The sequence below is a fragment of the Streptomyces sp. NRRL F-525 genome (assembly GCF_000716605.1).
In the GTDB taxonomy this organism is placed as follows: domain Bacteria; phylum Actinomycetota; class Actinomycetes; order Streptomycetales; family Streptomycetaceae; genus Streptomyces.
The window spans coordinates 287,291-342,897 of sequence record NZ_JNXE01000007.1 but is presented as its reverse complement, the minus strand read 5'-3'; the positions used below and the strand labels follow the sequence as shown (position 1 = coordinate 342,897).

49 protein-coding genes and 1 pseudogene (1 of these 50 cut by a window edge) are annotated in these 55,607 nt (G+C 70.9%); 25 read left to right on the top strand and 25 right to left on the bottom strand.

Features of this window, described 5'->3' with window-relative positions:
- The 4 genes from treS to OO69_RS13845 all read left to right on the top strand — a co-directional run.
- Nucleotides 1-1,231: maltose alpha-D-glucosyltransferase (treS, locus tag OO69_RS13860; protein ID WP_033280857.1), on the top strand; the 1,231-nt coding region annotated here is incomplete at its 5' end.
- Nucleotides 1,232-1,259: 28 nt separating this feature from the next.
- Entirely contained in the window at nucleotides 1,260-2,627 is a 1,368-nt protein-coding gene (locus OO69_RS13855) for a maltokinase N-terminal cap-like domain-containing protein (protein ID WP_033280856.1), read from the top strand.
- Nucleotides 2,628-3,193: 566 nt separating this feature from the next.
- A complete protein-coding gene (gene glgB, locus OO69_RS13850; protein WP_106971028.1) occupies nucleotides 3,194-5,347 on the top strand; it encodes a 1,4-alpha-glucan branching enzyme in 2,154 nt (717 codons plus the stop codon).
- Between the two features lie 12 nt (nucleotides 5,348-5,359).
- On the top strand, nucleotides 5,360-7,033 hold the full coding sequence (locus OO69_RS13845; RefSeq protein ID WP_051800978.1) for an ATP-binding cassette domain-containing protein: 1,674 nt from the start codon (nucleotides 5,360-5,362) through the stop codon (nucleotides 7,031-7,033).
- 16 nt (nucleotides 7,034-7,049) lie between these two features.
- On the opposite strand, the gene OO69_RS13840 is transcribed toward OO69_RS13845, so the two are convergent.
- Nucleotides 7,050-8,441, bottom strand: a complete 1,392-nt coding sequence (locus OO69_RS13840; protein ID WP_033280855.1) for an aminotransferase class V-fold PLP-dependent enzyme — start codon at nucleotides 8,439-8,441, stop codon at nucleotides 7,050-7,052.
- Nucleotides 8,442-8,609: 168 nt separating this feature from the next.
- Here OO69_RS13840 and OO69_RS13835 point away from each other — a divergent pair, with 168 nt between their 5' ends.
- Nucleotides 8,610-10,514 carry an AMP-dependent synthetase/ligase gene (locus OO69_RS13835; protein ID WP_033280854.1) on the top strand — a complete coding sequence of 635 codons (1,905 nt, stop codon included), beginning with the start codon at nucleotides 8,610-8,612 and terminating at the stop codon, nucleotides 10,512-10,514.
- Between the two features lie 16 nt (nucleotides 10,515-10,530).
- Here the strand turns inward: OO69_RS13835 and OO69_RS13830 are convergent, their stop codons facing one another.
- Entirely contained in the window at nucleotides 10,531-11,355 is an 825-nt protein-coding gene (locus tag OO69_RS13830) for a methyltransferase domain-containing protein (protein WP_033280853.1), read from the bottom strand.
- A gap of 248 nt (nucleotides 11,356-11,603) precedes the next feature.
- Here OO69_RS13830 and OO69_RS13825 point away from each other — a divergent pair, with 248 nt between their 5' ends.
- The 4 genes from OO69_RS13825 (at nucleotide 11,604) to OO69_RS13810 (ending at nucleotide 16,184) form a co-directional block, all read left to right on the top strand.
- Nucleotides 11,604-12,980, top strand: coding sequence for an NAD(P)/FAD-dependent oxidoreductase (locus OO69_RS13825; RefSeq protein ID WP_033280852.1), 1,377 nt, complete (start codon nucleotides 11,604-11,606; stop codon nucleotides 12,978-12,980).
- Nucleotides 12,981-13,027: 47 nt separating this feature from the next.
- On the top strand, nucleotides 13,028-15,277 hold the full coding sequence (locus tag OO69_RS13820; protein WP_051800977.1) for an FUSC family protein: 2,250 nt from the start codon (nucleotides 13,028-13,030) through the stop codon (nucleotides 15,275-15,277).
- Between the two features lie 28 nt (nucleotides 15,278-15,305).
- The gene (locus OO69_RS13815; protein WP_033280850.1) at nucleotides 15,306-15,485 is read left to right on the top strand and encodes a hypothetical protein; all 180 of its coding nucleotides are present in this window, start codon (nucleotides 15,306-15,308) and stop codon (nucleotides 15,483-15,485) included.
- Between the two features lie 249 nt (nucleotides 15,486-15,734).
- Nucleotides 15,735-16,184 carry a cyclic nucleotide-binding domain-containing protein gene (locus tag OO69_RS13810; protein WP_033280849.1) on the top strand — a complete coding sequence of 150 codons (450 nt, stop codon included), beginning with the start codon at nucleotides 15,735-15,737 and terminating at the stop codon, nucleotides 16,182-16,184.
- Between the two features lie 2 nt (nucleotides 16,185-16,186).
- Here OO69_RS13810 and OO69_RS13805 read toward each other — a convergent pair whose 3' ends face one another.
- The gene (locus tag OO69_RS13805) at nucleotides 16,187-17,497 is read right to left on the bottom strand and encodes an MFS transporter (RefSeq protein ID WP_033280848.1); all 1,311 of its coding nucleotides are present in this window, start codon (nucleotides 17,495-17,497) and stop codon (nucleotides 16,187-16,189) included.
- Between the two features lie 80 nt (nucleotides 17,498-17,577).
- The gene (locus OO69_RS13800; RefSeq protein ID WP_033280847.1) at nucleotides 17,578-18,189 is read right to left on the bottom strand and encodes a LysE/ArgO family amino acid transporter; all 612 of its coding nucleotides are present in this window, start codon (nucleotides 18,187-18,189) and stop codon (nucleotides 17,578-17,580) included.
- A gap of 69 nt (nucleotides 18,190-18,258) precedes the next feature.
- Between OO69_RS13800 and OO69_RS13795 the strand changes: the two genes are divergently transcribed.
- Nucleotides 18,259-19,161: a LysR family transcriptional regulator ArgP gene (locus OO69_RS13795; protein ID WP_033280901.1), complete on the top strand. Its 903-nt coding sequence runs from the start codon at nucleotides 18,259-18,261 to the stop codon at nucleotides 19,159-19,161.
- 191 nt (nucleotides 19,162-19,352) lie between these two features.
- Here the strand turns inward: OO69_RS13795 and OO69_RS13790 are convergent, their stop codons facing one another.
- Nucleotides 19,353-20,060, bottom strand: a complete 708-nt coding sequence (locus OO69_RS13790) for a TetR/AcrR family transcriptional regulator (protein ID WP_033280846.1) — start codon at nucleotides 20,058-20,060, stop codon at nucleotides 19,353-19,355.
- Between the two features lie 125 nt (nucleotides 20,061-20,185).
- Here OO69_RS13790 and OO69_RS13785 point away from each other — a divergent pair, with 125 nt between their 5' ends.
- Nucleotides 20,186-21,406, top strand: coding sequence for a saccharopine dehydrogenase family protein (locus OO69_RS13785; protein ID WP_033280845.1), 1,221 nt, complete (start codon nucleotides 20,186-20,188; stop codon nucleotides 21,404-21,406).
- A 42-nt stretch (nucleotides 21,407-21,448) separates the two neighbouring features.
- Here the strand turns inward: OO69_RS13785 and OO69_RS13780 are convergent, their stop codons facing one another.
- The 5 genes from OO69_RS13780 to OO69_RS13760 form a co-directional block, all read right to left on the bottom strand.
- Nucleotides 21,449-23,275: a sensor histidine kinase gene (locus OO69_RS13780; protein ID WP_033280844.1), complete on the bottom strand. Its 1,827-nt coding sequence runs from the start codon at nucleotides 23,273-23,275 to the stop codon at nucleotides 21,449-21,451.
- Complete coding sequence (locus tag OO69_RS13775; RefSeq protein WP_051800976.1) at nucleotides 23,272-23,970, bottom strand: response regulator transcription factor; 699 nt, start codon at nucleotides 23,968-23,970, stop codon at nucleotides 23,272-23,274. The genes OO69_RS13780 and OO69_RS13775 overlap by 4 nt, the downstream gene beginning before the upstream one ends.
- A gap of 18 nt (nucleotides 23,971-23,988) precedes the next feature.
- Nucleotides 23,989-24,753: a L,D-transpeptidase family protein gene (locus OO69_RS13770; protein ID WP_033280842.1), complete on the bottom strand. Its 765-nt coding sequence runs from the start codon at nucleotides 24,751-24,753 to the stop codon at nucleotides 23,989-23,991.
- A gap of 41 nt (nucleotides 24,754-24,794) precedes the next feature.
- Nucleotides 24,795-26,219, bottom strand: a complete 1,425-nt coding sequence (locus OO69_RS13765) for a M1 family metallopeptidase (protein WP_033280841.1) — start codon at nucleotides 26,217-26,219, stop codon at nucleotides 24,795-24,797.
- Between the two features lie 120 nt (nucleotides 26,220-26,339).
- Nucleotides 26,340-26,819 carry an RrF2 family transcriptional regulator gene (locus tag OO69_RS13760; RefSeq protein ID WP_033280840.1) on the bottom strand — a complete coding sequence of 160 codons (480 nt, stop codon included), beginning with the start codon at nucleotides 26,817-26,819 and terminating at the stop codon, nucleotides 26,340-26,342.
- A gap of 190 nt (nucleotides 26,820-27,009) precedes the next feature.
- Between OO69_RS13760 and OO69_RS13755 the strand changes: the two genes are divergently transcribed.
- Together OO69_RS13755 and OO69_RS13750 are read left to right on the top strand one after the other, a co-directional pair.
- Nucleotides 27,010-27,486 carry a nuclear transport factor 2 family protein gene (locus OO69_RS13755; RefSeq protein WP_033280839.1) on the top strand — a complete coding sequence of 159 codons (477 nt, stop codon included), beginning with the start codon at nucleotides 27,010-27,012 and terminating at the stop codon, nucleotides 27,484-27,486.
- A gap of 113 nt (nucleotides 27,487-27,599) precedes the next feature.
- Complete coding sequence (locus tag OO69_RS13750; protein WP_063744436.1) at nucleotides 27,600-27,944, top strand: hypothetical protein; 345 nt, start codon at nucleotides 27,600-27,602, stop codon at nucleotides 27,942-27,944.
- Here the strand turns inward: OO69_RS13750 and OO69_RS13745 are convergent.
- The 4 genes and pseudogenes from OO69_RS13745 to OO69_RS13735 all read right to left on the bottom strand — a co-directional run bounded on the left by OO69_RS13745 (nucleotide 27,934) and on the right by OO69_RS13735 (nucleotide 31,799).
- Nucleotides 27,934-28,998, bottom strand: coding sequence for an enoyl-CoA hydratase/isomerase family protein (locus OO69_RS13745; RefSeq protein WP_033280838.1), 1,065 nt, complete (start codon nucleotides 28,996-28,998; stop codon nucleotides 27,934-27,936). The two genes, OO69_RS13750 and OO69_RS13745, sit on opposite strands and share 11 nt — an antisense overlap.
- Nucleotides 28,995-29,114, bottom strand: a pseudogene (locus tag OO69_RS51290) (acyl-CoA dehydrogenase family protein); the annotation flags it as partial. The gene OO69_RS13745 and the pseudogene OO69_RS51290, both read right to left, overlap by 4 nt.
- Nucleotides 29,115-29,287: 173 nt before the next feature.
- Nucleotides 29,288-30,856, bottom strand: a complete 1,569-nt coding sequence (locus OO69_RS13740; protein ID WP_033280837.1) for an oleate hydratase — start codon at nucleotides 30,854-30,856, stop codon at nucleotides 29,288-29,290.
- A 205-nt stretch (nucleotides 30,857-31,061) separates the two neighbouring features.
- A complete protein-coding gene (locus OO69_RS13735) occupies nucleotides 31,062-31,799 on the bottom strand; it encodes an SDR family oxidoreductase (protein WP_033280836.1) in 738 nt (245 codons plus the stop codon).
- 95 nt (nucleotides 31,800-31,894) lie between these two features.
- Here OO69_RS13735 and OO69_RS13730 point away from each other — a divergent pair, with 95 nt between their 5' ends.
- Complete coding sequence (locus OO69_RS13730; protein WP_033280835.1) at nucleotides 31,895-32,758, top strand: LysR family transcriptional regulator; 864 nt, start codon at nucleotides 31,895-31,897, stop codon at nucleotides 32,756-32,758.
- Between the two features lie 54 nt (nucleotides 32,759-32,812).
- On the opposite strand, the gene OO69_RS13725 is transcribed toward OO69_RS13730, so the two are convergent.
- From OO69_RS13725 to OO69_RS13715, 3 genes are all read right to left on the bottom strand, one after another.
- Nucleotides 32,813-33,277 (bottom strand): PaaI family thioesterase, encoded by a 465-nt coding sequence (locus OO69_RS13725; protein ID WP_033280834.1) that lies wholly within the window; start codon nucleotides 33,275-33,277, stop codon nucleotides 32,813-32,815.
- 71 nt (nucleotides 33,278-33,348) lie between these two features.
- Nucleotides 33,349-35,319 carry a potassium transporter Kup gene (locus tag OO69_RS13720; RefSeq protein WP_033280833.1) on the bottom strand — a complete coding sequence of 657 codons (1,971 nt, stop codon included), beginning with the start codon at nucleotides 35,317-35,319 and terminating at the stop codon, nucleotides 33,349-33,351.
- Between the two features lie 165 nt (nucleotides 35,320-35,484).
- Nucleotides 35,485-36,603, bottom strand: coding sequence for an FAD-dependent oxidoreductase (locus OO69_RS13715; RefSeq protein ID WP_033280832.1), 1,119 nt, complete (start codon nucleotides 36,601-36,603; stop codon nucleotides 35,485-35,487).
- Nucleotides 36,604-36,656: 53 nt separating this feature from the next.
- Here OO69_RS13715 and OO69_RS13710 point away from each other — a divergent pair, with 53 nt between their 5' ends.
- Nucleotides 36,657-37,349, top strand: coding sequence for a TetR/AcrR family transcriptional regulator (locus OO69_RS13710; protein WP_033280831.1), 693 nt, complete (start codon nucleotides 36,657-36,659; stop codon nucleotides 37,347-37,349).
- Between the two features lie 9 nt (nucleotides 37,350-37,358).
- On the opposite strand, the gene OO69_RS13705 is transcribed toward OO69_RS13710, so the two are convergent.
- From OO69_RS13705 to OO69_RS13695, 3 genes are read right to left on the bottom strand one after another with little or no spacing between them, the layout of a single operon-like run.
- Nucleotides 37,359-37,679 carry a hypothetical protein gene (locus OO69_RS13705; protein WP_033280830.1) on the bottom strand — a complete coding sequence of 107 codons (321 nt, stop codon included), beginning with the start codon at nucleotides 37,677-37,679 and terminating at the stop codon, nucleotides 37,359-37,361.
- A 16-nt stretch (nucleotides 37,680-37,695) separates the two neighbouring features.
- Nucleotides 37,696-38,349, bottom strand: coding sequence for a CatB-related O-acetyltransferase (locus tag OO69_RS13700; RefSeq protein ID WP_033280829.1), 654 nt, complete (start codon nucleotides 38,347-38,349; stop codon nucleotides 37,696-37,698).
- A gap of 30 nt (nucleotides 38,350-38,379) precedes the next feature.
- Nucleotides 38,380-38,955, bottom strand: a complete 576-nt coding sequence (locus tag OO69_RS13695; RefSeq protein WP_033280828.1) for an FAD-dependent monooxygenase — start codon at nucleotides 38,953-38,955, stop codon at nucleotides 38,380-38,382.
- Between the two features lie 108 nt (nucleotides 38,956-39,063).
- On the opposite strand from OO69_RS13695, the gene OO69_RS13690 reads away from it, so the two are divergent.
- The 3 genes from OO69_RS13690 to OO69_RS49400 all read left to right on the top strand — a co-directional run bounded on the left by OO69_RS13690 (nucleotide 39,064) and on the right by OO69_RS49400 (nucleotide 41,135).
- Nucleotides 39,064-39,651, top strand: coding sequence for a TetR/AcrR family transcriptional regulator (locus OO69_RS13690; RefSeq protein ID WP_033280827.1), 588 nt, complete (start codon nucleotides 39,064-39,066; stop codon nucleotides 39,649-39,651).
- 11 nt (nucleotides 39,652-39,662) lie between these two features.
- Nucleotides 39,663-40,061: a VOC family protein gene (locus OO69_RS13685; protein ID WP_033280826.1), complete on the top strand. Its 399-nt coding sequence runs from the start codon at nucleotides 39,663-39,665 to the stop codon at nucleotides 40,059-40,061.
- A gap of 108 nt (nucleotides 40,062-40,169) precedes the next feature.
- Nucleotides 40,170-41,135 (top strand): hypothetical protein, encoded by a 966-nt coding sequence (locus tag OO69_RS49400; RefSeq protein ID WP_051800975.1) that lies wholly within the window; start codon nucleotides 40,170-40,172, stop codon nucleotides 41,133-41,135.
- Between the two features lie 90 nt (nucleotides 41,136-41,225).
- Here OO69_RS49400 and OO69_RS13675 read toward each other — a convergent pair whose 3' ends face one another.
- Nucleotides 41,226-45,482 (bottom strand): CHAT domain-containing protein, encoded by a 4,257-nt coding sequence (locus OO69_RS13675; RefSeq protein ID WP_051800974.1) that lies wholly within the window; start codon nucleotides 45,480-45,482, stop codon nucleotides 41,226-41,228.
- Between the two features lie 43 nt (nucleotides 45,483-45,525).
- Here OO69_RS13675 and OO69_RS13670 point away from each other — a divergent pair, with 43 nt between their 5' ends.
- The 3 genes from OO69_RS13670 to OO69_RS13660 all read left to right on the top strand — a co-directional run bounded on the left by OO69_RS13670 (nucleotide 45,526) and on the right by OO69_RS13660 (nucleotide 48,098).
- On the top strand, nucleotides 45,526-45,870 hold the full coding sequence (locus OO69_RS13670; RefSeq protein ID WP_199810936.1) for a hypothetical protein: 345 nt from the start codon (nucleotides 45,526-45,528) through the stop codon (nucleotides 45,868-45,870).
- A 5-nt stretch (nucleotides 45,871-45,875) separates the two neighbouring features.
- Nucleotides 45,876-46,787 (top strand): hypothetical protein, encoded by a 912-nt coding sequence (locus OO69_RS13665; RefSeq protein WP_033280824.1) that lies wholly within the window; start codon nucleotides 45,876-45,878, stop codon nucleotides 46,785-46,787.
- Between the two features lie 357 nt (nucleotides 46,788-47,144).
- Complete coding sequence (locus OO69_RS13660; RefSeq protein ID WP_033280823.1) at nucleotides 47,145-48,098, top strand: serine protein kinase RIO; 954 nt, start codon at nucleotides 47,145-47,147, stop codon at nucleotides 48,096-48,098.
- 322 nt (nucleotides 48,099-48,420) lie between these two features.
- On the opposite strand, the gene OO69_RS13650 is transcribed toward OO69_RS13660, so the two are convergent.
- Nucleotides 48,421-49,467, bottom strand: coding sequence for a hypothetical protein (locus tag OO69_RS13650; RefSeq protein WP_158713382.1), 1,047 nt, complete (start codon nucleotides 49,465-49,467; stop codon nucleotides 48,421-48,423).
- A 498-nt stretch (nucleotides 49,468-49,965) separates the two neighbouring features.
- On the opposite strand from OO69_RS13650, the gene OO69_RS13645 reads away from it, so the two are divergent.
- Nucleotides 49,966-50,316, top strand: a complete 351-nt coding sequence (locus OO69_RS13645; RefSeq protein ID WP_033280820.1) for a DUF488 domain-containing protein — start codon at nucleotides 49,966-49,968, stop codon at nucleotides 50,314-50,316.
- Nucleotides 50,317-50,347: 31 nt separating this feature from the next.
- Here the strand turns inward: OO69_RS13645 and OO69_RS13640 are convergent, their stop codons facing one another.
- Together OO69_RS13640 and OO69_RS13635 are read right to left on the bottom strand one after the other, a co-directional pair.
- Nucleotides 50,348-52,021: an FAD-binding dehydrogenase gene (locus tag OO69_RS13640; RefSeq protein WP_033280819.1), complete on the bottom strand. Its 1,674-nt coding sequence runs from the start codon at nucleotides 52,019-52,021 to the stop codon at nucleotides 50,348-50,350.
- 16 nt (nucleotides 52,022-52,037) lie between these two features.
- A complete protein-coding gene (locus OO69_RS13635) occupies nucleotides 52,038-52,664 on the bottom strand; it encodes a TetR/AcrR family transcriptional regulator (protein ID WP_033280818.1) in 627 nt (208 codons plus the stop codon).
- Nucleotides 52,665-52,768: 104 nt separating this feature from the next.
- Between OO69_RS13635 and OO69_RS13630 the strand changes: the two genes are divergently transcribed.
- The 3 genes from OO69_RS13630 (at nucleotide 52,769) to OO69_RS13620 (ending at nucleotide 55,536) form a co-directional block, all read left to right on the top strand.
- Nucleotides 52,769-53,398, top strand: coding sequence for an alpha-ketoglutarate-dependent dioxygenase AlkB (locus OO69_RS13630; protein ID WP_033280817.1), 630 nt, complete (start codon nucleotides 52,769-52,771; stop codon nucleotides 53,396-53,398).
- Between the two features lie 143 nt (nucleotides 53,399-53,541).
- The gene (locus OO69_RS13625) at nucleotides 53,542-54,291 is read left to right on the top strand and encodes an MBL fold metallo-hydrolase (RefSeq protein WP_033280897.1); all 750 of its coding nucleotides are present in this window, start codon (nucleotides 53,542-53,544) and stop codon (nucleotides 54,289-54,291) included.
- A 9-nt stretch (nucleotides 54,292-54,300) separates the two neighbouring features.
- The gene (locus OO69_RS13620; RefSeq protein WP_033280816.1) at nucleotides 54,301-55,536 is read left to right on the top strand and encodes a DUF4032 domain-containing protein; all 1,236 of its coding nucleotides are present in this window, start codon (nucleotides 54,301-54,303) and stop codon (nucleotides 55,534-55,536) included.
- Between the two features lie 6 nt (nucleotides 55,537-55,542).
- Here the strand turns inward: OO69_RS13620 and OO69_RS13615 are convergent, their stop codons facing one another.
- Nucleotides 55,543-55,607 carry the 3' end of a LacI family DNA-binding transcriptional regulator gene (locus tag OO69_RS13615; RefSeq protein WP_033280815.1) on the bottom strand. The gene runs 973 nt beyond the window's last position, so 65 of the gene's 1,038 nt are visible here — the last part of the coding sequence; its start codon lies off the right edge, out of view; its stop codon occupies nucleotides 55,543-55,545.

Below are 55,607 nucleotides of genomic sequence, written 5' to 3'. Positions count from 1 at the left end.
CGAAGCCTCCAACTGGACCTTCGACCCCGTCCGCAAGCAGTACTTCTGGCACCGCTTCTTCTCCCACCAGCCGGACCTCAACTACGAGAACCCGGCCGTCCAGGAGGAGATCCTGGCCGCCCTCCGCTTCTGGCTCGACCTCGGCATCGACGGCTTCCGCCTCGACGCCGTCCCCTATCTCTATGCGGCCGAGGGCACCAACTGCGAGAACCTGCCCGCCAGTCACGACTTCCTGAAGCGCGTCCGCCGCGAGATCGACGCGATGTATCCGGACACGGTGCTGCTGGCCGAGGCGAACCAGTGGCCCGAGGACGTCGTCGACTACTTCGGCGACTATCAGGGCGGCGGCGACGAGTGCCACATGGCGTTCCATTTCCCCGTCATGCCACGGATCTTCATGGCCGTACGCCGTGAGTCCCGCTACCCGGTGTCGGAAATCCTCGCCAAGACCCCTGCCATTCCCTCAGGTTGTCAGTGGGGCATCTTCCTGCGCAACCACGACGAGTTGACCCTGGAGATGGTCACCGACGAGGAACGCGACTACATGTGGGCCGAGTACGCCAAGGACCCCCGCATGCGCGCCAACATCGGCATCCGCAGGCGCCTCGCGACCCTGCTGGACAACGACCGCAACCAGATCGAACTCTTCACCGCCCTGCTGCTCTCGCTCCCCGGCTCGCCGATCCTCTACTACGGCGACGAGATCGGCATGGGCGACAACATCTGGCTCGGCGACCGCGACGCCGTCCGCACCCCCATGCAGTGGACCCCCGACCGGAACGCGGGCTTCTCCTCCTGCGACCCCGGCCGCCTCTTCCTGCCGGCCATCATGGACCCGGTCTACGGCTACCAGGTCACCAACGTCGAGGCCTCGATGTCGTCGCCCTCCTCGCTGCTGCACTGGACGCGCCGCATGATCGAGATCCGCAAGCAGAACCCGGCGTTCGGCCTCGGCTCGTACACGGAGCTCCAGTCGTCGAACCCGGCGGTGATCGCGTTCCTGCGCGAGTACGAGGACGACCTCGTCCTGTGTGTGCACAACTTCTCGCGGTTCGCGCAGCCGACCATGCTCGATCTGCGGGAGTTCGACGGCCGGCATCCCGTGGAGCTGATCGGCGGGGTCCGGTTCCCGGCCATCGGTGAACTGCCGTATCTGCTGACGCTCGCGGGGCACGGCTTCTACTGGTTCAGGCTCCCGCGAGCCGCTTCCCGTATCGGCCGACGACTTTGAGGATGTGCCGGCGAAAGGACGCGTCACCATGCCGAAGACCGCACCGCTTCGACTGAGCAGCCCCGGCGTCGACAGGCCTCCGGCCACGCTCGCCGGGCTGCTGCGCGAATGGCTGCCCGGGCAGCGCTGGTTCGCCGGCAAGGACCGGCCGGTGGCCGACCTCGACGTGCTGTCCACGACCGAACTCTTCCCGGGCTGCCTCCACTTGCTGGTCCACGCCTCTCATACGCCGGTGCCCTCGCCGGGCGGCACTCCCCCGCCCGGCGACTGCTACCAACTCCTGCTCGGCGTAAGGGAACACGTCTCGCCGCGCCTCGCCCGGGCGTACATCGGGCGTGTGCAGGAAGGTCCGTTGGCGGGTCTCGCGGTCTACGACGCGCTGCAGGATCCGCGGTCGGCGGAGCTGTTGCTGGAGCGGTTGCGGCATCCCGGTACGACAGGCCCCCTGCACTTCGAGGCGGACCCGTCGGTGTCCGTGCCCGCAGGACTCACCCCTCGCCTGCTCGGTGCCGAGCAGTCCAACTCCTCGCTGGTGTACGGCGATCGGTTCATCCTCAAGGTCTTCCGGCGGATCCAGCCCGGCGTCAATCCGGACCTGGAGCTGCCGGGGGCGCTGGCCGCGCAGGGCTGCAAGCGGGTCCCGGCGCCGGTGGCGTGGTTCCGGACGGCGGAGCCGCGGGCCGCGACGCTCGGGGTGCTCCAGCCGTTCCTGCCGGACGCCTCCGACGGCTGGGCGCTCGCGCTGCGCGCCCTCGCCGCAGGTGACGAATTCACCACGGAGGCCTACGAGTTGGGCCAGGCGACCGCGGATGTCCATCTCGCGCTGGCGGCGGCCTTTCCATCCGCCGGCCGCCCCCTCGCCGAGAACGACCGTACGGCGGCGACGATGACCGAGCGCCTGGAGGCGGCCGCGCACTCCGTGCCCGCGCTGCGGCCGTTCGTGCCGGGGCTGTGGACCGCGTTCGGCGCGCTCGTCGGCCGCGATGCCGGGCCGCCCGCCCAGCGCATCCACGGCGATCTGCATCTCGGTCAGGTGCTACGGGCCGGCCGCGACTGGTTCGTCATCGACTTCGAGGGCGAGCCGTCCAAGCCGCTGGCGGAACGGCGCAGTGTGCAGTCCCCGGTACGGGACATCGCCGGGATGCTGCGCTCCTTCGACTACGCGGCCCGGCAGCGCCGCCCCTGGCGCCCCGAGTGGGCACGCCGTTGCCGGGAGGCGTTCTGCGCGGGCTACGCGGCCCGGGCCGGCTGGGACCCCCGCACCAAGCACGCCCTGCTGCGCGCGTACGAGACGGACCGCGCCGTGTATGAAGTGCTGTACGAGGCCAGACACCGTCCGGACTGGCTTCCCGTACCCATGGCGGCGATCGAACGTCTCGCCGTCCGAGGAGGCTGAACTCCGTGGCCCTGCGCGACACTTCACCTCAGGAGACGGGCGGTCCGTCCACGCCCACCGGCCCGGAAACGAGCGATCCGAACGGACCCGCCACGCCGGACGCCTACGGCACGACCGGACCCGCCGCACCGGACGCCCGCGGCCCGGTCACGCCTGTCCTGCCGGAGCCCGGCGACCGGGCCGTGACCGAAGCGCCGGAGACGAGCGGCGGCTCGCCCGCAACCGCCGGCCCGGAAACCGGTGAGCAGAGTCGACCCGCCGCACCTGATGCCCGCGGCCCAGCCGTACCCACCGCACCGGAGACCGCCGACCGGACCGCGACTGAAGGACCGGAGACAAACGGCTCGCCCACAACCGCCGCCCCGCAGACGGGCGAACCGACCGGACCCGCCGCACCGAACGCCTCCAGCCCTGCCGTATCCGGCCCGCCGGAGACCGCCGGCCGGACCGCGACCGCAGCGCCGAAGACGAGCGGCTCCCCTACGGCCACCAACCGAGCGCACGAGGGCCCGCCCGCAGTCGCCTCGCCCACGACCGTTCCGGCGCCCCTGGGCGCGGGCAGTCCCATGGCCTCCGCCCCGCTGGACCCGACCGACCGCGACCGCCTCCTCTCCGGCGCCCACCACGACCCTCACGCACTGCTGGGCGCGCACTCGGTGCCGGGCGGGATCGCCTTCCGGGCGCTGCGTCCGTACGCCCGTGCCGTGAGCGTCGTGATCGACGGGACGCGCAGCCAGCTCACCTCGGACGGCGGCGGTCTCTTCTCCGCCGTGCTCCCGCTCGACGCGCTCCCGGCGTACACGCTGCTGGTGTCGTACGCGGAGGGCGACGAGCACGAGGTCCATGACCCGTACCGATTCCTCCCCGCCCTCGGCGAACTCGACCTGCACCTCATCAAGGAGGGGCGCCACGAGGAGCTGTGGAAGGCGCTCGGCGCGGAGCCGATGACGCACGGCGGGGTGACCGGCACCCGGTTCACGGTGTGGGCGCCGAACGCCCAAGGGGTGCGTGTCGCTGGGGAGTTCAGCTCCTGGGACGGTACGGCCTTCCCGATGCGGTCGCTCGGCTCGTCGGGTGTGTGGGAGCTGTTCCTGCCGGGGGTGGGCGAGGACGCCCGGTACAAGTTTGAGATCACCTCCCGGAGTGGCCGGCGCTTCCTCAAAGCCGACCCGATGGCCCGCCGCACGGAGGTGCCGCCCGCCTCGGCGTCCATCGTGACGGCCTCGCACTACGAGTGGGGCGACGAGGACTGGCTCGCCCGCCGTGCCCAAACCCCGGTCCATGAAGCGCCCTTCTCGGTCTACGAGGTCCATCTCGCCTCCTGGCGCCAAGGTTTGACGTACCGTCAGCTCGCCGTCGAACTCCCCGCCTACGTGAACGAACTGGGCTTCACCCACGTCGAGTTCATGCCGGTGGCCGAGCACCCCTTCGGGGGTTCCTGGGGTTACCAGGTCACCGGCTTCTACGCGCCGACCTCCCGCATGGGCACCCCGGACGACTTCAAGTTCCTCGTCGACGCGTTCCACCAGGCCGGTATCGGCGTGATCATGGACTGGGTTCCGGCGCACTTCCCCAAGGACGACTGGGCGTTGGCCCGGTTCGACGGGGAGCCGCTGTACGAACCCGGGGACGAGCGGCGGGCCGAGCATCCGGACTGGGGGACCTACGAGTTCGACCTCGGCCGGACCGAGGTGCGCAACTTCCTTGTGGCGAATGCCGTCTACTGGTGCCAGGAGTTCCACATCGACGGCCTGCGCGTGGACGCGGTCGCCTCGATGCTCTACCTCGACTACTCACGCGACTCGGGCCAGTGGACCCCGAACGTCCATGGCGGGCGCGAGGATCTGGACGCGATGGCGTTCCTGCAGGAGATGAACGCGACCGTCTATCGGCGGGTGCCCGGTGTCGTGACGATCGCCGAGGAGTCCACCGCCTGGGACGGGGTGACCCGGCCGACCGACACGGGCGGTCTCGGCTTCGGGTTCAAGTGGAACATGGGCTGGATGCACGACTCGCTGGACTACATGTCGCACGAGCCGGTCCACCGCAAGTTCCACCACAACGAGATGACGTTCTCCATGGTGTACGCCTACAGCGAGAACTACGTCCTTCCGATCTCTCACGACGAAGTCGTCCACGGCAAGCAGTCGTTGGTGTCCAAGATGCCCGGCGACTGGTGGCAGCAACGCGCCAACCACCGCGCCTACCTGGCCTTCATGTGGGCCCACCCCGGCAAGCAACTCCTCTTCATGGGCCAGGAGTTCGCCCAGGGCGCCGAGTGGTCCGAATCCCACGGCCCCGACTGGTGGCTCCTCGACCCGGCCTACGACGCCGCGCCCGATCACCGGGGCGTCCAGGACCTCGTCCGCGACCTCAACACCGCCTACCGGGCGACCCCCGCCCTCTGGCAGCGCGACACCGACCCCGGCGGCTTCCGCTGGGTGATGGGCGACGCGGCCGAGGACAACGTCTTCGCGTTCCTGAGGTTCGACGCGGAGGGCTCGCCTCTCCTCGCCGTCAGCAACTTCTCCCCCGTCGTGCGCCATGACTACCGTCTCGGTGTCCCCGACGAGATCCCGGCCTGGCAGGAGGCCCTCAATACGGACACCGCGCTCTACGGCGGCAGCGACGTCAGGAACCCCGACCCGGTCAAACCGGAGGACGGCCATATCCGGCTCACGCTCCCGCCCCTCGCGACGGTGTGGCTGACACCGGGGTGACATGCTGCTCCCATGCCGACGCCGATTTCCCCTGATACCGCGCAAGTAACCGGCCTGCACCTGGAGTTACGGGCCGTCACGCAGGAAGTGCGGGGCGCGGGGCAGGTGTTGGACGACGTGTCTTTGGAGGTCGAGGCCGGGCGGCTGACGGTCATCGCGGGGAGCAGCGGCGCGGGCAAGACCGTGCTGCTGCAGACCCTCGCGGGACTCCAGGCCCCGGCCTCGGGGGACGTCCTGCACGACGGAGCCCAACCGGGCCCGCCGGGGCCGGAGTTCGGGTTCGTGCCGCAGGAGGACGTGATCCACCGCGAGCTGCCATTGCGGCGCACGCTGGAGTACGCGGGACGACTGCGGATGCCGGGCGAGACGGTGGCGGCACGGGTGACGGAGGTGTTGGACGTCCTCGGGCTCGCGCAGCGCGCGGACACACCGGTGCGGGCGCTGAGCGGCGGGGAGCGCAAACGGGCTTGTATCGCCGCCGAGTTGCTCACCCGCCCCCGGGTGCTCTTCCTCGACGAACCCACCTCCGGCCTCGATCCGGTGACCGGCGCCGCGCTGCTGTCGACCCTGCGCGCCCTCGCCGAGTCCGGAACCACCGTCGTCCTCACCACCCACGTCCTGGCCGATCTGCCGCGCTGCGATCAGGTCGTGTTCCTGTCGCCGGGCGGAGCGGTCGCGTTCGTGGGGGCGCCGGAAGCGCTGCTCGCGGCGTTCGGGGCGGAGACTGCGGAGGACGTGTACGCGGCGGTGGCGGAAGGGAAGCGCGCCGAGCGCACCGCCCCGGTGCAGCGTACGAAACCGGCCCCGGCACCTGTCGCGCACCGCCCACCCCGCGTCGGCGCCGTACGCCAGTGGGCGCTGCTGACCCGTCGTACAACAGCGCTGTTGGTGCACAACCGGCTGTCGGTCGCCGTGTTCGTGGGGTCGCCGGTGATGATCGTGGCGATGTTCGCGGTGCTGTTCCGGGCGGGCGCGTTCGACCCGGCGGCGCCCGATCCGGGGTCCACGGCGATGATCATGTTCTGGATCGCGTTCGGGGCGTTCTTCTTCGGGCTGACGTACGGACTGCTGCAGATCTGCACGGAGTTGGCGGTACTGCGGCGGGAGTGGCTGGCGGGTGTGCGCATCGGACCGTACGTCGCCTCGAAGTTGACCACCGTCCTGCCGGTACTCGCCGCGGCGGACGCGCTGTTGCTGGCGGTGCTGCGCGCGCTGGACCGGTTGCCGGCGGCGGGCTGGGACACGTACGCCTCGCTGTTCCTCACGAGCGTGCTGGCCTCGGCCGCCGCGCTCGCCCTCGGGCTGCTCACCTCTGCCGCCGTCACGGATCCGGGCCAGGCGACCCTGATGCTGCCGTTGCTCTGCTTCCCCCAGGTGCTGTTCTCGGGGGCGTTCGTGCCGGTGCCCCGGATGGCGTCGGCCGGGCAGGCGATCAGCTGGGCGATGACCAACCGCTGGGCCTTCGAGGCACTGGGCAGCGCGATCGGCCTGGAGAGCCTGTGGCGCGACGGCAACTCCCCTGCGGGACCGCCCCTGTTGCGCTCCTACGGCGACTCGTTCACGCATCCGGCGGGACGCGGCTGGCTGATCCTCGCGGGGTTCACCGTGCTGTTCCTGGCGGCGACCTGGGCGGTGCTTGTGCGCAAGTGCCGTCAGGGGGTGGCCGCTGCGCGCTCCGGGCGGTGAGGCGCCACCCCGTCGGTCAGCAGCCTGCCCGGTCCGCGAGGCCTGCCGCTGTCGGCACGCGGTCCCGGTACGTGTTCGCGACGAACTCCAGAAACGTTTCCACGTCCCTGGGTTGCGAGGAGACGCCCACCGAGACCCGGACCGCACCGGCCGACGGCAGCCCCAGCAGGGTCAGGTACTCCTCCAGGGAGCCCAGGGGTTTGCGGGCCGCCGAGCGCAGGCTGCGTAGCGGGAGAGCGAACGCGGCCTCCCCCGCGCCGGGGTTGCAGAAGCAGCCGTAGCGGAGGGAGATGCGGTGGTCGGCGCTGTCCTGGGAGACGACGCGTTCGTCGATCACGCGGCCGTCCGCGTCGAGGAGGTTGAGCGCGACGGTGCCGCCGCGGGTGGGGCCGGTGCCGGTGGGGCCGTAGACCCGAGCCATCGGGGAGCCGTCGGAGTGGCGTAACTCGGTTACCCCCGCGAGGAGTTGGGCGGTCAAGCGGGTCACGTGGTCGTGGACGTGGTCCATGCCGATGGTGTCGATCCAGTCCAGGCCGGCCGTGATGTCGGGTATGGAGAGGAAGTTGACGGTGCCGTCCTCGAAGGCCGCCTCGCCGTCCGCGAGGACGTGCCACTGGGCTTGGGCGCTCGCGGCGTAGATGGTGCCGCCGGAGAACCAGGGGCGGCGCAGCCGGGCGAGGGCCTCGCGGCGGACGACGAGGCTGCCTATGCCGGTGGGGTAGCCGAACACCTTGTACCAGCTGACCACGGTGAAGTCCGGGTGGTGGCGGGAGAGGTCGAGGGGGTTGGTCGGCACGAAGGCGGCGGCGTCCAACAGGACGTCGTAGCCGTGTTCGTGGGCCGTGGCGATCCAGTCCAGGGAGTGCCGTACGCCGGTGAAGTTGCTCTGTGCCGGGTACGCGAGGAGTCCGCGTCCGCGGCGGCGTCTGCGGGCCGTGAGCGCGGTGTGCAGTCGCTCCTCGTCGATCGCCAACTCCTGGCCGTGGACCGGGACATACTCGGTCTTCGCGCCGCCCGCTCGCGCGTACTCCCGTAATCCGTTCACGGAGTTGTGGTTGTCGAGGAGCATCACGAGCCGGCCGCCGGGGGCGAACGGGTACGACTCGCCGATCAGGCGCAGCGCGGCCGTCGCGTTCGCGGTGAACACCACCGTGTACTCGGCCGGGTCCGCGTGGAAGTGGCGCAGCACCGCGGCGCGGGCCCGGGCGAGCAGGTCGCCGGAGGCGCGGGAGGCGGGGCTCTCCGAGTGGGGGTTGCCGAAGACGCTTCCGGTGATGCGCTCGGCGCTGGCCCGGACCAGCGAGGCCGGGGCTAGTCCGGCGCCCGTGTAGTCGAGATAGGTGTGCCCTTCGGCGTCCAGGTAACCGAAGTCGCGCGCCCTCAACTCGCCGAGATCCACCGCGTTCATGTCCTCGTACCCCCCCGCTTTGTCAGGTCGGTCCCACTCAACCATCAAACTGCGCAAGGGCACTTCCCGGTTCCCCTCACCAAACGCTCACACCTGGGCTACATTCGAGCACCGTCGATAACAGTAATGATCGGCAGAGTCACGCCCCGTACAACCCAGGAGCAGCGCATGCGCGACTTCGCCGTCGCTCCACCCCCCACCTCCACCTTCAACGGCGGCCTCGCCGACAGCATCTTCGAGACCGCGCTCCTCCATCCCACCCTGCCCCTGATCGCACGCAAGGCGGACCCGTCCTCCACGGAGTGGGAGGAGGTGACGGCCGTAGAGCTGCGGGACGAAGTCGTCGATCTGGCAAAGGGGTTGATCGCCTCCGGGATATCGCCGGGCAGCCGGGTCGCGATCATGGCCCGTACCCGTTACGAGTGGACCGTGCTCAGCCACGCCCTGTGGGCGGTCGGCGCCGAGGTCGTGCCGGTGCATCCGACGTCCTCGCGGGAGCAGGTCGAGTGGATCCTGCGGGACGCCAACTGTGTGGCCGTGGTCGTGGAGGACGAGCAGGGCATCATGACCGTCGGCACGGTGTGTGCCGCGCTGCCGCTGCTGCGGCACGTCTGGCAGCTGGACTCCGGGGCGCTGGCCCAGATCGTGGAGCGGGGCACGTACATCCCGCAGACCACCGTGGACTCGCTGCGCCGGATCGTGATGCCGGACTCGACCGCGGTGATCGCCTACACCTCGGGCACCTCGGGCCGCCCCATGGGCTGCGCGCTGAGCCACCGCAGTCTCGCCAGCCCCTGCGACACGCTGCTCTCGGGCTGGTCGCACACGGCGGCCCCGCCGGGGGAACAGCCGGCCGTGCTGGCCTTCCTGCCGTTCTCGCACGTGTACGGGCTGATGATCCAGGGGCTGTGCATGCGCGGCGGCTGGCTGATGGCGCACGAGCCGGAGATGACCGAGGCGGCGCTGGTGTCGGCGCTGCGCACGTTCCGGCCCACGTACCTGTACGCGGTGCCGTCGATCTTCGAGAAGATCTACAAGAACTTTCTCCGTACGGCCCAACAGACGGGCCGCGGCGCCCTGTTCGAGCGGGCCGCGTCGACCGCGCGGGAGTTCGCCGCGGCCGAGGAGAGACAGAGACTCGGCCGGGGCTCGGGTCCCGCCTTCGATCTGCGGCTCCAGCACGCCGTGTTCGAGCGGACGGTGTACCGCAAGCTTCGGTCGGCGCTGGGCGGCCGGGTGGTCCGCGCGACGTCGGGCGGCTCACCCCTGAACCGTGAACTGTCCTTGTTCTACTCGGGCATCGGCATTCTCGTGCACGACGGTTACGGGCTGACGGAGACCGCCGGCGGGATCACGATGCAGCCGCTGGGCCGGGAGAAGATCGGCACGGTGGGGCAGGCGCTGCCGGGCACGGAGATCCGGGTCGCGGAGGACGGGGAGATCCTGGTGCACGGGCCCTCGGTGTTCCAGGGCTACATCAACGACGAGCGGGCGACCCGGGCCGCGATGCACGCGGGGTGGCTGGCCACCGGGGACATCGGGCGGCTGGACACCGAGGGGTACCTGACGATCACCGGCCGCAAGAAGGACATCATCATCACCAGCAGCGGCAAGAGCGTCGCGCCGGCCGCGCTGGAGAACCGGCTGCGGATGCATCCGCTGATCCATCAGGCGGTGGTCGTGGGTGACGACCGTCCGTGCGTGGGGGCGCTGCTCACGCTGGACCCGGAGTTCGTGGCGCACTGGCGGGCCGGTCTCGCGCTGCAGAGCGACGCGCGGGGCCGGGAGGCGCGGGAGGAGAACGCGCTGCGGGAGGAGATCACGCGGGCCGTGGCGGCCGCCAACAGCCCTGTGGGGCGCGCCGAGTCGATCCGGGTGTTCCGGGTGCTCCCGCAGCCGTTCGATGTCGCGGGCGGGCTGCTGACGCCGTCGATGAAGCTGCGCAGGGACGCGATCGTGCGGCACTACGCGTTCGAGATCGACGCGATGTACCAGGCACGCGCGCGTGCCCCGCAGCAGTTGGCGGAGGAACAGCTCGCGGGCTGGGACGACGCGGACAACGTGTTCCGCTGACGTCACCGGCCGGGGATCACTCCGGGCGGTGGGCCACGACCGCGAACATCGTCACGGACATGTGCAGCGCGCCGCGCTCCGCGGCCTCGGAGAGGTCGGTGTAGGCGCGGTCGCGCTGGGCCTCGGTCAGGGCGCCCCGGCGGACCGCGGACTCCCCGAGCATGCGGATCAGCGGCCAGGCCACCGACCGGTGGTCCTGGAGCAGCGCCTGCGAGCCGCGGTCGTCGACGACGAGTCCGGCGGCGCTGAGCTGGCCGACGAGCCGGCGGCCCGAATAGGGGTTGGCGGCGCCGGTGAGGGCCCCGGAGGTGAACGCGGCCGTGACCTCGGGGTCGCCCGGGTGCAGGATCGTGGTCGCCCAGTCGGTGTCCAGGAGGGCCACGCGCCCGCCGGGGCGCAGCACGCGGGCGATCTCGGCGACGGCCTTGTCGGGTTCCGCGAGGTGCTGGAGCACCCGTTCGCACCAGACGACGTCCGCGGAGGCGTCGGGCACCGGCAGGGACAGCGCGTCGCCGTCGGTGAAGCGGGCCGGGTTCCCGGCCGACGCGGCGCGTTCCTCGGCGATGGCGCGCAGCCCGGGGTTGGGTTCGACGCCGAGCGCCGAGCCGTTCGAGCCGACGGCCGCGGCCAGTTCACGGGTGGTCGAGCCGGTGCCGGCCCCGACGTCGAGGGCATGTTCCCCGCTGCCCGGGGCGAGGGCCTCGTGGGCCCACGCGCGCAGTCGCCGTACGCCTGGATTGGCTTCCTGGATGTCGAGCGCGGCCACCAGCCGCGTCACGTTGCCGGCGTCGATGTTCTGGGTGCGGAAGCCTGACCCCGGCTCGGGCTGAGTGTGCGACATGGCGTGCACTCTACGGTCAGGAGCGATCGCCGAGAGGCGGGTCGAAGGTCATTCGGGTACGCCATTTGTTCACACGTCCGCGGCGTACGGACGGCCTCGGCGGGGCATGCTGGTGCCCACGCGTTCGTCTGCCTGCCGCGCTCAGCTGGCGGAACGGCTCCCGGCACGGTGGGATCGATGTGGTGCGAGGCAGCGATCCAGGGGCAGGCGTACGGCGTCGAGGCAGACCGCCTGGAGCCGCAGAAGGGATGAACACCGTGACACGACCGAGGATCCTGGTGGTTGGCGCAGGCTTCGCAGGAGTGGAGTGCGTTCGCCGCCTGGAGAGGAAACTGACCCCGGAGGAAGCCGACGTCACGCTGGTGACGCCGTTCTCCTACCAGCTCTATCTGCCCCTGCTGCCCCAGGTCGCCTCCGGCGTCCTGACCCCGCAGTCGATCGCCGTCTCGCTGCGCCGCAGCAAGAAGTACCGCACGCGGATCATCCCGGGCGGCGCGATCGGTGTGGACATCAAGGCCAAGGTCTGTGTGATCCGCACGATCAACGACGAGATCGTGAACGAGCCCTACGACTACATCGTGCTGTCCCCCGGCAGCATCACCCGCACTTTCGACATCCCCGGGCTGACGGATCACGCCTTCGGGATGAAGACCCTCGCGGAGGCCGCGTACATCCGCGACCACGTGATCACGCAGCTGGACCTCGCGGACGCGAGCGACGACCCGGCGGAGAAGGCGTCGCGGCTGCAGTTCGTGGTGGTGGGCGGCGGTTACGCCGGTACCGAGACGGCCGCCTGTCTGCAGAAGCTGACGCACGCCGCGGTCAAGCGCTACCCGCGGATCGACCCGGGTCTGATCAAGTGGCACCTCATCGACATCGCGCCGAAGCTGATGCCCGAACTGGGCGACAAGCTCGGCAAGAGTGCGCAGGAGATCCTCACCCGGCGCGGTATCGACATCTCCCTGGGCGTCTCGATCGCCAAGGCGGGCCCGGAGGAGGTGACCTTCACCGACGGCCGGGTGGTGCCGACCCGCACGCTGATCTGGACGGCCGGTGTGGTCGCCAGCCCGCTCATCGCCACGCTGGGCGCGGAGACGGTACGGGGACGGCTCGCGGTCACCGCCGACATGAACCTCCCCGGCCACGACGGGGTGTTCGCGCTCGGTGACGCGGGCGCGGTGCCGGACGAGGCCAAGGGCGGGGACGGCGCGATCTGCCCGCCGACCGCGCAGCACGCCATGCGGCAGGGCAAGGTGGTCGCGGAGAACGTGATCGCGACCCTGCGCAACCAGCCCCTGAAGAAGTACGTCCACAAGGACCTCGGGCTGGTCGTGGACCTCGGCGGCAAGGACGCGGTGTCCAAGCCGCTCGGCATCGAACTGCGCGGTTTCCCCGCCCAGGTCGTGGCCCGCGGCTACCACTGGTCGGCGCTGCGCACGAACGTCGCCAAGGTCCGCGTCGCGACCAACTGGACGCTGAACGCGCTGGCCGGCGACGACTTCGTGCGCACCGGCTTCCAGGCCCGCAAACCGGCCACGCTGAAGGACTTCGAGTACACCGACTCGTATCTGTCGGCGGAGCAGGTACGGGAACGCGTCGAAGGGTCCGGCACCCAGGAGCCGTAGCATCGGTGTGACGGATCTTGATGTGAACCTGGGGAGAGTACGGCGGCGTGAGGGCAGTGGGACGGGCGGCGTGGGCACGGGTTCGGTATCGCGTCGCGGCGTCCGATCCCGGACTGCTGCGGCTGACGGCCGGGCTGCGGACGGTGGCCTCGATCGCCCTCACGCTCACCGTGCTCTCCCTGGCGCGGGCCTCGGTGCCGCATCTGGTCGCCGGGGCGATGGCGGCGATGGTCTCCACGTTCGCCATCCGAGAGAAGCAGCGCGCCCAGCAGGCGGTGACGCTCGCGCTGGGTCTGCCGGTGGCGCTGGCCTCGGTGTCGCTGAGCGCGCTGCTGAACTCGCGGGTGGTCGCCGGTGACGTCTTCTTCGTCCTGCTGATCTTCGGCGCGGTCTACAGCCGCCGCTTCGGCGACCGCGGCACGGCCCTCGGCCTGATCGGCTTCCAGATCTACTTCCTGTCCCTGTTCGTCGGCGCGACCGTCTCCGCACTGCCGCGGCTCTACGGCGTGCTCGGCGTCGCCTTCGTGTGCAGCGCGCTGGTGCGGTTCGCGCTGGTGCCGGAGACGCCCGCCGGGACGCTGGACCGGCTGCGGCGGGCGTTCCGGGCGCGGTTCGCCCAGCTCGTGACCGCGCAGATCGCGTTGCTCGACGCCGGTCCCGACGACATGGAGAAGGCCCTCGCCGACGTACGCGAGGGCACCGCGCGGCTGCACGAGACGGCACTGCTGATCCAGGGCCGGCTGGAGGACGGGACCTCCGACGAGACGGTGGCACGGCTCGTGCAGCGCCGTATCGCCGACGCCGAGGTCGCCGCCGAACGGCTCGGCCTCCTGCTGCTGACCGCCCGCAGCGCCGAGCGGGGCCACACCCTGACCCTGCATCTGCCGGGCGCGCCCGTGCCCGCCGGTGACCTGCTGCCCCAGCGGGACGAGGCGACCGACACGCTGCGCCGCGACCTTGAGGCACTGCGGCTGCTCGTCCTGCGGCCCGCGGGCACGGACTCGGGCACGGGGCTGGCGCATGTGCGCAACCGGCTGCTGGGCTACCGCGAGGAGGAGAACCTGCCGCCCGCCTCGGACGCCGTCCAGGACGTGTTCCGGGGCATCGGTGAGGCAGGGCGCGCGGTGCTGGGGCTGCGGATCGCGGTGGACGGGCCGCAGGACGAGTCGGAGGACACGCCCGCGACGACCCGCTCGCGCGAGGAGCTGGACGCTGAGGACGTCGCCATCGCGGGCAGCGAGGAGGCCGAGCAGGAGGACGCGGAGCGCACGGGCCTGCGGCGGCCGACCACGCGAGCGGCCGTGCAGGTGGCGGTGGGGTCGTCGCTGGCGATCATCGGGGGCGAGTTCCTGTCCAGTCAGCGCTGGTACTGGGCGGTGCTGACCTGCTGGATCGTCTTCATCAACACCTCGTCCACGGGCGAGATCCTCGTCAAGGGCTACCGGCGGCTGCTGGGCACGGTCCTGGGTGTCATCGCCGGTATCGGTCTCGCGGGCCTGGTCGGGCACCACACCTGGACGGCGTTCGCGCTGGTGCTGCTGTTCATCTTCGCGATGTTCTACACGGCACCGCTCTCGTACACCCTGATGTCCTTCTTCGTCACCGCGATGCTGGGCCTGCTCTACACGCTCCTGCACACCTACAGCGCGTCGGTGCTGCTGCTGCGGATCGAGGAGACGGCGCTCGGCGCGGCCTGCGGGGTGGTCGCGGCGGCGCTGGTGCTGCCGGTGCACACGGACCGCCGTACGAACGAACTGCTCGGCACCGTGCTGGCGCGGCTCACAGACGTCACCGAGGCCGCCGTCGACCAGCTCAGCGGCGGGGCCGCGGCCGAACTGCTCGACAAGGCGCGGGACTTGGACCAGGCGCTGGCCGATCTGAGCGCGTCCACGCAGCCGTTGACGCACCCGATCACGCCGTTGCGGGCGCGCCGGGACACGGCACGGTACGTCGTCGCGCTCCTGGAGACCTGTGCCTATCACGCGCGGTATCTCGCGGCGACGGCCGAGCTGCTGCCCACGCATCCGTCGATCGCGGCCGATCCCCGGCTGCGTGAGGCGGGGCGCCGGATCGTGCACAACATCGGGGTGATCGGCGCCCATGTCTCCGACGGGGACGCCGTCGGCGAGATCGAGACCGGGCCGAGCATCGCGTCCCTGCTGCGGCCCGGGACGCCGGGGACCCCGCGCTACGGCCGGGTCACCGACCGCGTGCTGCGGCATCTGCAGCGCCTCGACGAGGCCGTGACGGGCCTGGCCCGGCCGCTCGGCGTGCCGATCGCGGCGCCGGTGAAGTGAACTCCGCGCGCCTGGGTAGGCGACGGCCATGACTGATGTCGTGGACTCGGACGAACTGTTGCGGCGCATCCGGCGGGCCCGGGCCTTCGCCGCCCAGGAGGTGCAGACGTGGTCCCAACAGGGCGACGCCGTGAGGGAAGTGGCCTACGAGGTCGTACTGCGGGTGCTGGACGAGATCGTGGACCCCGGTCGGCATGCCGAGAAGTGAAACCGGTCACGCGACCGGTTGAAGTGGGTACGAAATGCCCGCTGATGGTTTACGGTTCATTCATACGTGGATACGGGGTCGACCGTACCGTCCCCCGCGCCACCGCTTACGGCCCTGGCTGGTCTCCCCCGTCCAGCCAGGGCTTTTTCATGCCCCGATTCCGTCCCCCGAGGTGCCTCGGACGTCGGCAGAGGCTGAAATGGGCGTAGGGAGAATTCCGGATCCGCTGCCGGCGAGGAGCCCTGTGCCATGACCAAAGCGATAAAACTGCTGACCGCCCTGCCCCAGGCCCAGCGAGAACGGCTGATGGAGGTCGCGCAGGAGGTCTCGTTCGCCGAGGACTCCCGGATCTTCGAGGCGGGCGGTACGGCCGACCGCTTCTGGGTCGTCCGCTCCGGCGCCGTCTCGCTCGACCAGCGGGTCACGCCGCAGCAGCGGGTCACCGTGGCCACGCTCGGCGCGGGCGACCTACTGGGATGGTCGTGGCTGTTCCCGCCGTACGAGTGGGACTTCGGCGCTGAGGCGTTCAGTGCCGTGCGGGCCTACGAGTTCGACGCGGCGGCCGTCCTCGCCCTGAGCGTGGAGGATCCGCTGCTCGGGCTTTCTCTGGTCCGGATCGTCGCGGAGATCCTCGCCCACCGGCTGGCGATGACCCGGAGCAAGCTGATGGAGCACTACGCGATCCACCGGCCGGTCTGAGGTCAGATGCGGTAGCGGCGCAGCGCCGGGACCGCGGCGGCCAGGGCCAGCATGATGACGATGACCAGGACGCCTCCGCCCGCGACCGCCGGACGCGTGCCGAGGGCCGAACCGGCCGTGCCGTGCAGCACGTCGGCGAGGCGCGGGCCGCCGGCCACCACGACGGTGAAGACGCCCTGCATACGGCCGCGCATCTCGTCGGTGGCGGCGGACAGCAGGATCGCCCCGCGGAACACCATGGAGACCATGTCGGCGACCCCGGCGGCGGCCAGGAAGGCCACGCCGATCCACAGGTTGCTGCTCAGCCCGAAGCCGGTGATGGCCGCGCCCCAGGCGACGACCGCGCCGATCACCATCCAGCCGTGCCGGCGCGCCCGCGAGAACGTGCCGGAGAACAGTCCGCCGACCACCGCCCCGATGGGGATCGCAGCGAACAGCATGCCGAGGGCGAGGCCCTCGTCGTAGGACGAGTAGGTCTGGGCGGCGAGCTGCGGGAACAGGGCGCGGGGCATGCCGAAGACCATCGCGATGATGTCGGCGAGGAAGGACAGCAGCAGCACCTTGTGCAGCGAGATGTAGCGGAAGCCCGCGACGATCTCCCGCCAGCCCGCGCGGCGCGGGGTCGCGGACTCCAGGGGCGGCAGCGAGGGCAGCCGGACGACCGCCCAGAGCGTGACGCACAGGGCCAGCGCGTCGATGAGATACAGCTCGGGCAGGCCGATGACCGGGATGAGCGCGCCCGCGAGGAGCGGTCCGAGGACCTGCCCGGTCTGCATGACGGTCGAGCCCAGGGCGTTGGCGGCCGGCAGCTGCGCGGCGGGGACCAGGCGGGCGATGGAGGCGTTGCGGGCGGGGGCGTTGAGGCCCCAGAAGGCCTGCTGCATGGCGAGCAGCACCATCAGCGCGGTCACCGAGTTGAGCCCGGTGGCCGCCTGCACCCAGAACAGCACCGAGGTCACGGCTATGCCGCTGTTGGTGATCAGCAGCAGTTTGCGGCGGTCCATGCTGTCGGCGAGCGAACCGCCCCACAGCGCGAACACGATGAGCGGCACCAGGCCGGCCATGCTGGCGGCGCCGACCCAGGCGGAGGAGCCGGTGATGTCGTAGATCTGCTTGGGTACGGCGACGGCGGTGAGCTGGCTGCCGACGGCCGTGACGATGGTCGAGGACCACAGGCGGCGGTAGGCGGGGATGCGCAGCGGGCGGGTGTCCATCGCCCAGCGGCGCCAGCCGCGCCGGGGGCCCGTCGCCGGTTCCCGGTCCTTCTGGGACTCGGGTTCCGTGCCGCTGTCGGTGCTCTCGCTCGTGTCCACTGGCTTCCTGGTTGCTCGCTACATCTAATCGACCGGGGTTCACTATCTCAGCACCGGCTGTGGCGACCGAATCCGCCGTCTCACGCCCCGGCGACGAGCGTCGCGCCGAGACCGATCATCGTCGCGGCGACCAGGCCGTCCAGCACCCGCCAGGCGGAGGGCTTGGCGAGGAAACGGCTGAGCAGGCGGGCGCCGAAACCGAGCGCGGTGAACCAGCACAGGCTGGCGCAGACGGCGCCGAGTCCGAAGGTCCAGCGCAGCGGGCCGCGGGCGGCGGCGATGGAGCCGAGCAGGAACACGGTGTCCAGGTACACGTGCGGGTTGAGCCAGGTCATCGCCAGACAGGTGAGGACGGCCCGGCGGCGCGAGCCGGTCGACTCGCCCTCGGCGTGCAGGGCGGCGGGGCGGAAGACCCGGCGGGCGGCGAGGACACCGTAGACGAGCAGGAAGGCGCCGCCTATGAGCCCGACCGCCGTCAGCGCGCCCGGCCAGGCGACGACGACCGCGCCGACGCCGCCGACACCGAGGGCGATGAGGAGGGCGTCCGAGAGGGCGCAGATGCCGACCACGGCGAGGACGGCGTCGCGGCGGATGCCCTGCCGTAGGACGAAGGCGTTCTGGGCGCCGATGGCGACGATGAGCGAGAGGCCGGTGCCGAAGCCCGCGGCGGCGGCGGAGAGTGCGTTGGTCACGCCTTCGACGCTAGGGACACCGGTGGCTGGAGTACAGCTAAAGATTCTTACGTAACATTAGCTCTCGTGATGGCTTCGGAGCTTCCCCTCGACCAGGTACGGACACTGCTCGCGGTGGTGGACGAGGGCACGTTCGACGCGGCGGCCTCCGCGCTGCATGTGACTCCGTCGGCGGTCAGCCAGCGGGTGAAGGCGTTGGAGCAGCGCACGGGGCGGGTCCTGTTGCTGCGTACCAAGCCGGTGCGGACGACCGAGTCCGGCGAGGTGGTCGTGCGGTTCGCCCGTCAACTCGCGCGGCTGGAGCGGGACGCGCGCGCCGAGCTGGGGATGAGCGGGGCCGGGGACGCGACCCGGGTGTCGATCGCGGTGAACGCCGACTCCCTCGCCACCTGGTTCCTGGGCGCGCTCACTCGTGTGCCGCGCGAGATGCGGGTCTGCTTCGAGCTGCGCCGCGAGGACGAGGACCATACGGCGGCTCTGCTCCGCGAGGGGCTGGTGATGGCGGCGGTGACTTCGTCGCCGGAGGCCGTGCCGGGGTGTTCGGTGCGGGCGTTGGGGCGGATGCGGTATCTGCCGGTCGCGAGCCCGGAGTTCAGGGAGGCGTATCTGGGTGGTGGTTCGCTGCGGGATGCGCTGGGCGAGGCGCCGGTGGTGAGCTTCGACCGGCTCGATGGCTTCCAGGATGCCTTCGTGCGGCGGGTGGGGCGGGGGCCGGACGGGGCTAGTACGGTACGGCATCTTGTGCCGACGTCGGAGGGGTTTGTCGGGGCCGTTGCCGCGGGGTTGGGGTGGGGGATGGTGCCGGAGATGCAGGCGGCTCCGCTGTTGCGTGCCGGGAGGCTGGTGAACTTTGCGCCTTCGCGGTCGGTCGACGTGCCGCTGTACTGGCAGCAGTGGAAGTTGGATTCCCCTGCGTTGGCCGCGGTGGCGGGGGCGGTCGTGGAGACGGCGGCGGGGGCATTGCGAGGGTGAGCGCTCGGCCGTGCGGCTCCGTTGTGGGGCTGGGATGTGCCGTCGTTTTGCTGCGGCGCCGTCGTGGCTGGTCGCGCAGTTCCCCGCGCCCCTTCAGGGCGCTTCCGCACGTGGCCTGCTGCTGCGTCGTCGCGGCCACGCGGCGGAGGCGCATATCGACACAGCCCCGCGCCCCCTTGGGGCGCTGGACTTCAGGGGCGCGCGGACTTCAGCTGGGTCTCCGCGCTGTCCAGCAGCATCTCCAACGCCGTCGGGTACGCGCTGTTGACCATGCGGGCCGCCAGGAGTGGGGCCGCCTCGGCGATGCGGGGGTGGGTGGTGCGGGGTAGGCGGGCGTACGTCGAGCGCCACATGGCCTCGTCGGCGTGGAGGGCCGCGCTTGGGAGGGCGAGGGACGCGGCGTCCAGCGCGGCGAAGGCCAGGGTCTGGTCGATGAACGCGTGGTAGATCCGTACGGTGTCGGGCAGGGGGAAGCCGGCTGTGCGCAGGACGTCCAACACGGCCTCGTCGGCGGCCAGTTCGTTGGGGCGGCCGGTGACACGGCTCGCCGTCAGCTGGGCCGCCTGCGGGTGGGCGACGTACGCGGCGTGGATGCGCAGGCCGATCGCGCGCAGGTCGGCCCGCCACTCCCCCGTCGGCTCCCAGCCCCGCAGCGCCTGTCCGACGAGGGCGTCGCCGATGGCCAGGGTCAGCTCGTCCATGCCGCGGAAGTAGCGGTAGAGGGTGCTCGGGTCGGCGTCCAGGGCCAGGCCCAGACGGCGGGCGGTCAGGCCCGCGCTGCCGTGTTCGCGGAGCATGCGCAGGGCCGTGTCGACGATCAACTGCTCGGACAGGACCGTGCCGCTCTTGGTGGGACGGCGCCGTCGCCGCTTCTCCTCCGACACCACCGGTTTCGGCATCGCGGCCTCCCTGCGTTCCCTTACGGTCCTTATGCCAACGCCATTGACCTTATCCGCGCGACCGGCGTTGTATCTCCGGCAGGGCCCGCTGACCTTTGTAGTCCGGCAGTGAAGGAGTTCTTGTCATGCGTGTACTGCTCGTGGGAGCCGGTGGTGTGGGGACCGCTGTCACCCGGATCGCCGCCCGGCGTCCGTTCTTCGACGCGATGGTGGTCGCCGACTACGACCTGTCCCGGGCGGAGGCCGCGGTCGCCGCGCTCGGGGCCGACGGCGCCCGGTTCCGCGCCGAGCGGCTGGACGCGAGCGACGAGGAGGCGGTCGTGGCGGCGCTGCGTGCGCACGAGTGCGATGTGCTGCTGAACGCGACCGACCCGCGCTTCGTCCTGCCCCTGTTCCGTGCGGCGCGGGCCGCGGGGGCCAACTACCTTGATATGGCTATGTCGTTGTCCCGGCCCCATCCTGAGCGGCCGTACGAGGAGTGCGGGGTCAAGCTCGGGGACGCGCAGTTCGCGGACGCGGAGGAGTGGGAGAAGGCGGGTGCGCTGGCGCTCGTCGGGATGGGGGTGGAGCCTGGACTGTCGGATGTGTTCGCTCGGTACGCTGCCGATGAACTCTTCGACGAGATCGAGGAGATCGGCATCCGCGACGGGGCGAACCTCACCGTCGACGGCTATGACTTCGCGCCCTCCTTCTCCATCTGGACCACGATCGAGGAGTGCCTGAACCCGCCGGTCGTCTACGAGGCCGACCGGGGCTGGTTCACCACCGAACCCTTCAGCGAGCCCGAGGTGTTCGACTTCCCCGAGGGCATCGGTCCGGTCGAGTGCGTGAACGTGGAGCACGAGGAGGTGCTGCTCGTCCCGCGCTGGGTCGACGCGCGCCGGGTCACCTTCAAGTACGGGCTCGGCAACGAGTTCATCGAGACCCTGAAGACCCTGCACCTGCTGGGACTTGACCGCACCGAGCCGGTCACCGTGCCGAGTGCCACGGGGCCAACTGCCGTGTCGCCGCGCGATGTTGTGGCCGCCTGTCTGCCCGACCCCGCGACACTGGGCGACCGTATGCACGGCAAGACCTGCGCGGGCACGTGGGTGCGCGGCACGAAGGACGGGGCGCCGCGCGAGGTGTACCTCTACCACGTGGTCGACAACCAGTGGTCGATGGCGGAGTACGGCTCCCAGGCCGTGGTCTGGCAGACCGCCATCAACCCGGTGATCGCCCTGGAGTTGCTGGCCACGGGCACGTGGAGCGGCTCGGGTGTGCTGGGCCCGGAGGCGTTCCCCGCCGGTCCGTTCCTGGATCTGCTGACGGAGTACGGGTCGCCGTGGGGGCTGCGGGAGCAGTGACCCGCGGCAACTCCCGCGCTGTTGCGATGATGTGAGTGGGAGTCAATCTCCTTCCGGCGCCCCGGCGTTGGCCAGCCGCAGGGTGAACACGGAACCGGCGCCGGGTTCGCTCGCCGCCTCCACCGTGCCGTCGTGGGCGGCGACCAGGTCGCGGACGATGGACAGGCCCAGGCCGCTGCCTCCGGTGCGGCGGCTGCGGGACTGGTCGGCGCGCCAGAAGCGTTCGAAGACGTGCGGGAGGTTCTCGGGCGCGATGCCGGTGCCGGTGTCGGCGACGGTCAGGACGATGTCGTCGCCGTCGCGCCACGCGGTCAGGGTGACGGTGCCGTCGGCCGGTGTGTGGCGCAGCGCGTTGGACACGAGGTTGCCGAGGACCTGGCGCATGCGGACCGGATCGGCCTCCAGCCAGAGGGAGTTGTCCGTCTTGCCGGTGAGGGCGACCCCGGCCGTGTCGGCGGAGACGCGGTAGGCGGCGACTACCTGGTCGACGAGGTCCTCGACGCGTACGGGTTCGCGGTGCAGGCGCAGGGTTCCGGCGTCGGCGGCGGCGAGGTCCTGGAGGTCGTCGATGACGCGCTGGAGGACCATCGCCTCGTCGTGCAGGGAGCCGAGCAGGGCCGGGTCGGGTTCGACGAAACCGTCGCGGGTGACCTCCAGCCAGCCGCGGATGTTGGTGAGGGGGCTGCGCAGTTCATGGGCGATGTCGCTGACCATGGCCTTGCGCTGGGCCTCCATGCGTTCCCGGCGTTCGGTGAGGTCGTTGAAGGCCTCGGCCAGGATGCCGGTCTCGTCCCGGGTCTTGACCGGTACCCGGACGTGCAACTCCGGTGGCTGCTGGGCCGCTTCGGTCAGTGCGCGCAGGGGGCGTACGAGTCGCGTGGCGACCACGGCCGTGACGAGGACGGTGAGGGCGAGGACCGCGGCGGCCGCGCCGACGACCTTGGCCTTGTTCGCCGGGGAGACGGCGAAGCGGGGTGCGGTGGTGTTCCCGCCGCCGAGGAAGAGTTCGGCCACCGGCGCGACGTACGGGTCGAGTTGGGCGCGGCGGGCGGTGTCGGTGCAGGCCTGCGCCTTGCGTATGTCGCCCGCGTCGCCAATCTTGTTGTACGCGCCGATGGTGTAGCGGGAGCCCAGGCTCTTGTCGAAGACGTCGACCCCGAAGTACGGGGCCTTGAAGCTCACGCCTTCCCGCGACAGGCAGGGCTGGGCGCTCACGATCAGGCTCTTCAACGCCTTGCCCTCGGTGGTGGTCGGGGTGTTGAGCCTCCCGTCGGCGCACGGCTCGGGCACGGAGTCGTTGGCGTCGTTGCCGTCCGCGTCGGTGAGGACGGGACGGCCGCTCGGCGTCACCGTGATGGTCGTGTCGATCCCGCTCTGTTTGAAGCACGCCTGACGGTCCTTGGCCAGCTTCGCCAGCCGGACCCGCTCCTTCGCGGTCAGCCGGTACGGTCCGACGACCCGGGGGTCGAGGCCGCTGAGCTGTGCGCCGGGTTCCGTGTACGTGTCGGTGTGCAGGGGGTCGACGCTCGCGGCGGCGCGGGGCGGCAGGGAGGTGCCGTGCGATGCGGAGTCGGCGATGAGGACGCGGTCGGTGGTCGTGAGGGCGATGCGGCGGCCCATCTTCTTCGACAGGGCGCGGACGGTGGGCGCGACGCCCTTCCACTCGGGGTGGGTCGCCGCGTAACCGCTGAGCTGCGCGAGGATGCGCATGTCGTCCGCGAGGTCCTGGCCCTGTTCCTCCCGGATGGCCCGGGTGGTGGTCGTCACCGCGAGCCAGGCCGTCGCCCCGACCGAGCACACGGCGATCAGCACGGTGGCGACGAGCAGCCGGACCAACAGCCGCTTGCGCAGCGGTATCCGGGGCCTCACGCGCGACCGCCGCGCAGCTTGTAGCCGACGCCGAACACGGTCAGCAGCCGGACCGGGCGGCGCGGGTCGGCCTCGATCTTCTTGCGCAGGTTCATGATGTGGACGTCGACGGCCCGTTCCGTGGACGCCCGGTCGAGACCCCGGGTGTACTGGAGCAACTGCCGCCGGGAGAAGACCCGTTCGGGCTCGGCGGTCATGGCGTGGAGGATCTCGAACTCGGCCGGTGTGCAGTCCACGGGCACCCCGTCGCACCGCACCTCGTGCCGTACGGCGTCGACGGACAGTCCCGCCGCCCGAACGACGGTGTCCTCCTCCCGGTCCTCGGTGGTCCGGCCGCTGCGCCGCAGGACCGTACGGATGCGGGCCATCAGCTCGCGCGGGCTGTACGGCTTGGTCATGTAGTCGTCGGCGCCGAGTTCGAGGCCGAGCAGGACGTCGTCCTCGGTGGAGCGGGCGGTGAGCATCAGGACGGGGATGTCGTCCTCGCCGCGCAGCACCCGGCACACCCCGAAGCCGTCGATCACCGGCAGCATGAGGTCGAGCACCACGAGGTCGGGTCTCAGTCTCCGGGCCGCCGCGATGGCGGCGGCCCCGTCATGGACCACGGTCGCGGTGTGCCCTTCCGTCAGCAGGGAGCGTCGTATCAGCTCGGCCTGCATCTCGTCGTCCTCGGCGACCAGCACATGTGCGCACACCTGGCGGATCCTAAGCGGTCAGTGGCCGAGGGCGGCGGCGTCGCCCATGACGATCACGGGGTGCCGGGCCGGGTCCAGGGTGCGCAGGAGTTCCTTCATGTGGTCCTCGGCGATGCTGACGCAGCCGTGGGTGGGGCCGCCGTGGTCGACGTGGATCCAGATGCCGCCGCCGCGCGAGGAGCCGAGGGGGCGGGTCCAGTCGAGGGGCGAAGTGCCGGGCTGCCGGTTGTAGTTGATGGCGATCACATAGTCGAAGGACCCGGCGAGCGGTTCGCCCTCGAAGCCGGTGCCGGGCGAGACGAAGCCCGACCCGTGGTCGTACGACAGCTTGGTGCCGGGGTCCTTGAGCAACCCGCCCGCGTCGGTGAGCGAATAGACACCGATCGGCGAGCGCAGGTCACCGGCCATGTGGTGGTCGGACCAGCCCTTGAGCGCGTTGTGCGCCGCCCAGCTGACGGTCTGCTCCCAGCCGTCGTCGGTGCGCTCGTACAGGGCGAAGGTGGAGAGGGGGGAGTTCGCGCCCCGGCCGGTGACCAGGACGACCTGTTCGGTGGTCGCCGGTATTCGGGCCAGCATCTTGGGCCCCACGCCGGGGAGTTGGCGGGCTGCCGCCTCGGCGGATATCTCCGACGAGGGCGAGGGCGAGGGCGAGGGTGAGGCCGAGGACGAGGAGGCGGGAGTGGGGGCGGACGTGTGGTCCGTCGCCGCCAGCGCACCGCCGCCGCATCCCGTGAGGAGAACGGATGCGGCGACGAGTGCGACCGAGGGAATACGAGTGATCATGAGTCGACGATGACCGACACATGTGAGGAACTCGTCAGCTCCTACGGCTGGGTCGGCTTGCCTTTCGTGTAGAGCCAGGTGTGGAAGAGGGCATCGAGTCGTGTGCCCGATTTCTGCTCCGCCAGGCTGACGAACTGCGCGGTGGTTCCGTGGCCGTAGCGGTGTGCTCCCGCCCAGGCCCGCAGGATCGCGAAGAAGGTCTTGTCGCCGACGGCCAGGCGCAGTTCGTGCAGGGCCATGGCGCCGCGGGCGTACACAGGGGTGCCGAAGATGTTGGCGCCGCTGCCCGGGTCGCCGGGCGGGAACGCCCACAGGTCGTCGGTCGCCTTGCGGGCGTACAGCGCGTCGAAGGTCTGCTGGGCGGTCTTGCCGCCGTGCTGCTCGCTGTAGAGCCACTCCGCGTAGGTCGCGAAGCCCTCGTTGAGCCAGATGTCCTTCCAGGAGGTCAGCGACACGGAGTCCCCGAACCACTGGTGGGCGTTCTCGTGCACGAGGGTGCTGAGGTCCGGCGCCGAGTCGTAGATCGGCCGCCCCTGCGTCTCCAGCGCGTAGCCGACGTCCGGCGCGTGATCGACGATCGACCCGGCCGAGCGGAACGGGTACGGCCCGAACAGCTTGCTCTCCCACTCCAGGACGGAGGGCAGTTTCTTCAACACGGGCTCGGCGGCGGCGACTTCACGCGGGTCGACGGCGTTGTACACCTTGACGCCGTCGCGGGTGGTGTACTGCTCGACCTTGAACTTCCCGACCGTCGCGGTGGCGAGGTACGCGGCCATCGGCTCCGGCGCGTGCCAGCGGAACGTGGTCTTCCCGTGCGCGGTCTTCTGCCCGAGGAGCACGCCGTTGGCGACCGCGGTACGCCCCTGCGGGACCGTGATCGTGAAGTCGTACGACGACTTGTCCTTGGGGTGGCTGTTCGCCGGGAACCACGTCATCGCGCCCTGCGGCTCACCGGCCACGAAGGCGCCGTCGTCGGTGGCGATCCAGCCGTCGGCCGAGCCGTCGGGGTCGGTGACCTGCTTCGGGACGCCGTTGTAGGTGACGGTGACCTGGAACCGCTGGCCCTTGCGCACGGCCCGGCGCGGGGTGACGACGAGTTCCTGTCCGTCGCGGCGGAAGGCCGCCTTGGACCGGTCCACGGTGAGACCGGTGACCTTGAGGCCCTTGAAGTCGAGGTCGAAGCGGGTGAGCTTCTCGGTGGCGCGGGCGGTGAGGACCGCCTTGCCGTCGAGACGGCGGCTCGTCGGGTCGTAACGGAGCGTCAGGTCGTAGTGGGCGACGTGGTAGCCGCCGTTGCCGGAGAGCGGGAAGTACGGGTCTCCCGCGCCGGCCGCGCCGATCGTCGTGGCGCCCGCGGGTGCGGCGGCCGCGAGCAGGACGGTGAGGGCGACGGGGACGGTGGCCACGACGGCGCTGCGGCGGAGGACAGCGGTGCGTCTTGTGGACTGCTGCCGGAGTTGCGTCACATGCGCTCCTACGGGTGAGGGGGGTTGATCATCCGCCTCAGAGACTAGGCCGCCGACTCCGTCCGGATCCCTCTAGTTAAAGCAAACTTGTTCGGCACTTCGTCAGCACTCGCTGAGTGGTTAGTGACTGGGGGCGAGGAGCGGCGGTTCCGGAGCGGGAGTGGCGGCGGCCCGGTCGATGGCGCGCAGTTCGTCGAGGCTGTCGGCGAGGGTGCGGCCCGCCAACGTGCACAGGACGGCGGCCTCGGTCTCGTCGGTGAGCCTGCGAAAGTACTCGGCGGAGTGGTTGGTGACCAGGCACTCCCGGGGTCCCTCCGGCCGGGGGGCCCACAGCGGCTTGTCGCCGATGGCCGAGCGGTAGATCTCCTCCAGCGTGATCCGGTCCGCGGGCCGGCCGAGGCGGACACCTCCGCTGCGGCCCTTGATGGAGGCGACGAGACCGTCCTGCACCAGCGGGACCATCAGCTTGCGGACCAGGCTCGGGTTCGTGTCCAGGCTCCTGGCGAGCTGGGTCGAACTGAGGACGGGACTGCCTGCCTCCTCGGCGTGGCCCAGCAGGAGCATGGCCTTCAACGCGCTGGAGAACCGCACGTCCAGCATGGTCGTACCCCTTTTCTTCCGCTTCCTTCGCCGCTCGGTCCGGGTGAGTCCCGGCGCCCCCATAATAGCAACTCTTACTGTTGCACTTCCGTCGAAGGATATGTACTTTTCACACATGCAGATTGTGGCCGCCCGCCCGCGGCGCCCGTCTGAGAGAACCCGACGGAACCCGACAGAACCGGAGAACGCCATGAGCACCGAGACCGAGATCAGGCAGATCGTCTCCCGCTACACCCGCGCCGCGGACCAGCGCGACGGCGAGGCGCTCGCGCAGCTCTACGAGGCCGACGCGGAAGTCGAGATCCACTACCACCGCGGACCCGACGGGCCGGAACTGCTGGGCAAGCTCTCCGGCGGAGCGCAGATCGCGGAGGCCATGTCCACGGCCATGGCACCGCACCCGCCCCTGGGCTGGAGCCACCACACCACCTACGACCACCTGGTCTCCGTCGACGGCGACGAGGCGAGCATCGACACCCAGTTCATCACCTTCGACGTCGTCGGAACCGCGAAGCCCGAGGGCGGCTGGCCCGTCGGCACGTTCGGCGCGCAGGGCACCATCAAGCCGATCGAGTCCGGGTACTACCGCTTCACCTTCCGCCGCACCGACGGCGTTTGGCGGATCCGGCACCAGGACGTCATCCACGACATCCCGTACGTCTACTGATCGCCCGGCCGGCGGTCGACGCCGGACTGGACGTCGTGCTGAGCAACTCACGGGGGCCGCGGGCCTGTGCGGCAACTCCCGCGCGGGAGGCTGCCGTTGGGGACTGGGGCGTCGTGACGATCCCGGTCGGTGCCGTGGGGGCGGTTCCCCGGGAGCCCCTCGTCGGCAGGACGGTCACCGACACCGGCAACTACTTCGCCCCGCGTGACGGCACCATCCCGGAACTCGAAGCGAAGCTGCACGCCGCCGAGTTGCTCTCGCTGCTCGCCTACGACGCCGTGGACATCGGACCGCTCGCCGAAGGCTGGCGCTCACAGGTGGGCACTCCGGTCTTCTGCGCGCCGTACGCGATGACCAAGGACGACCGGTACAGGAACCAGCCGACCGCACCGCGTCCGCCGCTGAGCCGCCGCACAGGTCAGGGCAGCACGGCCATCACCACGACACCTACTGAGTGATGTCCGGTACGGCGAGGCCGAGTTCGTGCTCGCCGAGGGGTGCGAAGAAGCGCTCGACGTCCGCGTCGGTGACCTCGGCGAGCGTGGGCGGTGACCAGTGCGGGGTGCGGTCCTTGTCGATGACCTGGGCGCGGATGCCCTCCACCAGGTCGGGGGTGGCCAGGGCAGCGCAGGAGACGCGGTACTCCTGGTCCAACACCCGCTCCAGCGCGCCGAGTCGGCGGGCCCGGCGGAGTGCGACGAGGGTGACCTTCAGTGCGGTGGGCGACTTGGCGAGCAGGGTTTCGGCGGCCTGTTTCGCCGCGCTGTCGCCGTGGTCGAGGAGGCGCTCGACGATTCCTTCGACGGTGTCCGCCGTGTAGCAGGCGTCGATCCAGGCCTGCGCGGCGGCGAGTTCACCGGGGGGCGCCTCTCGGGCGTACCGGCCGATGACCTCTCGCACCGGCGCGTGGGCGAGTGCGGTGAGCAGTTCCGGCAGCGCCTGCGACGGTACGTAATGGTCGGCGAGGTCGCAGTGCAGGGCGTCGGACGCGCCCAACGAGGCTCCGGTCAGGGCGAGATGGGTGCCGAATTCGCCGGGCGCGAGGCCGAGGAGATAGGTGCCGCCAACGTCTGGCACGAAGCCGATGCCGGTCTCGGGCATGGCGACGCGCGAGCGTTCGGTGACGATCCGGAAACTGCCGTGCGCGGAGACGCCGACGCCGCCGCCCATGACGATGCCGTCCATGACGGCGACGTACGGCTTCGGGTAGCGGGCGATACGGGCGTTGAGCCGGTACTCGTCCCGCCAGAAGGCCGCCGACGCCGAACCGTCCCCGTCCCGCGCGTCGTTGTGGATGGCGCGGATGTCGCCACCCGCGCACAGGCCCCGCTCCCCCGCGCCCGTGAGCACGACGGCGTCCACGGACGGATCGTGTTCCCAAGCCGTCAGGGCTGCGTCGATACGGCGAACCATCTGGTGGGTGAGGGCGTTGAGTGCCTTGGGTCGGTTGAGGGTGAGGTACGCGGCGCGCCCCTCGACACGTACGAGTACGGAGTCGTCGCTGCCGGTCATCCGAACGTCTCCCCCAGGCCGCGGGCCACGATGACGTGCATGATCTCGTTGGTTCCTTCCAGGATCCGGTGGACCCGCTGGTCGCGGACGATCTTCCCCATACCGTATGCGCTCAAAGCCCGTCCGAATCGGCCGGCGGTGCGAGCGCGGGTGCGGCGAAGCGCGCGGGCGCCCGGAAGCGGGCCTTACGGGCGGCCCGGCGGAAGGTCGTCAGGACCGCGGGCCCGGCCGGCAGGGGCCAGTTGGCGTGCCGATGCCAGGGCCGTTCCCGTCCGCACTTCTCGACAGGTCAGCGGCGGTGCATCGTCTGCAGCGCCTCGACCAGCACCTTCGGGTCGTGGCCGCCCTTGTAGACCGGGGGCGGTTGCCGCTTCAGGCCCAGGAGTTGGGCTACGGCGGTCCAGGCGGTGCGTACCGAGTACTCGACGGTGAAGACGACGTCGTCGGGGACCTCGGCGTACTGGCCGATGAAGGCCAGGTTGGTGGAACCCTCCGGAACGACCTGCGGCCGGTCTCCCGAACTCCGCACCAGGAACTGGCTGGTGATGTACGGCATCAGCGCCGGGATCACGATCGAGTGGTCGAGGATCTGCGGGCCCTCCTCGAAGCGGAGGTGGTGCAGGACCTCGTCCAGGATCTCCCGGCCGGTGCACGCGCGCATCGGCTTGCGGACGAAGTCGCCCTCCCTGTCCGGGAAGAGGCCGTAGCCCCACCACACGAAGGTGTCCTCGGGCTGCTCGCGGAAGTGCGGCTGGTGGTTGAGGACGATGGTCAGCAGCCAGTTGGAGTCCTTGAACGTGATCAGCCCGCCCTTGCCGGCCTCGCTGCCGCTGAACTTCTCCATCAGCTCGAAGAAGGTCGGATCCTTCGTCGTGACCGTGAAGGACGCCCAAGTGGAGTCCGTGATGGAGGAGTTGAAGACCGACGGGTCTCCCAGCAGGCCCGGCCGTTTCGCGGCGAGTGTCTCCCACAGCCGCCAGGATCCCGCGTCGCCGGAGGTGTCCAGCACGGGCGCGGTGTCGGTGGAGCCGAGTGTCGAGTCGGCGGTCATCGAGCCGTTGGTGACCAACACCAGGTCGCCCGGGCCGAGTTCCGTCTCCTCGCTACGGCCCTCCCGCGTCCAGGTGAGGGCCTCGACGGTGAGCGCGTCCCCCTCGGCCAGCCGCAAGTCGGTTACCCGGGTGCCGAGTTGGACGGTCACCCCTTGCTCGGTCAGCCACTTCGACAGGGGGCGCACGATGGAGTCGTACTGGTTGAAGCGGGTCCGGTAGATCCCCGACATGGAGTCGAAGGTCTTGAAGAGGTGCACGAAGCGGTTGAGGTAGCGGCGGAACTCGATCGCGCTGTGCCATGGCTCGAAGGCGAACGTCGTGCACCACATCCACCAGAAGTCCGTGCGGAAGAAGCCCTCGCTGAAGCAGTCCGTGATGCGCTTGCCGTCCAGCAGCCGCTCCGGGGTGCCCACGCACTTCACCAGCTCCAGCCGGTCGCGCTCGGAGAAGCCCATGGAGTGCGTGTCGACCACCTTGCCCGCCGCGTCGACCAGCCGGGCGTGGTCGTCCCAGGCGAAGTCCTCGTGGAAGGCGAAGGTGTCCTCGGTCACCGACTTCGACGGGTCGTCCAGCGACGGGATCGACCCCAGCAGGTCGTAGGTGCAGTCGAAGTGGATCTCGAACATCCGGCCGCCGCGCATCGTGTACCCGGACTCGGGCGAACCGGCCGCGTCGAGGCTGCCGCCTTCCCGGTCCTGCTCCTCGAGCAGCAGGATGTCCGACCCCACGAACCCGCCCTCACGGATCAGGAACGCCGCCGCCGACAAGGCCGCGACACCGCTTCCCACCAGGTAGGCCTTCGCCATGAACGCCGTCACTCCTTCGTCCCCCGACCACGGGCGGCCCGGGCGGAGGCACGGGCGCTTCACCGGCGTGCGGTCGGCTTTGCCAGCCTCGGCCGCGGGCCGGGTGCCCGCAGCAGGGCGGGGCCGAACGAGTGAGTCGGCGGTCCGGCCGTGGCGTCGGGTACGCCACCTCGGGATTTACGGCGCGGTCACGACAGGTTGCGGGCTACCAGGGAACGACCCCGTCGTCCTCGAAGAACGAACCGGTCGGGCCGCCGTCGGGCAGCGTGGCGAGCCGGATCGCCGTGGCCGCGCCCTGCTCAGGGGTGCGGGGTCCGTGGAAGCCGGTGAAGTCGGTGGCGACCAGGCCCGGACAGGCGGCGTTGACCAGGACGTTCGTGTCGGCCAGCTGCCGGGCGTACTGCACGGTGACGGCGTTGAGGAACGACTTCGACGGGGCGTAGGCCGCCATGACGGGGCCGATCTCGATGTCCGGGTCCGCCTGCCGGGACAGGGAGGCGACGGCGCTGGAGATGTTGACGATGCGGGGTGCCGTCGAGCGTCGTAGAAGCGGCAGCATCGCGTTGGTCACGCGGATGACGCCGAGGACGTTGGTCTCCACGACCGTGCGGACCAGGTCGAGGTCGAGGGTGGTCGGGTCCTGGATCCATCCCGGCCCCATGTCCCCCGAGATACCGGCGTTGTTGACCAGGACGTCCAGGTGCCCGGCCCGCCGCTCGATCAGTTCCGCGGCGGCGGTGGCGCTCCGGTCGCCGGTCACGTCCAGCGGTACCCCGAACGCGTCCGCCCCGGCGGCGCGCAGCTTCTCCACGGCACTCTCGCGCCGGTCCTCGTCACGGGCTCCGACGCCCACGCGGTACCCGAGGGCACCCAGCCCGGCCGCGATCTCGTACCCGATTCCCTTGTTCGCGCCGGTCACCAGCGCGGTCTTCGTTTCGCTCATGCCGTTGATCGTCGCTCGCGGACGAGGGTGCGGCCAACACCGATACGGTGCGCTGTCATACCCGGTGGGTATCACCCAGGGGCTACGCTGAAGCCATGGACGCCCTGGAGACCCGTGAGTTGAGGTACTTCCTCGCCGTCGCCGAGGAACTGCACTTCGGCCGCGCCGCCGAGCGCCTCGGCATGGCCCAGCCGCCGCTGTCCCGGGCGATCCAGCAGCTCGAACGGCGCCTCGGCGTCCGCCTGTTGGAGCGCAACCGGCGCGGCGTCGCCCTGACCGGCGCCGGAGAGGTGCTGCTGCACGAGGGCCGCGCCGCCCTCGACGCGAGCACCGCCGCCGCCCGCCGCACCCGTCGCGCCGGTGGCGCCGACCGTCCGGGCGGTCCCCGTGACCGCCTGGTGCTGGCGGTGAAGGCCGCCGCGTCCCACGAACTGCTGCGGAAGCTCCTCGACGCCTACGGGGCCGTGCCCGACGCCGCCGAGATCGAGGTGCTGCCGTGCGGCATGTGCGAGCAGCCGGACATGCTGCGCGACGGCCGCGCCGACGTGGCGCTCATGCACGCGCCGTACAACTCCCTCGCCGGGTTCGACACCGAGGCGCTGATGACGGAGGGGCAGATCGCCGTGCTGCCCGCCGGGCACCCCCTCGCCGCGCGCAGGACGCTGTCCGTGGCCGACGTCAGCGACATCCCCGGTCTTCCGCCCGCCCGCTGGCCCAACGACGGCACGTACCCGCCCGGCCCGGGCCCCGAGATCCACGACCAGACGCAGCTGGCCCAACTGATCGCCCTCGGACGCACCATGGCCGTCTTCCCCGAATCCGCCCGCTCCTGGCTGTGGGCCGGACACACCGCCGTCCCCCTGACCGACGCACCCCCAGTCGTCACCCACATCGCCTGGCCCGCCCACAGCCGCTCCCTCGCCCTCGCGGGGCTGATCCGCACGGCCGTAGAGCTATGAGCCTTACGGCGGCTGGGGCACGCTCGGCACTGCTCCCGGCCCAACACCCCCGCGTCACCCGCTGCGCCGGCGCCTGACGCTCCAGTCGAAGCTCCCCCGGCACACCGTCGTCCCCGTCGCGTCGGTGATCTCGGCCCAGGTGGAGAACCGGGCCCGGTCGCTCTCGCCCGACAGCAACGGCAGCAGAGCGGCGAGTGCCTCATCGTCAAGGCGGCAGACGGTCAGCAACCGGCCGCGTGCCGGAGCGAGGAACTCCAGGGAGGCGGCCGCGCCGAGGGGCACGACGCCGTCGAAGTCTCCGGGGTCACGACTCGCGGCGATGATCGCGCCCAGGCCTGCCGCGTCGAGCAGGGCGATGAGTCCGCTGGAGTGCAGTGACCCGATGACGTTCGTCAGTTCCTGGGGAACCTCCGAGGCGATCTCGGCCTCGCCGTCCGCGGCTCGCAGGACCTCGACTCCCGCGGTGCGATGGGCCGGAACGGGCTCCAGCAGCGTGCGGGCCAGTGCCGTCATGTCCATCGCCGCAGCCTCGCACAGCCCCTCGGCGACGAAGGTAATTCCCCGTGAACTGTTCGACAGGGCCGGCCTCTCTACACCTCGATGTGCCAGCCCATGATGATCGTCCGGTCGCGGGGCAGGCCGAAGTGTTCCGCGGCGTCGGCCGTGATGTGGGAGGTGGCGATGAACAGCCGTTTGCGCCAGGGGGCCATCGTCGGGGCCGGGCCGCGCCGTAGCTCGATCGTCGACAGGAAGTAGGACGCCTGGTCGAGCAGCAACGGCCCCTCGGTGTCGGCCGGGTCGAGCATCGCCAGCGTGGCGGGCACCTCCGGCGTCTCCATGTAGCCGAACCGGGCGGTGACGTGGATGATCCCGTCGTCGGCGTAGCCGAGGCCGTCGACGACGATCCGCCGGTCGGCCGGGACGCGGGGCACGGGTTCGGTCTCGATGGACAGGATCACGACCTGCTCGTGCCGTACGTGGTTGAGTTCCACGTTGGCCCGCATGGCCAGGGGCGCCGTCTGTTTGCTCCGGTTGAGGAACACCGCCGTGCCGGGCACCTGGAGCACCGGCCGTTCCCCGCCGCGGAGTTGGTCGACGAACTCGCGCAACGAGCCCTCGTGTTCGGCGCGTTCCGCGGTGACGACCTCGCGCCCGCGCTGCCAGGTCGTCATGACGGTGAACGCGGTGATGCCGATGAGCAGCGGCAGCCACGCGCCGTGCACGAGCTTGGTCAGGTTGGCCGCCACGAACAGCAGGTCCACGAAGAGCAGCAGGGTCGCGCCGATAGTGATCAGCCACATCGGCGTGCCCCATTTCGCGCGGGCGACGTAGAAGAACAGCAGGGTGGTGATGGTGATGGTGCCGGTGACCGCCATGCCGAACGCGAAGGCCAGCGCGGCCGAGCTGCGGAACGCGAAGACCAGGGTGAGGACGGAGACCATGAGCAGCCAGTTGATCCAGGGGACGTAGATCTGGCCGATGGTGGACTCGGAGGTGTGCGCGATCCGCAGGCGCGGGAGGTAGCCGAGCTGGGCCGCCTGGGAGGCGACGGAGTACGCGCCGGTGATCACGGCCTGGGAGGCGATCACCGTGGCGGCCGTGGCCAGCAGGACCATCGGCCAGCGTCCCCAGTGCGGCACGAGCAGGAAGAACGGGCTGCTGATGTTGTCCGGGTCGTCGAGGATCAGCGCGCCCTGGCCGAGGTAGCTCAGGATGCAGGCGGGGAAGACGAGGAACATCCAGGCCCGGGTGATGGCCCGGCGGCCGAAGTGCCCCATGTCCGCGTAGAGCGCCTCCGCGCCGGTGACCGCGAGCACGACCGCGGCGAGCGCGAAGAAGGCCGTACCGAAATGGCCGAAGAGAAAGCCCAACGCATAACTCGGCCACAGCGCGCGGAGGATGGCCGGGTGATCCGCGATGCCTACGACACCGCACGCGCCGATGGCCACGAACCAGAGGATCATGATCGGCCCGAACACCCGACCCACGGCAGCGGTCCCCCGCCGCTGCACCAGGAACAGCAGGACAATGATCACCGCGGTGATGGGCACGACCGCGTCGTCCAGCGACGGCTCCACGACCTTGAGCCCCTCGACCGCGGACAGCACCGAGATGGCAGGGGTGATCATGCTGTCGCCGAAGAACAGCGAGGCGCCGAAAATACCCAGCCCGGTCAGTACGACCGCGGCGCGCCGCCCCCGCTGCGAACTCCATTGCCGCACCAGCGTGATGAGCGCCATGATGCCGCCCTCACCCTCGTTGTCGGCACGCATCGCCAGCAGCACATAGGTGACCGTGACGATGACCATCACCGACCAGAAGACCAGCGACACCACCCCGTACACGTTCTGCGTGCTGACCGGGACCGGGTGCGGGTCGCTCGGGCTGAACACGGTCTGGAGGGTGTAGATCGGGCTGGTCCCGATGTCCCCGAAGACCACCCCGAGAGCCCCGATCACCACCGCGAGCCGCACGGTGTCCCGCATGCTCGCGGGACGCGCCTCCGGCGGCCCCGCCGCGGGCCCTTCGTCCGCTACGGCCCCGTGCCCACGCTCGGCCATGATGATCCTCCCTCTGGCGGACCGCGGTGGCGCGGGCCCGGTGCATCGGGGCGGACACTACCCATGCCCCACCGCAATCGCCCGCAGGCGCCCGCCACTTCACCTCGAACCGTGTCGCGTCACGGACGGGGAAGTGATGGGTGCCGCTGCTGTCGCGCTGTGGAGTCAGGACGGCTGGACCTGATCGAAGACGGCGAGGGCTTCGGCGGGGTCCGGGCTCACGAGGCGTTCCAGACCGGCGGCCGTGATCTTCGCCCACTTGCCGGCCCGTGCCCACATCCGTACCTCGAAGGCGCGGACGGCCTCGTCCAGATCCTCAGGGCCCGCGGCGATGGACTCGGCGAGTTCGGCGCCTTCCAGCATCGCGAGGTTCGCGCCCACCCCCAACGGAGGCATCAGATGGGCGGCGTCGCCCAGCAGCGTCACCCCGGGGACGTGGGTCCAGGTGTGGGACACGGGCATGACGTACAAGGGGCGGTGGACGAAGGCGGTGCCGTGGCGGAGGAGGTCGAGGACGGGAGCGGCCCAGCCGTCGAACAGGTCCAGCAGGCTCGCTCGCACGGCCTCGGCGTCGGCCAGGTCGAGGTTCGTGTGCCAGTCCTGCGGCGCGCGGAACTTGGTGTTCACCTTCACGTGGCCGCCGCTGTTGCGCTGGGCGACGAGGGAACGGTTCACGCCGTACACGGCCACGGAACCGTCGCCGATCAGCCGGCCGAGGTCGGGGTGGCGGGTGTCGACGTCGTCGATGGAGGTCTCGACCGAGGTGACGCCGGTGTAGTGGGGCGTCACCGACGAGACCGCCGGGCGGACCCGGGACCAGGCTCCGTCCGCGCCGACCACGAGGTCGAACATCTCCTGTCGCCCGTCGGCGAATTGGACGACTGTCCCGTCCCGGGTCCCCGGCACCACCCGCGTCACGCCCCGCCCCCACTGGACGTCGAGAGAGCCGAGCAGCAGGTCACGCAGTTGCCCGCGGTCGATCTCGGGATTGGCCAGGTCGTCGGGACGGGGGCGCCAGTCGCGCAGGACGGTCCCGTCCGTGTCCAGGATGCGCATGGCCTGCCCCTCGGGACGGGACAGCGCGTGGAATTCCGCCAGCAGCCCCGCCTTGTCCAGCGCGAGCTGACCCAGCCCTTCGTGCAGGTCCAGGGTGCCGCCCGGCGGGCGGGCATCGGGGGCGGGGTCGCGTTCGAGGACGGTGACGGGGTGGCCATGGCGGTGCAGGACGCGGGCGAAGGTCAGGCCGGCCGGGCCGCCCCCGACGACAGCGATGCGATGTCTCATGTCGATACACTGTATTGACTCGATACGACGCATCGCAACAGTACGATCGGAGCATGACTGTGTGGGACCGACCCGAGCCGCCGACTCGCCCCGTGCCGCTGGACCGGGAGCGGATCGTCGCCGCCGCCGTGGCGCTGGCCGACGAGGGCGGGTTGGAAGCGGTGTCGTTGCGCAAGGTCGCCGCCCGGTTGGAGGCCGGCCCGATGCGGCTGTACGGCTACATCGCCACCAAGGAGGAGCTGTTCGACCTCATGGTGGACGACGTCCAGGCCGAGATCCTCCCCGAGGAACAGCCCGGTGACTGGCGGGAGGCGCTGCGCGTCCTCGCCCACCGCACCAGGCAGGCCGCTCTCCGTCACGAGTGGCTGGCCGACCTGCTCGGCGGCCGCCCGTCCCTGGGCCCGAACGGCCTCGCCGTGACCGAGGCCACACTGGCCGCCCTCGACGGCCTCGCCGACATCGACACCGTCCTGCGCGCCGCGGGGACGGTCGGCGCCTACGTCACCGGCGCGATCAGGCGCGAGATCGCGAACCTCCGGGCCGAGCGCGCCACGGGCCTGTCCAAGCACGACTGGCAGCGCGCCCACGGCCCGCATGTGACCAGGATGCTGGCCACGGGCCGCTTCCCGGCACTGGCCAGAGCGGTGCACGACGGCACGGACGTGGACGCCGAGACATCCTTCGCGACCGGCCTGGACTGGGTCCTCGACGCCGTGTCCGCCAAACTCACCCGACCGCAGGCGTGATGCCTCGCGTCAGACGCGGAGGTGCTTGGTGACAGTGGAGGCGGGGACGCTCAGTACGGCGTCGAAGAAGCCTTCGCTGAAGCCGTACTCGAAGGCCAGTATCGTGAAGCCGCAGCGCTCGACGAGGAACCGCAGGACGCGGCGGCGCAGAAGTGCCAACTCCCCGACGAAATGGGAGTGTTCGCCGACCGCGACGACACGCGCGTCTCCGATGAGGTCGCGCAGCGGTTCCAGGTCGTCGAGCGGCGCCTCGGGGTCGAGGTGGGTGAGCGGGACGGCGTGTCCGCGAAGCCGGTCGGCGAACGGGGTGCCGGGGGTTGAACGGGTCATGCGGGCGGCTCGATTCTCAGTGCGGGGAGGGGCCGGGCGCTACGGCCTCCAGGTCGTCGACGGTGCCGGACATGACCGTGCGGAGATGTTCGGTGAGGTGCGGCAGCGGCCAGTCCCACCAGGCCAGCGCGAGCAGGCGCTCGATGTCGGGGTCGGTGTGGCGGCGGCGGATCAGCCGTGCGGGGTTGCCGCCGACGATGCCGTAGTCGGGGACGTCGTCGACGACGACCGAGCCCGAGGCGATGATCGCTCCGTGGCCGATGCGGACGCCGGGCATCACCATGGTCCCGTAGCCGAACCAGACGTCGTTGCCCACCGTGGTGTCGCCCCGTCCGGGCAGACCGGTGATGAGGTCGAAGTGGTCGGCCCAGGAACCGCCCATGATCGGGAAGGGGAACGTCGAGGGGCCGTCCATGCGGTGGTTGGCGCCGTTCATGATGAACCGCACACCCTCACCCAGCGCGCAGAACTTCCCGATCACGAGCTTCTCGGGCCCGTAGTGGTACAGGACGTTGCGGGTCTCGAAGGCCGTCGGGTCGTCGGGATCGTCGTAGTACGTGAACTCCCCGACCTCGATCAGCGGTGAGGTCACCAGTGGCTTGAGGAGTACGACCCGAGGCTGGTCCGGCATCGGATGCAGCAGGGTCGGGTCGGCGGGAACGGGCGGCATCTGTGATCGCTTTCTCTTCGACGGCGGCCGTCATACGTCGCTCTCAGGCTCGCCGAACCAGCGGGTCAGCGCCTCGCGCAGCGCCGGTACGGCGTCTTCGGGGGACTCGTCGACGGCCGCGGCCCAATCGGGGACGAACGCCCCAGCCGGCGGGTGGTGGCCGGATGGGCCGGGCATCGGGTAGCGGATGTCGGTGCCGGCGACGAGTGCCCTCAGGCTTCGCTGCGGCTGCTTGTCGGCGAGCAGTTCCTGGAAGACCTCACCGAGCTCACCGGCACGTCCGGCAAGCACTTCCTCGAGCCGCTGCCGCGGAATCGGCAGCGCGTGCAGCGGAGGATCGCCGAACCGGGTCAGATCGAGGTGGACACCGCCGAACGGGAACCGGGGCGCCGGGATTGGACCGGTACAAGCGGCCTCGCAGCGCTCCAACAGGCCCCGATAGCACAGCAGTTCCAGGATCCGTCCGCCGAGGCCACCGGCTTGCGCGGTGTCCCGGCGCTGCGCCTGGCGCTCCAGCACCAGCGGGCGCACCCCGGCCAGACGCAGTTCGCACGCCAGCATCAGACCGGTCGGACCGGCTCCCACAACGATCACGTCGGCATCCATGCACCCTCTCCCCCGTCGGCACGGCCCGTGCCATGCCGCGCGGTAAAGGACAGTGCATGAAAGGGAGTTCGTCAAGAACGGCACGTGCCGTGTCGTTAGGATGCCGGCATGACGGACCCCCTGCGTGGCGCCGGCCGGACCGACGCCATCATGCGGACCACTCTGGAACTGGGCCAGGAGATCGGCTACGCCCGGCTCAGCATCGAAGCGATCGCGGCCCGGGCCGGTGCGGGCAAGCACACCATCTACCGCAGGTGGCCGTCCAAGGGCGCCCTGTTCCTCGACTCCCTGCTCTCGTTGCACGAGTCCGACCTGGACTTCCCCGACACGGGCGACATCGTCGCCGACCTGCGCACCCAGATCCACGCGGCCATCGACCTGCTGGGCAACCCGCCCTTCGGTCCGCTGTATCAGGCACTGGTCGGCGAGGCCCAGTACGACCCCCGGGTCGCCGCCGCCCTCAACGAGCGGTTCATCGCCCCGCAGGCCGAGTTGACCGTCGCCCGGCTGAAAAGGGCACAGGAGCAAGGTCAGTTGTCGCCCGCCTTCGACCTGAGCCTGGCGATGGCGATCCTCTCCGGCCCGCTGTACTTCCAATTCCTGGTCACCCAGGAGCCCTTGACCCACGAGTACGTCGACCGGGTCCTCCAGGCCCTCTTCTCCGGCATGGGGAATCCCTCACGAAACCCGACCTGACGGAGAGTCTCATGACAAGCAGGTTCACCGAGTTGGTCGTCGACTGCCGTGATCCGGAGCGGCTCGCGGCCTTCTGGTGCGCGGTCCTGGACTTCAAGGTGATCGACCGGAGCGAGGGCAGGGTCGAGATCGGCTCCTGGGTACCGACCGTCGAGGAGATCCGGGCCCGCCAGATGCCACCCACCCTGCAGTTCATCCAGGTACCCGAGGACAAGACCGTCAAGAACCGGCTCCACCTCGACGTCAGCCCGATCGACGGCAGCACCGAGGACGAGGTGACCAGGCTGCTCGGCCTCGGCGCCACCACGACGGATGTGGGCCAGGGTGCGGACCGGAGTTGGGTGGTCATGGCCGACCCCGAGGGCAACGAGTTCGATGTCGTCCGCAGCCTGGCGCCTCGGCAGGGCTAGGAGCAGAGAGGCGGCTGCGGCACCTCCGCCGCGTCACCCTCCGCTGAACACGGGGGCCCCTTGTGCGAGGGGCACATCCTCCGTCCGACCACGAAGGAGCACCGGGCTGTGAAGGTCGAAATCCAGCCGGACGTACGCGACATGGCCATCCGGCTCGGAGCAGATGTTCCCTACGCGCTGAAGGCGGTGGCGGGCCAACTGGCCGACGACCCGGACATGGGCCGGCCATCGGGGCTGCCCGGCATCCTGACGGTTACGGTCGACGGGGAGATGTTCGACGACTGCCCCGACCTGTCTGTCGGTTACCTACGCGAGCCCGACCGCGTAGAGATCCGGTTCCTGAGAGCGGCCACCGCCAGCGATCCCTCCAACTTGCCCGCCGTAGACGGTTCCGCCGAGCCTTCCACGGACATCCACGAGAGCGAGCGATCTGCCGGCCCTGGTGCTGCCGCAGTCACCGTGAGGGAGGTCGCCGATGCCTGGCAGCGCATCATCACCTGGCTGCGGTCCAACGCTCCTGACTCCTACGCCGCGCTCCGCACCGGCGCCGACTCCGCTGCCGTCGCCGCCCTGGAGGCGAGTCTCGGCATCCCGATACCCGTCGAGTTGCGCACCCTGTGGATGCTGACCGCGGGTGACGACGGGGCCGATGGCCGGGGTTGCCTTCCGGGCAACATGGCTCTGATGAACCTCGACGCCGTGGCCGCCCGTCACCGGTTGAAGACGGCTGCCCAGGCTCATCAGGGCACGCTCAACGCCGACCGCCCCGCGGAGGAGCAGATCACCCGGTGGACGGCTACCCGGATTCCGGTGGTCTCCCTGGGCCCGGCCGACAGCACCGCAGGGCTGTATCTGGACGCCGCCACCGGCTACTTGGGCTCCTGGTCCCGCTACAACGAACCCCAAGGCGGCGAACTCGACACGCTGGTCACCTACCTGGAGGAGACCGCCGACATGCTCGAAGCACCCGCCCTCGCCACGCGGGACAAGCCGGGCCTGATCGACGGGACGCTGGTGTGGCTCAGCGGCATCGACCCTGCCCAGGAAAGCCGGTGGCAGCCCGTGGCCGGCTGACCGATCTCAAGAGGGCTGGCCGCAGAGCCGTCCACACACCGACGACGGTCAATCCCCCGCAGCGGCCGCCGAGTTCGGGCCTGCTTCGGGCTACGGCCCGCTGTGGATCAGGGACGCCCACAGGTGTGGCCGGCCGGAGTGTTCGGTGCGCAGGTGCCGGATGACGCGGTGGAGCGCGAGCGCCGCGTCGTCGGCGGACGGTGTGTCCGGCATCTGCCGGTAGAAGTGGTCGGCCGCGGCGGCCGCCACGTGGTCGTGCAGGGGCCAGAGGCTCGCTACGACGTGCCGGAAGCCGGCCAGTTGGAACGCGGAGGCGAGGTGGATGGACTCGTCCGCGTGCCGGCGGCCGACCTGGCCCGTGGAGCACGCGGACAGGTAGGCCAGTTCGGCCTCGTGGAGGTCGAGGCGGCCGATCTCCGCGATGGACAGCACGCCGTCGTGGAGATGGAGCCCGCCCTCGGACGGCGCGTCGGGATCGGTGCCCGCGTGGCAGGCGAAGTGGGCCCAACTCGCCCCGGGGAGCGCCCCGGTGACCCGGGCGGTGGTGGCCTGCTCGTTGGTGAGCAGCGGCATGTCGGGGTGGGCGGCGTGCAGACTCGCCGCCTCGGCGGCGGTGGCCGGCAGGTCCGGCAGACCCGGGGTCCGGTCGAGGGCGACCGCGAGCCGGCGCCGGTCCGTCGCGGCCGGGCGTCCTTGCGCACGGGCCAGGGTGCGCATGGTGGGTGTGTACGACGAGATCACCCGGTCGAGCGCCCCGGGGCCGCCGGGGTGTCCGGCCGCGTGCAGCGGCAGCAGCGCGAGCGGCCCGGTCGGCATCCACCACACGCGGGGCAGTACTCCGTCGGCCGGGCGGAGCCGGCCCTCGATCGCGTCGAGGACCGGCTCGACCGTCGTGTCCCACAGCCGGCCGAGCAGCTCCGTCAGCACCCGCTGACAGCGCAGTTCGCCGGTGAACGAGCCGGCGTCGTGCGTCGCCTCCGTCAGCTCGGCTGCCCACAACTCGACGTCGGACAACCGCAGTTCGGGCAGCGGCACCGGCAGCAGGGGCCCGTCGGCAGTGACGACGACGGCGTCGCACCGCTGCAGGCCGGCGTTGAGCAGCACCACCGCCTCACCGGTACCGGTCGGCCGCAGCCCGGTCCACCTCAGCGGGAGCAGGAACCGGTCCAGGCCCGGCAGCCGGCGGATCTCCGCCAGTACGGCGTCGTGCTCGGCCCACAGCCGCTTGCGCCGGTCGATGTGGTCGACGTCCTGGCCGTCGGGCGTGGCCATGGCCGGGAGATCCGGCGCGTTGAGGGCGTCGCGGACACGGCTCAACCGGCCGGCCAGGGCCGGGTGTTCGGCTTCGAGGTCGGCGATGGGTGTCCGCAGCGCCAGCCGGGACGTCAGCAGGATCGACCGGCCCAGCTCGGCGGCCTGGACCGCGCCGCCCGGATCGTCGAGGGCGCAGTGCACGGCGATCGTCTCGCCGACCAGTCCGTGGTTCGCGCCGAGGCGGTACTCGTGGTCCGCCGCCGAGGTCTCCCGTGCCGCGACCAACGGCAGCAGCTCCACCGCCGTGTCGAACAGCAGCCGGGCGGTGTGCGGTTCGTCCAGTACGTAGGCGAGCCGCCCGACCACCCAGCAGGCCCGGAGCCGCTCGAACGGGGGCGATGTCGTGGCCGCGAGCGCCTCCTCCGCGAGGCGGGTGATCCGCGGGCGGTCGACGGTGCTGCCGCTGTCCCACCGCCTCGTGTGACAGACCGCGAGGAGGTAGATGCGGGAGGCCCGCCGGGGATGGTCTGCGGGGGTTGCCGCGACGGTCCGTTCCGCGGCGTCGACGGCGCGGTCGAGGTCGGACGGGTCGCCGGTCCGCTGGAACCGCAGCCGGTGGGTGTTGCCGAGGTTGAACAGATGCTGCGCGCGGAGCGGATCGTCCGCGGGAACGGCGTCGGCCGCCTCCCGCGCCAGGTCGACCGCACGGTCCAGGTCGGCCGGATCGCCCGAGCGCTCGTACCGCGCCTGATAGGACCGTCCGAGGTTGTACAGGCGCAGCAGTCGGTTGGGGTGGTCGGCCGGGGTGGCCGCGAGCGCCAGGAGCGTGCGGTCGATGGCACTGTCGAGATCGGCGCTGCCGGCGGTCCGGTGGGACCGCGACTGGTAGGCGGTTCCGAGGTTGGACAGGTGCATCGCACGGTTCGGGTGGTCGTCGGGCGTGGCGGCCACGGCCTGTTCGTGGTGCGCGACGGCACGGTCCAGGTCGTGAACGCTGCCGCTGTGCTCAAACCGTTGATGGAGGGCGGTGGCGAGGTTGGACAGGCGCATCGCACGGTCCGGGTGGTCGTCCGGCGTGGCGGCCACCGCGCGTCTGCTGGCGTCGATGCCCGCGTCCAGGTCGGACATGTCTCCGCTGCGGGTGAGCCGGGACCAGAGGGCGACGCTGAGGTTGGACAGGTGCAGCGCCCGGTTCGGGTGGTCGTCGGGCGTGGCGGCCACGGCCTCTTGGTGAAGCGCGATGGAACGGTCCAGATCGGCCACGTCCCCCAGCCGGTCGAACCGCCCGCGCAGGGTGGATGCCAGGTTGGACAGGGCCATCGCGCGGAAGGGGTGATCGTTCGGTGTGGCGACGACGGCTCGTTCCATGCTCTCCACGGCCCGTCGCGCGTCGGCGAGGTCCCCCTTGCGGTCGGACCGCGCGTCGTACGCGGCGCCCAGGTTGGACAGACGGCGGGCGAGATCCGGGTGGCCCTCGGGCGTGGCGGCCACGGCCTGTTCGTAGTGGACGATGGAACGGTCCAGATCGGCCACGTCCCCCAGCCGTTCGAACCGCGCCCCGTACACGGTGCCGCGGTTGGACAGGATCGTCGCGAACTCGCGGTGTCCCCGGGGCGCCGCGGCCGCGGCGCGATCGAGGTGGCCGATGGCCCGGTCCAAGTCGGCCTGCTCCCCCAGCCGTTCGAACCGCGCGTGGTACGCCATGCCGAAGTTGGACAGGTAGGTGGCGCCGTCGAGGGAACTGTCCGGAGCGGCGGCCACCGCCTGTTCGTAGTGGCCGATGGCCCGCTCCAGGTCGGCCAGGTTCCCCGTCCGCTCGAAGCGGTCGGCGTAGGCGGCGGCGAGGTTGGACAGGGCGGTCGCCCGGTGCGGGTTGCCGGTGTCGGCGGCGGCCTGTTCCCCGAAACCGATGGAGCGCTCCAGGTCCGCCGGACGGCCCGCCCGTCCGAACCGTGCCCAGTAGGAGGTGGCGAGGTTGGTCAGGGTTGTCAGCCGGTAGGGGGAATCGGCGGGGGTGACGGCCATCGCCTGCTCGCCGTTGTCGATGGAACGGTCCAAGTCCGCGACCTGCCCGGTTCCCTCGAACCGCCGCACGTAGCCCAGGGCGAGGTTGGCCAGAATCGTCGGCCGGTCCCGGGAATCGACGGGAGTGACAGCCAACGCCCGCTCACCGTTGGCGATGGAACGGTCCAGATCCGAGTCCTGCCTTGTCCGCTCGAACCGCAGCAAGTAGCTGCTGCCGAGGTTGGTCAGGACGGTCGTCCGGTGCGGGAAATCGGCGGAGGCGACAGCCATGGCCTGCTCGCCCCTGTCGATGGAACGGTCCAGATCCGAGGCCTGCCCTGTTCTCTGGAAGCGCAGCAAGCATCCCGTGGCGAGATTGGCCAAGGTTGTCGAGCGGTGAGGAAACCCGGCAGAGGCGACAACGATCACCTGCTCGCCTCTGTAGATGGAACGGTCCAGATCAGAAAGCTGCCCGGTCCGCTCGAAGCGCAGCAGGTAGCCCGAGGCGAGATCGGACAAGGCTGTCGTCCGGTGCGGCGAATCGGCGGAGGCGACAGCCATCACCCGCTCATCGATGTCGATGGAACGGTCCACATCCGAGAGATTCCCTGTTCTCTGGAACCGCAGCAGGTAGCCCGTGCCGAGGGTGGCCAGGTGGAACGCGAGGTTCGGGTTGGCGCCGGGCACGCCGACAACCCCTTCCCCGAACTCGACGACCCCGTCCAGGTCGTGCGGGTGCCCGACCCGCTGGTACCGCAGGAGGTGGGTGGCGCTGAGGTTGCCCAGGATCAGTGCGGAGTTCGGGTCGCCGTGGTGGAGGGCGGCCACGGCCTCTCGCCCGATGCCGATCGACAGGTCGGCGTCGGCCAACCGCCCCGTCAGCGCGTACAGCGCCCGATGGGACTCGGCGAGGTTGTACAGGCGGGTGGCGAGGCGCGGATGGTGATGCGGTGTCAGGGCGACGACGCGCTGGAACAACGAGACGCAGGTGCCCAGTTGTGCCGTGTCACCGGCCCTGGTGGCCCGGTTCAGCAGATCGACCGCCTGCTGGTTCAGCGGCTCCGGATCGGGCTGGTGGTAGGAGGACATTGACCATGAGACTATCGGCCGACTGGCTGAAGGAGGAGCCCTGGTGGACGCCGAACGATCGGCACTGACCACGCTGTGCCAGGAGTTCGAGGCGCTGATCGGCGAGACCGGGCTCCACTCCGCGGAACGTCAGGAACTGCTGGAACGGATCGTGGCCGAGGCGCGGGCCCGGCGTCCGATACTCGCCCTGCTGGGCCAGTTGCTGAACACCGACCGTGAGACCACCCTGCGCACGCTGTCGACGGGGCTGCCGGGAGCCGGTCCGGGCGTCGCCCGTCAGGAGGCCTTCCGCTGCCCGGACGGCGCCTGCGACCGGACGGCGGTACCGCCCCCGGCGGGTGCGATCCCGCGCTGCGCCGTCATGGGCCGGCCCCTGGAACGGGGGTAGCCCAAGTGGGCGGTTTCTTCCAGCAGTTGGCGAAAACGCTGGCCGACCGGTGGATCAGCCTTCTCGTGCTGCCCGGTGCGTTCTTCCTGGGCGCGGTGTGGCTGTCCGTCAGCCTCGGCCAAGCCGACGCCTGGAACGTCGCGTTGTCCGCCCGGAAGGTCCAGAGCAGCGCCGACACGGTCGCGGACCTGCCGAGCGGGGCGCAGGCCCTGCTCGTCGTGGCCGTACTGGCGGCCGCCTCCGGTGCCGGCTTCGTCGTGCAGGCACTCGCCGGAGTCACCCGGCGCGTCTGGTTGGGGCAGTGGCCCCGCCCCTTCGCCGCGGCCGCGACGGCGGGGACAGCGCGGAGGCGTGCCCGGTGGTACCAACTCGTGGAGGAACGCCGGGCGTTCGAAGCCGCGAGCCCGGGCACACGCACCCGCGAGCAGCAGCACCGGATCGACACCGCGGCCGAACGCGTCACCCGGCTGGCCATGGCCGAACCGGGCAGGCCGACCTGGATGGGCGACCGGATCCACGCCGTGGAGTCGATCGCGTACCACCGCTACGGCCTCGACCTGACCTACGGCTGGTCCCGGCTCTGGCTGGTCCTCCCCGACCCCGCGCGCACCGAACTCACCGCCGCGCACGCGTCGTTCGCCGCCGCCGTCGCCACCGGAACCTGGGCCCTGCCCTACCTCCTGCTCACCGTGGCGTGGTGGCCGGCCGTGCTGATCGCCGCGGGCATCGGCGTCACCGGATGGGCCCGCGCCCGCTCCGCCGTAGCCGATTTCACCACCCTGACCGAGGCCACCCTCGACCTGCACGGCCGCACGCTGGCCGTCGCGCTGGGAGTCGGCGATCCCACGGAGGGAACCGGCCCCCTCACGATCGGCGAGGGCGAGCGCATCACCGACCTCGTCCGGAAGGGCCGCTAGCGGAACTCCGTTGCCGTGTGGGCGGGTTGACGCCGAATGGGCGGCGCAGGTCGACCCGGGCGATGGCCGCGCGGCGACGAGCATCTGGGTCCGGTCACCGCCAACCCTGCCGTCACCGGCCCCACCGGTGCCGGGACAAGCCCGTGCGGAGGATCGCACCGGAAACCTGCGGCACCCCTGGAGCCGCTCGACGCGGGCCGACGTAATTCGGTTGCCGGTCCCCGTGCCCGCCCCTCACCATGGGCGGGCCACCGGGAGCTGCCCGGTGCTCCACGAGAGGAGGCACGACCGTGAACACGACTGTCCTCGGCCTGCCCGCCGACCGCCTCCCTCTCACCTCATGGAGTACCTCCAGCGATGTCTCGCGACCAGATCCCGCAGCACCCTCAGCACTCTCAACTCCCGGCATTTCCTGACGACTTCGTCACCGACCCGCACCGCCACGACCCGACGCCGGGCGACGCGGTACCGGGCGACATCGACGACCGGTTCGTCTTCGACTTCCATGCCTACGACGACCTCGCCGACGGCCAGCGCTGGTCGACCTGGCTCAGCGTCGAACCCCTCAGCCGAGGCCCCGAGCCGCTCCCGGACTGGGTGGTGACCTCGCAGGGCGCGATCGACACCGAGCTCGGCATCCTGAAGACCGGCAAGGAGGCCGACGTCCACCTCGTCGAGCGCGCCGACCCGCGCGACCCCGCCCCCGGCGTGGTCATGGCGGCCAAGCGCTACCGCTCCCCCGAACACCGCAGCTTCCACCGCGCCGCGTCCTACACCGAGGGCCGCTCGATGAAGCGCTCACGCGACGAGCGGGCCGTCAAACGGAAGAGCACCTTCGGCCGCCAGGTCGCTGCCGGTGAGTGGGCGGTGTCCGAATGGGCCGCGCTGGTACGCCTCTGGAACCTCGGGCTGCCGGTCCCCTACCCGGTCCAGATCGACGGCACTGAGATCCTGATGGAGTGGATCACCGTCATCGACGAGGACGGCACCGTCCAGACCGCGCCCCGGCTCGCCCAGACCCGCCCCTCGCCCGAACTGCTGGCGGCGTACTTCCAGCAACTCACCGACGCACTCGCGACGATGGTCCAGAACGGCCTCGTGCACGGCGACCTCTCCGCGTACAACATCCTCGCGGCGGGCGAGCGCCTGGTCATCATCGATCTGCCTCAGATCGTCGACCTGGTCGGCAACCTCAACGGGATGACCTTCCTCCAGCGCGACTGCGCCAACATCTGCGGCTGGTTCCGCTCCCGCGGCCTCGACGCCGACGAGCACGCGCTGTTCGCGGAACTGATGACACACGCCTTCTGAACCGGGCGGCCCGTGCCGCATCGGGCAACGTCCGCCATGTCGACACCGGCGCACGGGCGCCGGCTGTCGGCATGGCGGCTACCCGGCAGCGGGGACGTCCGGGCTCCTATGTGCTGCTACGGGAAGCGACCGCGGAGCGGGCCGCGTCGCCGGTGGTGACGATCGTGGAACAGGGCAGTTGGACGAGGGTGTTGAGGCAGGCCGACACGTTTGCGGAGGTCGGCAGGCGGGGGCGTGCCGGGTGCGAACAGGAGCCGACCGGCGATCGTCAGGACCGCGGCCGCCGCCTCGGCGATCAGGACGGCGGGATGCTTTCCGCGGTTCACGGCCATGACCCCCGTGCCGTGTTCACCCCGCTCTCCTGCATGCCGACGCCCGTGACGATGCCGTGCCGCGCGCGTGCGGCACCGATCGCCGTGTCCTCCACCGAGACCGACAGACGCCACTCGGGCTCGTGGCTCATGGCATGCACCAGGTCCCGCCATGACATGCCCGTCCCGTTCGCGTACTCGGGCAGCACGATGTCGAGGACGAGCGGTTCCCCGCCGCCACCCGACATGGACACCGGCACGCCCGCACGGCGCAGAACGTCACCGTTGGGGCCGCCGATCCGTACGGCGGCCGTGAGCGGCTCGGCCCGGTCCAGTTCCAGGGTCGCCGACACGCGCAGGTCCTCACCGTCCAGGCCGAAACCCTGGACGGTCAGCCGCGGCACAGGCGGATTGTCGGCGCCGTGTCGTCCCGGGCCTTGTACCCAGGTGACCTCGCCGCCGTCCGCCCGCTCGCGCTCGCGTTCGTCCCAGAAGTCGTCGAGGTACTCCCAGGGATCGTCCCCGGCGGCCTCCCGTTCTTCCTCCGTGCGCACGTCCAGGTAGCGCGAGTGCGGATGTCCCGCGATACCGGTGATGTCGGCGGGCCGGTCCAGGGGATCGCCGAGCATGAGGACGAGGAACTCCGCCATGCCACAAGGCAGTTCGAGCGCCGTCCCGCTGCGATAGCCCACGACCACCACCGGCCAGGTGTCCGGGTCGTCGCCCTGCCTGCGCCAGAAGAGGTCGTAGCCGACCGGTGTGGTGCCCCAGCTCAGCAGCGCTCCTTCAGCGGGCCAGGGCGGGAACCGTACCGGTCCGTGGAAGGTTCGCAGCTCCTGCTCGGCCACCGGCGACGGCTCCCGCACCGCGGGGTCCTCAACCTCCCGCCCCCGGCCGCCGGGAGGGAGGACACCGAGCAGACCGTCGAGGCTGCCATAGCCATAGGTGTCGACGAAGTCCCGGAAGTCACGTGGCAGCACCGTTCCGAACGCGGCCTGGGTCCACTCCCAGGACCGCCGTTCCACTCCCGCCTCGGGCGGCGGGAGCAACTCGGTCAAACGGCTCACCATGTCGTGCGTGGGGTGGCCGACGACAATCACCGACCCTTCACGCATCGCACGCCGACAGGAGCAGCCGACGCGTCAGGCCGTACCCGTGATCACGCAAGCCGCGGCACCAAGTTGTAAGCGCTACGCGAAGCCAGGGGCAAGATCTCTTGCGAAGACCTGTGTCGTCCCTTTGCCGAGCCACGGGGCAACTCACAGGGTGGCAGATTCCGTTCGCCGTTCCGTCACCCCCGGGCCATGTACACGACGGGCGATCCGATGACCATCCCAGGCTCCGCAGATGACTCCGCCGACACCTGGATCCACGTCCCGCCGACGTCGTACTCGTCGCCCGCCACACCGTCTTCGTGACCGACCAGGTCAGAGCGCCACCGCCAAGCGAGTCGCCCCCGCCTCTCCCCCGGCCGAAGTTCCGCCGCGTCGCCCCCTCCCCCGCTCGCCGCCCGGACGTAGGCTCACCGCACCACCGCCACCCGAGGGAGCCCGCCCGTGACCGTCCGCGTGCGTCGTGTCTACGATCCGCCCGAACCGGAGGACGGTGTGCGCGTCATGGTCGACCGGCTGTGGCCGCGTGGCCTGTCGAAGGACGCGGCCCGGGTCGACGAGTGGCCCAAGGAGATCACCCCGTCGACCGAACTGCGCCGCTGGTACCACGCGGGCGAGGGGTCCTTCGAGGAGTTCAGCAGCCGCTACGAGGCCGAGCTCGCCGAGCCCGAGGCGGCTCAACTCCTGCACACCTTGCGGAACTTGGTCCGGATGGGGCCGGTGACGCTGGTGACGGCGGTCAGGTCGCCGGAGCGGAGTCACGCCTCGGTGCTGGCCCGCCTCCTGGAGGGGTGAGGAGACGGGCCGTAGCACTTGAGCAGTATCGCTAGGCCGTCTGCTTCGCCGCGGCGCGGCCCGCCGCCCGGCCCGAGAAGAGGCAGCCGCCGAGGAACGTGCCTTCGAGCGCGTTGTAGCCGTGCACCCCACCGCCGCCGAAGCCCGCGACCTCCCCGGCCGCGTACAGTCCGCCGATCGGCTTTCCGTCGGCGGCCAGCGCGCGTGAGTCCAGGTCCGTCTGGATGCCGCCGAGGGTCTTGCGGGTCAGGACGTGCAGCTTGACGCCGATCAGGGGTCCGGCCGCCGGGTCCAGGATGCGGTGCGGGGTGGCCACGCGGCCCAGGCGGTCGCCGATGTAGCGGCGGGCGTTGCGGATGCCCTGGACCTGGGAGTCCTTGCTGTAGGGGTTGGCCATCTGGAGGTCGCGGGCCTCGATCTGCCGCCGGACGACGGCCGCGTCGAGGAGCGGCTTGTCGGTCAACTGGTTCATCTTCTCGACCAGTTGCTCCAGATTCCCCGCGGTCACGAAGTCCGCGCCCTTGCGCAGGAAGGCGTCCACCGGGCCCGGGGCACCCTTGCCGAGCAGCCGGTCGCGCAGGACCGCCTTCTTGTCCTTGGCGGTGATGTCGGGGTTCTGCTCGGAGCCCGACAGCGCGAACTCCTTCTCGATGATCTTCTGGGTGAGGATGAACCAGGAGTGGTCGTGCTCCGCCAAGTCCTCGGTCGTACGCAGGTACTTGAGGGTGTTGAGCGTGTCGTAGCCCGGCAGGCACGGGTCAGGCAGGCGGCGGCCGAGGGCGTCGAACCACAGGGACGACGGGCCGGGCAGGATGCGGATGCCGTGGCCGGGCCAGACCGGGTCCCAGTTCTGCAGGCCCTCGGTGTAGTGCCACATGCGGTCGCGGTTGACGAGTCGTACGCCCGCCTCGGCGCTGATGTCGAGCATCCGGCCGTCGACGTAGGCCGGGACGCCGGTGACCATCTCGGCGGGCGGGGTGCCGAGGCGCTCGGGCCAGTACTGGCGGACGATGTCGTGGTTGGCGCCGATGCCGCCGGAGGTGACGACGACGGCCTGGGCGGTGAGTTCGAACGCGCCGATCGCCTCGCGGCTGGAGGAGACGCCCCGGGCCGCGTTGTCCTCGGCCAGGACCGTTCCACGGACGCCGCGTGCCTCGCCCTCCTCGACGACCAACTCGTCGACCTGGTGGCGGTAGTAGAAGGTGAGCAGTCCGTCGCGGGCGGCCTGCCTGGCGTGGTTCACGAAGGGTTCGACGACTCCGGTGCCGGTGCCCCAGGTGACGTGGAAGCGCGGGACGGAGTTGCCGTGGCCGTGGGCGCGCAGGTCGCCGCGTTCCGCCCACCCGACCGTCGGCAGCAGCTTGATGCCGTGGCTCTCCAGCCAGGGGCGCTTCTCCCCGGCGGCGAACTCGACGTAGGCGCGCGCCCAGCGCACCGCCCAGGAGTCCTCGTCGTCGACGCGGTCGAAGCCGGCGCTGCCCTGCCAGTCGTTCCAGGCCAGGTCGAAGGAGTCCTTGATGCCGAGGCGGCGCTGTTCCGGCGAGTCGACGAGGAACAGCCCGCCGAAGGACCAGAAGGCCTGCCCACCGAGGTTGTTGGCGTTCTCCTGGTCGACGAGCGCGACCCGGCGTCCCCGGCTGGTCAGCTCGTGGGCCGCGACCAGACCGGCCAGACCGGCTCCGACGACGATGACGTCCGCATCCATGGCGACGTTGCCTTTCTTATTCGGGGGTGCGCCTGCCGTCGGTCAGCAGCGCGGTGAGTAGTTGCTTGAGCCAGACCCGGGCGTGCTCCACGTCCTTGTCCAGCAGCAGTTGGGTGGTGACTCCGTCGTAGGCGGCGATCACCGCGTGGGCGGCGCTGTCGACATGGCCGAGCGCGGTGGGCAGTTCGAACCGTCCGGCCGCGCGGGCGAGCCGGTCGGCGATCGCCTCGCGCAGCCGCGCCCGGTGGTCGAGCAGGCTCTGCGCGACGGCCGGGTTCCGGGCCGCGTGCACCAGGAAGTCCGTCTTGACCAGGAGCCAGTCCAGGTCGAGGAGAAGCACGTCGGTGACACGGTCCACGGCGGCCGGTACATCGAGGTCGGGTCCGTCGAGGGCGAAGGCACCGGACACCTGGTCCGCGATCAGCTCGGCCCGCTCCTGGTAGAGGGCGAAGAACAGCTCGTCCAAGCTGTCGAAGTTCGAGTAGAAGGCGCCCCTGCTGTAGCCGGCGGCCTCGCAGACCTCCTCGATGGAGACCCGGCCGTATCCCTTCGCGGCGAACACGGCGAACGCGGCGGACAGCAGGTTGGCCCGCGTGCGGACACGGCGCCTGGTCACACGCTTGGGCGTCACCTCGGTCACCATGCCCGGACCTCCATTCGATACGCGAATGTATCCGATGCACTGATGTATCAAAAGAGCCGGGCTCGCATTGGAACAGATATTCGAATAAGGAGTACGCTGGCCCCATGACCGCGCACCACCTCCAGGGCTCCCTTTTCGACCAGACCGACCAGCTCCGCCTCGGCCCCCTCCACGGGATCGGCCGTACGGCACTGGGGCTGGGCGCCTGGATCGACGTGCTGCCCGGGTGGCTCACCGGCGCCGACGCCCTGTTCGAGGAACTGGCCGCCGAAGTGCCGTGGCGCGCCGAGCGCCGTCAGATGTACGACCAGGTCGTCGCCGTACCGCGACTGCTCGCCTACTACGGCGCGGACGACACGCTCCCCCACCCGGTGCTGGCCGAGGCGAGGGACGCTCTGTCGGCTTACTACGCAAGGGAGTTGGGCGAACCCTTCGCCACCTCCGGGCTCTGCTACTACCGCGACGGCCGGGACAGTGTCGCCTGGCACGGCGACCGGATCGGACGGGGTGCCCGCGAGGACACGATGGTGGCGATCCTCTCCGTGGGCACGCCCCGGGACCTGCTGCTACGGCCCGTGCGCGGCGGCGAGTCGGTGCGGCGCCCGCTCGGGCACGGCGATCTGATCGTGATGGGCGGCTCCTGCCAGCGGACCTGGGAGCACTGCGTCCCCAAGACCACCCGCGCCGCGGGACCGCGCATCAGCGTGCAGTTCCGCCCGCACGGCGTGCACTGAGGCGGAGAGGCGGCCGCTTCGGACGCACGCGGGGGCCGCCCCCGGCGGACGGCGCCGGAGGCGGCTTCCCCCGCCCGCGCCCGCCCGATGGGCGTCTGGTTGGCTGTCCCGTGTCGAACACCATCACGTACGAGGGGACGGTCATGCGGGCAGAGGTACACCAAGTCGCCGACGGCACCTATCTGGTGCACGGCAGCAGCACCAACTGGGTGATCCTCACGGACGGTGACGCGGCCACGCTGGTGGACACCGGATACCCCGGGGACCGTCAGCTCGTGCTCGACTCCCTTGCCCAGGTGGGCAGTTCGCCCGAGGCGGTCCGGGCGGTGCTGATCACGCACGCCCACAACGACCACCTCGGCTCGGCCGCGTACCTGCGCGACACCCACGGCACGCCGGTCCTGCTCCACGAGGCCGAAGTGCCGCACGCCCGCCGGGAGTTCCTCCAGCAGGTGAGTGTTGGAACGGTCCTGAAGAACGCCTGGCGTCCGGGAGTCCTGCCCTGGGTGATGCACGCGATGCGCGTCGGTGGCACCGAGCAGCACCCCGTCGCCGCGGCCGAGGCGTTCCCGACCTCGGGCGGCCCCCTCGACCTGCCCGGCCGCCCCGTCCCCGTTCACACCCCCGGCCACACAAGCGGGCACTGCGTGTTCCATCTCCAGGAGCGCGGGATCGTGATCTCCGGGGACGCCCTGGTGAGCGGCCACCCGACGTCCCGGATCAAGGGCCCGCAACTGCTGCCCGACATGTTCCACCACGAGCGCGACCGTGCCGTGGCCTCGCTGGACATCATCGAAGGGCTCGACGCCGAGACCCTGCTGCCCGGCCACGGTCCCGTGCACACCGGTCCGGTCCGTGAGGCGGCCGGGCGCGCCCGCGAGCACGCGATCTAAAGTCACCCCATGGCACTGCAGATCAACGCGACGAACCCCGAGCATCCGGTCCTCCTGCTGGAACTGCCCTGGGACGTTCCCCTGGAGGAGTGGCCCGACGAGTACCTGGTCCCGCTGCCGCGCGGCATCTCCCGCCACGTCGTGCGCTACGCCCGCGCGGGCAGCGAGGTCATAGCCGTCAAGGAGCTGGCGGAGCGCCCCGCGCTGCGCGAGTACGAGCTGCTGCGCGACCTGGACCGGCTCGGCATCCCCGCGGTCGACCCGCTCGCCGTGGTCACCGGGCGCGCCGACGCCGACGGCGAGCCCCTCGAACCGGTGCTGATCACCCGGCACTTGGGCGGCTCGATGCCGTACCGCTCGATGTTCGAGACGACCCTGCGCCCGGCCACCATGCACCGGCTGATGGACGCGCTGGCCGTGCTGCTGGTGCGGCTGCACCTGGCCGGGTTCGCGTGGGGCGACTGCTCGCTGTCCAACACGCTGTTCCGGCGGGACGCGGGCGCGTACGCCGCGTATCTGGTGGACGCGGAGACCGGCGACCTGCACCCGCAGCTCAGCAACGGGCAGCGCGACTACGACCTCGACCTCGCCCGCGTGAACATCAGCGGAGAGCTGCTCGACCTGGAGGCGTCCGGGGCGCTGCACCCGTCCGTCGACCCGATCGAGTTCGGCATGGAGATCTGCGCCCGCTACCAGAGCCTGTGGGAGGAACTGACCCGCGTCTCGGTGTACCCGGCGGGCAAGTACCACTTCATCGAACGCCGGATCCGGCGGCTGAACGAACTCGGCTTCGACGTCGCCGAGATGCAGATCGAGCACTCCTCCAACGGCGACACGGTCACCTTCGTGCCCAAGGTCGTCGACGCGGGCCACCACCAGCGTCAACTCCTGCGGCTGACCGGCCTGGACGCCGAGGAGAACCAGGCGCGGCGGCTCCTGAACGACCTGGAGTCCTGGATGGCCACCCAGGACGACTACGCCCCGGGCGACCCCCTCGCCGCCCGGCCCGAGGTGCTCGCGCACCGGTGGGTGCGGGACGTGTTCCGACCGACCGTGCGCGCCGTACCGCTCGAACTGCGGGGCGCCATGGACCCGGCCGAGATCTACCACGAGCTGCTCGAACACCGTTGGTACATGTCCGAGCACGCCCAGCACGACATCGGCCTGGACACGGCGGTCGAGGACTACCTCAAGAACATCCTGCCGAAGGCCCGCGAGACGCTGGAGCCGACCACCCCGGAGTGACCCGGGTCAGTCCGTGGCGGGCGGGGCCGTCGTGCCGCGGACGACGAGGCGCGGCGGAACCACGCTCTCTC

Excerpts from the sequence above, each read along its gene's own strand:
- OO69_RS13855 (WP_033280856.1), top strand. The coding sequence starts at position 1,260 with ATGCCGAAGACCGCACCGCTTCGACTGAGCAGCCCCGGCGTCGACAGG.
- glgB (WP_106971028.1), top strand. The coding sequence starts at position 3,194 with ATGGCCTCCGCCCCGCTGGACCCGACCGACCGCGACCGCCTCCTCTCC.
- OO69_RS13845 (WP_051800978.1), top strand. The coding sequence starts at position 5,360 with ATGCCGACGCCGATTTCCCCTGATACCGCGCAAGTAACCGGCCTGCAC.
- OO69_RS13840 (WP_033280855.1), bottom strand. The coding sequence starts at position 8,441 with ATGAACGCGGTGGATCTCGGCGAGTTGAGGGCGCGCGACTTCGGTTAC.
- OO69_RS13835 (WP_033280854.1), top strand. The coding sequence starts at position 8,610 with ATGCGCGACTTCGCCGTCGCTCCACCCCCCACCTCCACCTTCAACGGC.
- OO69_RS13830 (WP_033280853.1), bottom strand. The coding sequence starts at position 11,355 with ATGTCGCACACTCAGCCCGAGCCGGGGTCAGGCTTCCGCACCCAGAAC.
- OO69_RS13825 (WP_033280852.1), top strand. The coding sequence starts at position 11,604 with ATGAACACCGTGACACGACCGAGGATCCTGGTGGTTGGCGCAGGCTTC.
- OO69_RS13815 (WP_033280850.1), top strand. The coding sequence starts at position 15,306 with ATGACTGATGTCGTGGACTCGGACGAACTGTTGCGGCGCATCCGGCGG.
- OO69_RS13810 (WP_033280849.1), top strand. The coding sequence starts at position 15,735 with ATGACCAAAGCGATAAAACTGCTGACCGCCCTGCCCCAGGCCCAGCGA.
- OO69_RS13795 (WP_033280901.1), top strand. The coding sequence starts at position 18,259 with ATGGCTTCGGAGCTTCCCCTCGACCAGGTACGGACACTGCTCGCGGTG.
- OO69_RS13790 (WP_033280846.1), bottom strand. The coding sequence starts at position 20,060 with ATGCCGAAACCGGTGGTGTCGGAGGAGAAGCGGCGACGGCGCCGTCCC.
- OO69_RS13785 (WP_033280845.1), top strand. The coding sequence starts at position 20,186 with ATGCGTGTACTGCTCGTGGGAGCCGGTGGTGTGGGGACCGCTGTCACC.
- OO69_RS13770 (WP_033280842.1), bottom strand. The coding sequence starts at position 24,753 with ATGATCACTCGTATTCCCTCGGTCGCACTCGTCGCCGCATCCGTTCTC.
- OO69_RS13760 (WP_033280840.1), bottom strand. The coding sequence starts at position 26,819 with ATGCTGGACGTGCGGTTCTCCAGCGCGTTGAAGGCCATGCTCCTGCTG.
- OO69_RS13755 (WP_033280839.1), top strand. The coding sequence starts at position 27,010 with ATGAGCACCGAGACCGAGATCAGGCAGATCGTCTCCCGCTACACCCGC.
- OO69_RS13745 (WP_033280838.1), bottom strand. The coding sequence starts at position 28,998 with ATGACCGGCAGCGACGACTCCGTACTCGTACGTGTCGAGGGGCGCGCC.
- OO69_RS13740 (WP_033280837.1), bottom strand. The coding sequence starts at position 30,856 with ATGGCGAAGGCCTACCTGGTGGGAAGCGGTGTCGCGGCCTTGTCGGCG.
- OO69_RS13735 (WP_033280836.1), bottom strand. The coding sequence starts at position 31,799 with ATGAGCGAAACGAAGACCGCGCTGGTGACCGGCGCGAACAAGGGAATC.
- OO69_RS13730 (WP_033280835.1), top strand. The coding sequence starts at position 31,895 with ATGGACGCCCTGGAGACCCGTGAGTTGAGGTACTTCCTCGCCGTCGCC.
- OO69_RS13725 (WP_033280834.1), bottom strand. The coding sequence starts at position 33,277 with ATGGACATGACGGCACTGGCCCGCACGCTGCTGGAGCCCGTTCCGGCC.
- OO69_RS13720 (WP_033280833.1), bottom strand. The coding sequence starts at position 35,319 with ATGGCCGAGCGTGGGCACGGGGCCGTAGCGGACGAAGGGCCCGCGGCG.
- OO69_RS13715 (WP_033280832.1), bottom strand. The coding sequence starts at position 36,603 with ATGAGACATCGCATCGCTGTCGTCGGGGGCGGCCCGGCCGGCCTGACC.
- OO69_RS13710 (WP_033280831.1), top strand. The coding sequence starts at position 36,657 with ATGACTGTGTGGGACCGACCCGAGCCGCCGACTCGCCCCGTGCCGCTG.
- OO69_RS13705 (WP_033280830.1), bottom strand. The coding sequence starts at position 37,679 with ATGACCCGTTCAACCCCCGGCACCCCGTTCGCCGACCGGCTTCGCGGA.
- OO69_RS13700 (WP_033280829.1), bottom strand. The coding sequence starts at position 38,349 with ATGCCGCCCGTTCCCGCCGACCCGACCCTGCTGCATCCGATGCCGGAC.
- OO69_RS13695 (WP_033280828.1), bottom strand. The coding sequence starts at position 38,955 with ATGGATGCCGACGTGATCGTTGTGGGAGCCGGTCCGACCGGTCTGATG.
- OO69_RS13690 (WP_033280827.1), top strand. The coding sequence starts at position 39,064 with ATGACGGACCCCCTGCGTGGCGCCGGCCGGACCGACGCCATCATGCGG.
- OO69_RS13685 (WP_033280826.1), top strand. The coding sequence starts at position 39,663 with ATGACAAGCAGGTTCACCGAGTTGGTCGTCGACTGCCGTGATCCGGAG.
- OO69_RS13675 (WP_051800974.1), bottom strand. The coding sequence starts at position 45,482 with ATGTCCTCCTACCACCAGCCCGATCCGGAGCCGCTGAACCAGCAGGCG.
- OO69_RS13660 (WP_033280823.1), top strand. The coding sequence starts at position 47,145 with ATGTCTCGCGACCAGATCCCGCAGCACCCTCAGCACTCTCAACTCCCG.
- OO69_RS13640 (WP_033280819.1), bottom strand. The coding sequence starts at position 52,021 with ATGGATGCGGACGTCATCGTCGTCGGAGCCGGTCTGGCCGGTCTGGTC.
- OO69_RS13635 (WP_033280818.1), bottom strand. The coding sequence starts at position 52,664 with ATGGTGACCGAGGTGACGCCCAAGCGTGTGACCAGGCGCCGTGTCCGC.
- OO69_RS13630 (WP_033280817.1), top strand. The coding sequence starts at position 52,769 with ATGACCGCGCACCACCTCCAGGGCTCCCTTTTCGACCAGACCGACCAG.
- OO69_RS13625 (WP_033280897.1), top strand. The coding sequence starts at position 53,542 with ATGCGGGCAGAGGTACACCAAGTCGCCGACGGCACCTATCTGGTGCAC.
- OO69_RS13620 (WP_033280816.1), top strand. The coding sequence starts at position 54,301 with ATGGCACTGCAGATCAACGCGACGAACCCCGAGCATCCGGTCCTCCTG.